We start from the raw sequence: 57,513 nt of genomic DNA on the forward strand, positions 1-57,513 counted from the left end.
ATCCTCGGCTTTCACGGCCGGGGACGGGGTATCAACATATCTGGCGTTGATTTTTGGCACGCTGTTGAGTTCTCAAGGAACGGACGCTTCCTTTGTAATCACCCGAACCTCTCGGGCTTTCCTCCGGGCGCTTCCCTTCGTCTTGCGTTTCAAACTCTATCAGGGTTTTCCCGCCCCTCTGACCACCGTTCCGCAGGCATGCGGAATGCGATCCGAGGATGGGATCTGACAAATTTGAATGCTGCTCGATGAGCGTGCTTGATCGCGCCGTTCACCCTGAAGCAGGAGCACGACTGTACACGGGGCCGCGGAGCTGCTGCAAATCGTCTAGGGTAGTGGTCTAGACCACGGATCGGTCGTTCTCGTGCGGAACCGTCAGTTCATCTGACATACGCTGCTGCACAGTGCGCTGACCTGGACAGACAGTAACGGCCCCTATACATCTCCATCCCTGGGAGGCTTCCCATGACCACCGTGACGTCCCCGATCGCAGGACGCGCCGTCGGACTGGCAGCGGTGCCGGATCCGGTCTTCTCCGGAGCCATGGTCGGCCCGGGCACGGCGATCGACCCGGTGCGCGAACCCTCCGAGGCCATCGCGCCGGTGGACGGCGTCATCGTCTCCCTCCACCCGCACGCTTTCGTCGTCGTCGCCCCGGAGGGGCACGGCGTGCTCACCCATCTCGGGATCGACACCGTGCAGCTCAACGGCGAGGGCTTCGAACTCCTCGTGAACAAGGGAGACACCGTCACGCGCGGGCAGGCCATCGTGCGATGGGACCCGAGTGCGGTGGAATCGGCCGGCAAGTCGCCGGTGTGCCCGATCGTCGCTCTGGAAGCCACGGCCGACGCCCTGGGCGATCTCCGTGAGGACGGCGATGTGAAAGCAGGCGACGTTCTGTTTTCCTGGCAGTGACGCCGACGCCGTCCCGGCCGACGGCACACAGGACAACCACCGCGGCGGCGGGACCCGCCGCACTATGGGAGACGGGTGAGATGGAGACAACGCTGCGAGGCGTCGGCGTGAGCCACGGTGTGGCGATCGGCGAGGTACGGCACATGGGAACGGCGGTGCTCGAACCGCCCGCGAAGCAGATCCCGGCGGAGGATGCGGGGCGCGAACAGGGGCGCGCCCGCAAGGCCGTGGAGGCTGTGGCAGCCGACCTGACGGCGCGGGGCAATCTGGCGGGAGGCGAAGCCCAGGCGGTGCTCGAGGCGCAGGCCATGATGGCCCAGGACCCCGAGCTGATGGTCGACGTGGACCGGCGTATCGCCGTCGGCAGCACGGCCGAGCGCGCCGTGTACGACGCCTTCGCCGCCTACCGCGAGTTGCTGGCCGGAGCGGGTGAGTATCTGGCAGGTCGCGTGGCCGACCTCGACGATGTGCGCAATCGCATCGTCGCCCGTCTGCTGGGTGTCCCGATGCCGGGGGTGCCCGACAGTGACGAGCCGTACGTGCTGGTCGCCCGCGACCTGGCCCCCGCCGACACCGCGTTGCTGGACCCGACGCTGGTCCTCGGCTTCGTGACCGAGGAAGGCGGGCCGACGAGTCACAGCGCGATTCTCGCCCGCGCGCTCGGGGTGCCGGCCGTCGTGGCTCTGCCGGGGGCCGGTGAGCTCGCGGAGGGCACGGTGATCGCCGTCGACGGCAGCACCGGCGACGTCTTCGTGAACCCGAGCGACGCGAAGAAGGCGCAGCTCGAAGCGGCGGCCGCCGAGCGCAGGGCGGCGCTGGCGGCCTCGACCGGGCCTGGCGCCACCGCCGACGGTCACAAGGTGCCGCTGCTGGCGAATGTCGGCGGGCCCGCCGACGTGCCGGCTGCCCTCGACGCCGGGGCAGAGGGCGTCGGGCTCTTCCGTACCGAGTTCCTCTTCCTCGACGACAGCGAGAACGCGCCGTCGGAGGGGAAGCAGGTCGAGGCCTACCGGCAGGTGCTCGAGGCGTTCCCGGAGGGTCGCGTCGTCGTACGGGTGCTGGATGCGGGGGCGGACAAACCTCTGGACTTCCTGACGCCGGCCGACGAACCCAACCCCGCGCTGGGCGTGCGGGGGCTTCGGACGCTCCTGGACCACCCCGACGTGCTGCGGACGCAGCTGACGGCGCTGGCGAAGGCTGCCGAGGGGCTGCCGGTCCACCTCGAGGTGATGGCGCCCATGGTGGCGGACCGCGCGGACGCCAAGGCCTTCGCGGACGCGTGTCGCGAGGCGGGGCTGCGAGCGAAGTTCGGCGCGATGGTCGAGATTCCGTCGGCGGCCCTGCGGGCTCGCTCGATCCTGCAGGAGGTGGAGTTCCTGTCTCTCGGCACGAACGACCTCGCGCAGTACACGTTCGCGGCCGACCGGCAGGTGGGAGCGGTGTCCCGTCTGCAGGATCCGTGGCAGCCCGCGCTGCTGGACCTCGTGGCCCTGTCCGCCGAGGCGGCCAAGGCCGAGGGCAAGAGCTGCGGTGTGTGCGGCGAGGCCGCCGCCGATCCGCTGCTCGCGTGTGTGCTGACCGGTCTGGGGGTCACCTCTCTTTCCATGGGGTCCGCGTCGATTCCCTATGTGCGTGGTGCGCTGGCGAAGTACACGCTGGCGCAGTGCGAGCGTGCCGCGGCCGCGGCACGTGCCTGCGACAGCGCGGCGGAAGCGCGCGAGGCGGCGCAGGCCGCGCTGTCCGGGGAGTAGCCGGAGCCGTAGGCAGCGGGCCGGTGGCCAGGGGCGCTCCGCCTTCGGGTGGAGCGCCCCTGGCGCGGTCGGGTTCCCGTCGATCAGTGGGCGTGGCCTGAGGGCCCTCCCCTGGGACCGAGGTCCGGTGGGAAGCAGTAGTCGACGCCGGACTCCGGTGAGATGAGGTCGCCGGATTCGATGTCGGTGCAGTAGGCGTCGAAGACTTCGCCGGCGGTCAGGGGTTCGAGGCCGTCGCCGCGCAGACGCCATCCGTAGATCTGGTCGGAGACGCCCGGAGCGCTGGTGCGCATGACCAGTCCGCCCGGGCTCCGGGTGGCGAGCCCGAGGGCAAGGACGGTGGTGAACTCCAGGGCCTCGGCGTCGTCGAGCACAGCGGTGTCGTCGGCTCGGTCGTCGGCGTGGAGGACCCCGACCAGGGTTTCGGGCGTGCCGGTGACGCTGCAGACGAGATGCCGGTCGCCAGGTGGCGCCGTGTCGAGGATGCGGGCGAGGAGGTCCGAGGCATGCGTGAAGGCGGCGCGCCCGATGTCCTCGCCGCAGGTGGCGCAGGCGCCGAGGCGGGCGAGGAGCGTGGCAGCGTACTCCCAGGTGGCCTGGCGGACGGCTTCGTCGACGAGGGCGGGCAGGAGGTCGGCGAGAGGCTGGCCCTCGTAGGGGATGGTGGGGCCCGTGGTCGCGAGTTCGGCCGTGAAGCGGGTGCGGTTGGCGGGGTCGTCGGCGTCGAGGCCCTTGGCGGTGCAGTAGGCGGCGTAGTCCTGGGGGTCGAAGAGGGCCAGCGTGGTGTGGCTGCCTTGCAGGGCGCGTGCCCTGAGCAGGCCTTCGACCTGTCGCAGGTAGGTGGCGTGATCGTCGAACGTGAAGGTGCGGTAGCGCCGCATGGCGCGGAAGTCGTGTTCGTCGGTGAGGACGCCGATGGTGCCGGCGATCTCCCGGCGCAGGACGCGCCGCATGGTCTGCTGGTCGGTGGCTGCCATTTTTTCCCCCTGTTGTGCACGTCGATCAATGCTCACTCACAGTAATCGACGGTACTGACAGTGAGAGTTCGGTCGAGCGACAGCTGCCTCGTACGGCACGGAACGTGCTGGTCACAGGGGTGGGGGAAGTGGTCCGGCCTCGGCGGTCCTGCTCGGCGAGGCGCGGACCCGCTGCGGCCCTGCGGGGCTCGGCAGGGCCCTCGGCTGCGGGGGCGTGCTCAGGATCGATTGCGGGCGAGGTCCTCGTAGAAGTGCAGGAGGTCGAGGTCGTCGATGGAGCCGGGATTGACGGCCTTCTCCAGGGGGGTGCCCTGGAGAAGGCGTTTGACCGGCACCTCGATGCGTTTGCCGGTGAGGGTGTGCGGGACTCCCGGTACCTCGATGACCTCGTCCGGGACGTGGCGTGGGGAGAGCTGTTCGCGGATGGCCTGCTTGATGCGGTCCAGGAGAGCCGCGTCGAGGACTGCTCCCGGGGCGAGGTGCACGAAGAGCGGCATCCAGTACCCGCCGTCGGGCTGCTCGATGCCGATGACCAGGGATTCCTTGATCTCGGGGATGCGTTCGACGACCTCGTAGATGTCCGCGGAGCCCATGCGCACGCCCTGGCGGTTGAGCGTGGAGTCGGAGCGGCCGTGGATGACGACGGAGCCGCGTGAGGTGACGGTGATCCAGTCGCCGTGCCGCCAGACGCCGGGAAAGGTGTCGAAGTAGCTGTCGTGGTAGCGGCTGCCGTCCGGGTCGTTCCAGAAGCGGACCGGCATCGAGGGCATGGGGTTGGTGACGACGAGCTCGCCGACCTCGTCGATCACGGGCCTGCCGTCGGGGTCCCAGGCCTGCAGATCGGTGCCGAGACCGGGGGCCTGGAGTTCGCCGGTGTACACCGGGAGAGTGGGGACGGCTCCGGCGAAGCACGAACACACGTCCGTGCCGCCGCTGACGGAGGCGATCCACAGGTCGTCGCGGACCTCGTCGTGCAGCCAGCGGAAGCCGTCGGGCGGGAGGGGGGACCCCGTGGTGGCGACGCACTGGACCGCGGAGAGGTCGAAGTCCCGGGAGGGGTGCACCTCCGCCTTGCGGCAGGCCATCACATACGCCGCCGAGGTGCCGTACAGAGTGGTGCCGGTGCGTTCGGCGACGCGCCACTGCGCGCCGATGTCGGGGTGGCCCGGGCTGCCGTCGTAGAGGACGATCGTCGTCCCGGTCAGGAGGCCGGAGACGAGGAAGTTCCACATCATCCAGCCGGTCGAGGTGTACCAGAAGAAGCGGTCCTCGGGCCCGAGGTCGCAGTGCAGGCCGAGCTGCTTGAGGTGCTCGACGAGGATGCCGCCCTGGGACTGGACGATGGCCTTGGGCAGGCCGGTGGTGCCGGAGGAGTAGAGCACCCAGAGGGGGTGGTCGAAGGGGACCTGTTCGAAGAGGGGTTCTTCGTCCGCGGCGGTCAGGGCCGACCATTCCAGGGCGCCCTCGGGCGGTTCGGCGCCGAGGAGGGGAATGTGGACCACGGCGCGCAGGGTGGGCAGTTCGGCGCGCAGTTCGGCGACGACGGCGCGGCGGTCGTGTTCCTTGCCGCCGTAGCGGTAGCCGTCGACGGCGAACAGGACGACGGGTTCGACCTGCTGGAACCGGTCGAGGACGCTGCGGGCGCCGAAGTCGGGGGCGCAGGAAGTCCACACTCCGCCGACGGCGGCCGTGGCCAGAAGGGCGACGACCGCCTGGGGGATGTTCGGAAGATATCCGCTGATCCTGTCGCCGGGGCTCACGCCGAGCGCGCGCAGTTCGGCGGCCAGTGAGCCGACCTGGCGGCGCAGCTCGGACCAGGTCACGGGACTCGGTTCGTGGATCTCGTCGACGTACAGCAGGGCCGGTTCGTCCGGCCGGGTGGCGGCCGCGCGCAGCGCGTGTTCGGCGTAGTTCAGCGTCCCGCCGGGGAACCATGCGGCGCCGGGCATGGCGCGCTCGCCCAGCACGCGCGTGTACGGCGTCGAGAACCGTACGTCGAACCACTGCGTGAGGGCTTTCCAGAACGTCTCCAGCTCGTCGACGGACCAGCGGTGCAGCGCCGGATAACCGCCTTCGGAGGGCGCTCCGTGGTGCTCGGCCGCCCAGGTCTGGAACTTGGTGATCTGGGCCTGGGCCGTTCGCTGCGGATCTGGCCGCCAGAGCGGCTCGGGGTTCACGATGGGCATGAAGCGGCTCCCGGACTGTGCGCGTCGTGTGCGTCGCCCGCGCACGAGCAGGGGGTGGTGCGCGTGACGCGGCTGACACGGACGATGCCATGTGATCGACTTCTGCACCAGAGCGGGCGCCCCACAGTCCGAGTCGTGAAGATGTGCTCCCGCCACAGGTGAACGGCAGTTGAACGACCCGCGCGCGTGACGCGGTCAGTGACAGGGTGAGCAGCATGAGCGGTCGTGACCTGGTGCGTTCGATGAAGGCGGTCGGTTCCGCGGGAGCTGCCCAGGGGTTGCGCACCGTGAGGGCCTCGTGGCGCAGGAGGCGGGCCGACGCGGTGGGGCTGCCGGCGCGGGGTCCTGAGCGCGCGCGGGTGCCCGGGCCGGTGCAGGAGGCGATGCCGGGTCCTGGTGGTGGGACGCTCCGCTTCAGCCGTTCGGAGCTGAGGATCCGCGTCGCCGTGAACGGTGCCGTGTTCTGGGGCTGGGACGGGGCGGAGCCGGAGCCGTCGTACGCGCTGGCCGGCCCGTGTCCCGAGGCGGACCCGCGTGCGGTGCTGGAGCCGGACAAGGACGGCGGCTGGCGGGTGGTGGCGGAGCGGCTGACGGTCGTGGTCTCTCGGCACGGCGCCGTCGAGGTGTGCACGCCGGGAGGAGTCGTGCTGCGTCGTGATCTGCCGCCCCGCTGGTGGGAGCGGCAGGCGGGCGGTGCGGCGCGGTGGGTGCAGCGCTCGGAGGTGGCGGCGGACGCGCGGTTCTTCGGCCTCGGCGGCAGGGCGTCCGGGCTGCGGTTGCGCGACGGGTCGTACCGGCTGTGGAACACCGGCCCCGGGCGCGCGTCCGGTGCGGGCCACGACCCGTCGGGTGTGACGATGCCGGTGCAGCTCGTGGTGGCCGACGCGGGGACGCATCTGGTGTTCCACGACACCTCCTGGGACGGCACGGTCGTGGTGCGGGAGGGCGAGGAGGGGGCGGGCTCCGGGCACGACCGGCCGGGGTCGTGTGAGGTGCGGATGGACGGCGGGCCGTTGCGGTGCTGGGTGATGGTGGGCACTCCCGCGCGCGTGCTCCTCGCCTGGGCATCGCTCACCGGGGCGGCGGCGGTGCCGCCCGAGTGGGCTCTGGGGCACCATCACGCGCGGCGGGGCCTCGGCGGCGAGCAGGAGGTCCGACGGATCGTCGCGGACTATCAGGAGCACGGACTGCCGCTGGACGCGCTCCACCTGGACGTCGACCACTACGACGAGCATCAGGTCTTCACCGTCGACCAGGAGCGTTTCCCGAAACTGTCGGTGCTGGCCGATGAGCTGCGGCGGGACGGGATACGCCTGGTGTCGGCGGTGGATCCGGCGGTCAAGGCCGCGCCGGGCAGCGCCGTGTACGAGGGCGGGGTCGCCGAGGACGTGTTCGTGCGGGACGCGTCGGGGCGGCTCGTCGAGGGCGTGGGGCGACCCGGGGAGACGGTGTTCCCGGATTTCACGCACGCGCGAGTGCGGCAGTGGTGGGGTGGTCTCTATGCCGAGCGGATCGAGCAGGGCTTCGCCGGATTCTGGCACGACAGGAACGAGCCGACGTTGTTCGCCGCCTTCGGGGAGCCGACGTTGCCCCGGTCGGCACGGCACGTCCTGGAGGGGCACGGCGGTGATCACCGCGAGGCGCACAACGTGTACGGGCTGTGCATGGCCCGGGCGGCGTACGAGGGCCTGCGGGGGCCGGATCCGGAGCAGCGCCCGTTCGTCGTCTCGCGGTCCGGCTGGGCGGGTCTGCAGCGCTACGGAGGAGCCTGGCCGGGGGATGTGGGCGCCGGCTGGCCGGGGCTGCGGGCGTCGTTGTCGCTGGTGATGGGCCTCGGGTTGTGCGGGGTGCCGTATTCGGGGCCGGACTTGGGCGGATTCGACGGCAGTCCGTCGCCCGAGCTGTATCTGCGCCGGCTCCAGCTGGGGGCTTACCTTCCGTTGTTCCGCACGCATGGAGTCGGGCGCGGGGGCGGGCGGGAGCCGTGGGAGTTCGGCGAGGAGGTGCTGGAGCACGCGCGTGGGGCGCTCTTGGAGCGTCGGCGGCTGTTGCCGTACTTCGTGACGCTGGCGCATCTGGCGAGCCGTACCGGCGCTCCCTGTGTGCGTCCGGTGTGGTGGGGATCCCCCGGGAACCGGACCTTGCGGGACTGTGAGGACGCCTTCCTCCTGGGCGACTGTCTGCTGGTGGCGCCCGTGCTGGAGCCCGGCGTCGACCGGCGCACGGTGCGGCTTCCGCGGGGACGCTGGTACGACACGGCGACGGGCCGGGTGTACGAGGGGCCGGGGCAGGTGCTCGTGGAGGCCCCGGCGTCGCGTATTCCGGTGCTCGCGCGCGCGGGCGCCGTGCTGCCGGTGCGGGGCGAGGACGGCGGGCTGGAACTGGAGGTGTGGGCGCCGGCCCGCGGGCGGAGGGGCGGGGGCCTGGTGGTGCGGGAAGCGGGAGACGGCGGGGAAGAGCCGCGGACCGAGCGGTACGTCACCCGCTGGGAGGGGCTGCGGATCGTCGTGGAACGGGAGGGTGAGGACGGCGTGCGGGCGCCGTCCCACCCGGTCCGCGTTCGCGGGCTCGGCGAGCGGTGACGTCAGATGTAGCGGCCCTCGAAGAACGCCCGCACTGCGATGGTGTGGAGCGGGAAGGCGAGTTCCTCCGGCCGGTGCAGCAGGTGCCAGCCCTCGGTCTCGTCGGTCGCGGCGGACGCCGGCAGCCCGTCCGCAGAGCGCTCCGGAAGGAGACCGAACAGCAGCAGGTGACCGTCGGGCGAGCTCATGGCGTCGGCGAGCCGCACGTCGCGGGACGCCGCCTCGATCCCGGTCTCCTCCCTGAGCTCGCGGACGACGGCCTGCCGCCACTCCTCGCGGTCGTCGATGAAGCCGCCGGGCAGGGCTATGCCCCCGCGCGCGGGAGCGATGGTTCGGGTGATGACGACCAGGGCGGTGCCCTTCGAGTCGTACACGGGCTGGAGCGCGACGGCCACCGGCAGGGGGTTGCGATAGACCACGGCGGAGCAGACCCGACAGGTGCGGGGCCAGTCGGTGACGCCCTCCCCGTAGGGCGCTCCGCAGCTCGAACAGTGGGAGCCGCGCGCGGAGTTCGCAGTGGAATGCAGAGTTTCGGACACGCGGCGGAGCGTATCCGATCTTGGGGTGGGCGTCGTACGGGAGCAGCTCGGCGCCGTCCGACGAGGGATCCGGCGGAGCCGGAGAGCCCGAGTGGGAGTCCGGGTGGGCTGGGGCTTGGGGTGGGCCGGCGTCTCGAGCCGGTCGGAACCGGTTCCCATGTGTCCGCGCGACGGCACGTTGCTCTGTGGAGCGTCGCGTCATGTCTTCGCCCTGCCCATTTCACCACCGGCGTGCCACACTCCTGACGAGCCGTCAGATGGTGAGCTCGGGAGGGGCCTTGTCACGTACACGCATGCCTGTGGTCGCCGGATGGTTCACCGGGGAGGGAGAGGACTTCAGGCTGCTCGGGACGCGTTGCTCGGAGTGCCGGGCGGTCTTCTTCCCCCGGGAGGACGCGCACTGCCGCAATCCGGACTGCGAGAGCGACGATCTGGAGGAGGTCCCGCTCTCCCGGCGCGGACGCGTGTGGTCGTACACGGACAGCCGGTACCGCCCTCCGTCACCCTATGTGACGGATCCGGAACTTCCGTGGGAGCCGTACGCGTTGATCGCTGTGGAGCTGGAGTCCGAGCAGATCGTGGTGCTGGGACAGGCGGTTCCCGGGATCACCGTCGCCGATCTGACGGTGGGCATGGAGGTGGAGGTCGTCCCCGGCGTGCTCAACGAGGACGCGGAGACGACCTGGACGATCTGGCGATGGCGGCCCACGGGGGTGACGGGATGACGGCAGAGGTGGCGGTGCTCGGCGCGGGAATGCATCCGTGGGGCAAGTGGGGGCGCGGCTTCGTCGAGTACGGGGTGAAGGCGGCGCGGGCGGCTCTCGCGGACGCGGGCGTGGCGTGGCGGGACGTCGATTCGATCGTCGGCGCGGACACGGTGCGCGGCGGGTATCCGGGCTACGTGGCGGGGGCGACGTTCGCGAAGGCGCTGGGGTGGCAGGGAGCCCGGGTGACGAGCGTGTACGCGGCGTGCGCGTCCGGAGCGCAGGCGATCGATACGGCCCGGGCCCAGATCCTCGCGGGCCGGGCGGACGTGGTGCTGGTGGTGGGGGCCGACGCCGCACCCAAGGGCTTCTTCCGCCCGGCGGGAGGAGACCGGCCGGACGACCCGGACTGGCTGCGGTTCCGTGCGCTGGGCGCGACCAATCCGGCGTACTTCGGGCTGTACGCGCGCAGACGCATGGCGGTGCACGGGGACACCCCGGAGGACTTCGCCCAGGTCAAGGTGAAGAACGCGGCCATGGGCGCTCTCAACCCGTACGCGCGCTACCGCACGCGGGTCACTGCGGAGGAGGTCGCCGCCTCCCCCGTCGTCGCCGATCCGCTGCGGCTGCTGGACATCTGCGCGACCTCCGACGGCGGAGCGGCCCTGGTGCTGTCCAGCATGCGGTTCGCCCGTCGGCACGGGGTGACGGATCCGGTGCGGATCAGGGCGGTGTCCACCGTCACCCCCCGATACCCCCACACGGTGCTCGACCTTCCGGACATCGCGACCGACTCCGCCGGAGGGGCCGAGCCGGGCGCTGAACCGTTCCGCGCGTCCATCGCCCGGACCGCCTACGAGGAGGCGGGCCTCGGCCCCGAGGACCTGTCCCTCGCCGAGGTCTACGACCTGTCGACGGCTCTGGAGCTGCAGTGGTACGAGGACCTGGGTCTGTGCGGCGACGGCGAGGCCGTCAAACTGCTGCGGGAGGGCGCGACCGCGCCGGGCGGCCGCATACCGGTGAACCCGAGCGGCGGACTGGCCTCCTTCGGGGAGGCGGTGCCCGCCCAGGCCATCGCCCAGGTCTGCGAGGTCACCTGGCAGTTGCGCGGGCAGGCGGGCGACCGCCAGATCGCGGACGCGCGCGTGGCCGTCACGGCCAACCAGGGGCTGTTCGGCCATGGCTCGGCGGTGGTCGCCGTGCGGTGAGGAGGGGGCCGGAACGCCTGGAACGGCGGCGCCCTCGCCCCGCGCCGCCGCTAGGTGGTGACGGTCTCACGGCGTTCGGCGCCGTAGTCCATCGCATGCTGGACGACGCCGACGAGGACGTCTCTGACCGACCTCCGGTCACGGGCGTCACACAGGATGACCGGTACGTCGTCGTCGAGGTCTAGCGCGCCGCGCACGTCCTCCTCGGGATAACGCGCCGATCCCTCGAAGCAGTTCACGGCGATCAGGAACGGTATGGAGCGCCGCTCGAAGTAGTCGACGGCGGCGAAGCAGTCCTCCAGGCGGCGGGTGTCGGCGAGTACGACGGCGCCGAGCGCGCCCTCGGAGAGCTCGTCCCACATGAACCAGAACCGCTCCTGGCCCGGCGTCCCGAACAGGTACAGGACCAGGTCCTCGCGCAGGGTGATGCGCCCGAAGTCCATGGCGACGGTGGTGGTGTGCTTGCCTTCGACGCCGGTGGTGTCGTCGACGGGACGACCGGCTTCGGTGAGGTACTCCTCGGTACGCAGCGGCTTGATCTCGCTGACGGCGCCGACGAGGGTCGTCTTGCCCACGCCGAAGCCGCCGGCCACCAGGATCTTGAGCGTGACGGGCTCGACCGGGGGCTTGCCGCGCTCAGAACGCCCGAAGATCATCGATCTCTTCTCCTGCTCGATGGCTTGATGAGGGGGTGGGGCAGTGGGTCGGCCGGTGAGCCGGCCGGCCGGTCGACAGGGACGGACGACGGCCGGGGGCGACGGCCTCGTCGTCCTGTCGTGTTCCCTGCCCCGTGGGATGCCGTACGCAGTGCCGGAGCCCTCGGCCCGCCCGCCGGGGCCCCGTACAGGGCTCCCGCGACGGGTCCGACGGCAGGCACGGCCGGGGTTCCGCGACGGCGGCGCGTGCGCCGGGAGCCGGCCGCCGTCTCGTCCGCGCTGTTCACAGCGCCCGGAGACCGTTGATCACGTCGCGGAGAATGCTTTCGTCCGGCAGCTCGGCCGGGGGTACCGGCCGGTTCACATGGACGAACTGCGCGTCCACGAGGTCGCCGACCAGGACCCGTACCACCCCGATGGGGAGGTTGAGTTCAGCGGCGAGTTCGGCGACCGACTGCGGCGCGTCACGGCACAGCACCGCGATGTCCACGTGCTCGGGCGACAGCGAGGGGTCCTCTTCCGCGTCATCCGCGTGGGGCTCGGCGACGACGACCGCGATCAGGTCGAGACGATGCTGGCCCGCACTGGTGGTGCGGCCGCGTGTCATGGCGTACGGACGGACGACCGGCCCGGCCTCGTCGTCGAACCAGTGACTGCTTCCCTGACCGTCTGTGCTCATGCCGTCCCACTACCCGCCCGAGGGCAGATCGGTGCGCGGGGCGGCGCCCAGATGCACGCCGACCCGCTTGACGAGCAGCGTCATCTCGTACGCCACGAGGCCCACGTCCGAGTCGGCGTCCGAGAGGACGGCGAGACAGCTGCCGTCGCCGGCGGCGGTGACGAACAGGAACGCGTCGTCGAGCTCGACGACCGTCTGGCGGACGCTGCCGGCCTCGAAGTGGCGGCCGACGCCCTTGGCGAGGCTGTGGAATCCGGACGCGACGGCGGCGAGGTGCTCGCTGTCCTCGCGGGTCAGGTCCTTCGACACTCCCGTCGGCAGACCGTCGCCGGAGAGGACGACGGCCTTACGGATGCTGGCGACACGGTCGACCAGTTCGTCGAGGAGCCAGTTCAGCTCGCCGTTGATGCTGGTGTGGCCGGTCGTCTTCGGTGCGGTCATCGACCGTCCCCCTTTGTCGTTCGTTGTGGTGCTGTGCCGCTGTGGGCGTCGTCGCCCGCGGCGTTCTCCACGCGGCCGCGCTGCCAGCCACGCTGGAGCGAGGCCATGCGGCTGCGTACCTCGTCGGCGTCCCGGTCCGCCGGGTCGGCGCGGTTCTCCGCCCGCGGCGCCGGGCCTTGCCGCAGCTGCGGAGCCAGGTTCGCCTGGCGCACGCGCCGCGGCAGCGCCCCCGTGCCGGAGCCGGTGTTCCGGTCCGCGTCCCCTCGCCGACCGGCGCCGCCGTCCGGGGCGTCGGACGGGGCCGCGGCCTGGCGCGCGCGTCGTGGCAGTGCGGCGGGCGAGGAAGGCTCCTGCGCACCGCGGCCTGCGTGCTCCTGGGCGGGGAGGCCTTCGGTGGCTCCGCCGTGGGGAATCTGGGCCGCCGTGCCACGTCGGCGGGACGGCAGAGGCGCCGGCCGGCCGTCAGCGACGCGGCGCGGGCCGGGCCCGGCCGGGAACTCCGGATCCGCCTCCGCGCGCGGGGTGCGCTGCTCGGGGACGGGGCGCCCGTGCGAGCTGACCAGCTTGGGCGTGCGGCGCCCCGGCAGCAGCGGCACGGGCGCGGCGGGGCCGTCTGCGACGGACCTCTCGGGGTCGCCCGGCCCGGCGGACGGTCTGCGGTGCTGGTCGACGACGCCGGCGCTCGGCTCGTCGGCCTCGGTGAGGGAGCGACGGGGACGGAACAGAACACCCTGGTCGTCGTCCTCGGCCAGCGGGACCTTGAATTCGCCGAGGGCGTCCAGACCGACGGGGGCTTCGAGTTCGACCGGCCCGTCGAGCAGCGAGGCGGGGACTCCCGGGAGCTGCGCAGAGGCCGGGGACAGCGCGGACCTGCGGTTCTCTGCGAGCTCGGCCTCCTTCGGGGGCCGGGGACGGTCGAGTCGGAAACCGATGCCGTTGGTGTCGGGGACGTCGTCGGTCAGCAGCGCGTCGGGAATGAAGACGACGGCGGTCGTCCCGCCGTACGGCGAGGGCTGCAGCGAGACGCGGACATTCTGCCGCTGCGCGAGCCGGCTGACCACGAACAGACCGAGGCGGTCGGTGTCGGAGAGCTCGAACTCCGGTGTCTCGGCGAGCCGGAGATTGGCCTCCAGGAGGGCTTCGGGCGCCATGCCGAGGCCGCGGTCGTGAATTTCGAGGGTGAAGCCGTTGGCCACCCGGTCGCCGTACACCTGGACGGCGGTGTGCGGCGGGGAGAACACCGTGGCGTTCTCGAGCAGTTCGGCCACCAGGTGTGTGAGGTCGGCGACGGCCGGGCCGGTGGCGGCCAGTCGGGGCAGACGGCGGACCTCGATGCGTTCGTAGTCCTCGACCTCGGCGACGGCGGCGCGCACGATGTCCATGAGCTGCACGGGCTTGCGCCACTGCCGGGAAGGAGCGGCCCCCGAGAGGATCACCAGTCCTTCGGCGTGGCGCCGCATGCGGGTGGTGAGGTGGTCGAGGCGGAAGAGGTCGGCGAGTTCCTCCGTGTCCTCGGTGCGGCGTTCCATGGTGTCGAGCAGGGTGAGCTGCTTGTGCAGCAGCACCTGGCTGCGTCGGGCCAGGTTGACGAAGACCTCGGAGACGCCGGAGCGCAGTTCGGCCTGCTTGACGGCGGCCTCGACGGCGGCGCGCTGAAGGGTGTTGAGGGCCTGGCCCACCTCGCCCATCTCGTTCTTGTCGTACTCCAGCCGCGGCACTTCGGTCTCGACGTCGACCTGTTCGCCCGCGGAGAGACGGCGCATCACGCTGGGCAGCCGCACTCCGGACGCCTCGTGGGCCTCCACCCGGAGCTGGCGCAGGTCGCGGATGAGGCCACGTCCGATGCGCACCGACAGCACGAGGGAGACGAGCAGGGCGACCAGCCCGAAGACGCCCGCGACGACCGCCTTGACGATGACCTCGATCGCCACCGGGCGGACCCGGTCCTGATAACGGTCGTTGGCCTGGTCGTCCAGAGCGCCGAGTTCGTCCAGGACGCTGCCGGCCGCCGTGTCCCAGTTCTTGGCGCTGACCCCGCGGGGCGGATCGCCGGGCTTGGCGCCGACGACGGCCAGTTCGACCGTGCGCAGCGGGGCGGTGGTGGCGTTCTTCCAGAAGCTCTCGTAGCGTTCCCGCTCCGCGGCGGGCAACTGGACGAGGCTGATGTCGTAGACCACCTCCCGCTGGGCCTGCAGGTCGGAGACCTCGCGGATCTCCTGGCGGCCGAGCCGGCCCACGACCAGGGCGGAGCCCAGCAGGGCGTCCTCCCGGGAGAGCAGTTCACGGGCGTGGGCGACGCTGACGAGAGCCCGGTACTGCTTGTCCATCTCGACGCTGTCGACCACGTCCAGCTTGACCAGCAGTGAGTAACAGGGGTCGATCAGCTGGGTGTAGAGGTCGAGGGCCTGGGCCCGGGTGACGGTGCGCTCCTCGACGCTCCGGCGCAGGGCGTCGATGCCGTCGAAGGCGTCGAGCACCGCGGTGAGGCCCTCGCTGTCGTCCTGGTCCAGGACGTCGCGCACCTCGGGGTCGCGGGCGTTCCCACGGATCTCGGTCATGGCCGCGTCGGTGGCGGTCCGGGTGCGGCGCAGAGCGGACAGTGCGCCGGCGGCACGGGGATCGGCGAGGTAGACGAGGGTCTGGCGGCGTTCCTGCTGGACGACGCGGACCGTGTCCTCGATGGGGTAGCCCACCTTTTCGACCACGGACGACACAGCGAACAGACGGCTCGCCTCACGCCCCGTGAGCACCGTGGCGAAACCCCAGATCGCCGTCAGGGAAACCAGCGGCACGAGAAGCAGCGCCACGATCTTCCGGCGGATCGACTTCCCGCGAAAGCGCATGGCCTCCCCCTGCTCGGACCCCACCGGCAGGGGGGTACACATGTGCGTCAACAAACGGCGCGAGCCTACTACCGACACGCCGATATCTCGAAGAGCCGTCCGGAAGGCGAACTTCCGCACCCGGGGCGAGACATGGCGTGTTGTCATGCCATTGTGGGAGATTCCACCCTGGAATCCCGTCCTGGGAGTTCGGCCGGATCCGATCGGCCGCGCACACGAGTTGGCCAGAATTTTTCGCAAGGCGGGAATCTTCGGGGCAGGTCACGCGTCCTACTGATCGGGAATCGGAGGCGGAATCGGCCACACGTGCCGTATGCCGCACCCGGGCGGCGTAAATCAGCGCAAGCCGGGCAGCCACTGGGGAGCGGGGTCTTCGACCCGGAGGCGAGCGGTCTGCTGGCGGTGGGGAGTGACACGGTGATGGGCACGGCGGAGCGGCGCGAGGCGCCCGAGGACGGCGCGGCGACGGGCGGTGCGGCACTGCGGGAACCCGGGGCACGGGGTCGTGGGGCCTCCGCGAACGGGGGCGTGACAACGGCTGGACGTGCCAACGGGGACGTGACGACGGCTGGACGTGCCGGGGCCGCGGCGGGGCGCGCGTCGGCGGAGCGCGGCGCCCGGCCGGCGCGGGTGGCCTACCGGCCGTTGTGGGTCGAGGAAACCGCGCGTCGACGCCGGATGCCCGATCCGGTGCGCACGGCCGCCGTACGCGCGGTGTTGATCATCGCTGTGACGCTGATTCAGGCCATGATCGCGTTCCTGTGCACGATGGCCGGGGCCTGGCCCGCCTTCCCCATGGTGATCAGCAGTGTGGTGAGCACGGTGCTGGCCACCTGGGCCGCGCTGGACGTCTGGGTCACCCGGCAGGTGTGGAACCAGCGCAACGGCGTGGTGTCGACGCCGAGCAGCACGGCGCGCGCCCTGCGGCGCGAGCGGCGCCGGGCACGTCGGCAGGCACGAATCGCCGCGCGCGGGCAGGAGAGGATACGCAGGCGGAGCGGCGCCGGGCGGCTCTCCCACTCCTGAAGCGCGGACCGCTCCCGGAGGTGGCGCGGAGACGCGGCTGTGGGACCGCGTCTCCGTTCACCTGCCTCGGCCCGCCCGAGCCGTCGTGTCAGGCCTGTCGGTCAACCGGCGTCCGGCGCGGGCCGTTTGTACATCCGCGTCGCCGTGATCTCGCTGTGCACCTGCGTCGCGTCGCCCTCGGCGGGCGGGGCCTGCTGCGGCAGACCGGGGCGGAGGTGCTCCTCGACGCTGATGTACTTCAGGCCCGCCCTGAGGTCGGCATCGTTGCGCAGCCGGATGACCAGCGGGAACTCCGCCAGTGCCGTCGTGTCGAACAGGCCTGTGGTGTAGAGCAGTTGCACGCCCAGCGCGTCCGAGACGGCGCGCTGGAGCTCCAGCAGATAGGTCGCGTTGGCGCGTCCGATGGGGTTGTCGAGGAACAGGGTGCCGGCGTGGCGGTGCTTGTCCCGGCCCCGGTCGTTGCTCCTGAGTGCGGCCATCGTGCAGTACAGGGCGATGGCCGCGGTGAGCAGTTGGCCGCCGGAGAACACGTCGCCCATCTGGCCGACGGGGACGCGCTCGGCGCGCAGCACGGCGTCCGGCTTGAGGATCTCGACGGCGACGCCCTTGGGCTGAAGCGCCGCGCCGACTCCGCGCAACAGCAGCGACATTCCGTCGCGCCGCAGGTCGGAGTTCTTCTTGAGGGCCGCCCGGGTCGCCTCGTCGATGACCTCGCCGAGCCGTTCGGTGAGCGTGGCCTGGTCGGGCTCCTCGAAGCGGATGCGCAGGAACTCCTGGCCGGACCATTCGCCGAGCCCTTCGGGCAGGCGGGAGAGGCGCTGGGCCGAGCGCAGGGTGGCGAGCGCGGACTCCACGAGCCCTCGCAACCGGTCCACGATCGAGTCCCGGTTGCGTTCCAGCTGCTCCAACTCGTCCGTCAGGACGCGCAGTCGGGGTGCGAAGGCGTCCGCCCATCTCTTGGCGTGCTCCGGCAGCGCGGAGGCGGGCAGCTCACGGATCTGCTGGCGGGCGGGGGTGCGCACCTGCTCGTAGCGGGTGGAGTTGGCGTGCCGCACGAGGATGTCGCAGGCCTCGCGGACCGCGGACTCGGCGGCGGACAGGTCGGCGGCGCAGCCGCGCAGGGAACGGCGGGCCTCGGCGGCCGAGTGACGGGCCTCCTCCAGAGTGCCGGGGTAGGGCTCGGACTCCTCCTGGTCCTCCTCCGGAGTGTGTTCGCGCAGCAGGTCGCGCAGCATGGCGGCGATCTCGTCGAACCCGCCGGCCGCGTCCTCGGCGGCCCGGTGGGCGGCCAGGAGTTCGGCGTGCGCCTCGCGGGACCGGTCCAGGGCCTCGGTGCGGGAGGCGAGTTCGGAGGTCGCGGTGCGCAGCAGCGCCTGTGCGTGCTCGGCGTCGCGCGGCTGGAGCTCCTCGGGGAGTTCGGTGTGCGCCACGCCGTCGTCGGGCGCGTGCCGCTCCGCCTCGCCGCGCAGGCGACCGAGCTGCTCGCTCGCGGTGGACACGCGCGTCTCCAGAAGCTGCACCAGTTCCTCCGCGCGGGCGGCGGCCGCCTGCCGGGACGGCCCGTCGGAACCGCCGGGCGACTGCAGAAGCTGCTCCGCGCGGGTGCGGACCTTGTTGCTCAGCCGGTCCAGTTCGGCGCGGGCCGCGCTCTCGTCGCTCTCCGCGCGGGCCTGCTCGGCCCGCAGGTCCGCGCCGACGCCCACCTTCTCGTACAGCTGGGACGCGGCCCGGTAGGCCTCCCGGAGGGCCGGCAGGGAGGTCCTGGAGGCGTCCGCGTCGTCAGCGGGCACGTCGTCGGGGGCGCCGGCGATCTCGGCGCGCTCGGCACGCAGCGCCCGCGCGGTGCGGCGGGCATCGTCGGCGGCCCGCTGGGCGCCGCGCCGGTCCTCGTCGGCGGCGCGGGCGCGCTCCAGGCAGGTCTGGGCGCGGGCCTCCGACTCGGCGGCCTCGTCGGCGAGTTCACGTACCTTGACCTGCCAGCCGGCGCGCTCGCGCAGCCGGAAAGCGAGCCCGGCGAGCGCGTCGGCGGCACGCCGGGCCCTCTGCGCGGCCTCCTGGCGCTCGTCGCGCACCTGGGCCGCCTCGGCGGCGGTCTCGTCCGCCTCCGCGCGCACGGACCGCGCCTCGGCCAGCTCGGCCTCGGACTCGTCGGCGAACGCACGCGCCTCCCCGGCGGCCTGCGCCAGCTCGGTGAGCCGCCCGGCCGGACAGCCGGTACGCCAGGACGTGAGCCGTGCCGCCAGTTCCCGGTCCTTGCCGAGCCGCGCCGCGAGCCGGCGGATGTCCTCGTCCCGCGCGCTCGCCCGCGCGCGCAGCGTCTGCCGCTCCTCGTCGGCGGCGTGCTCGTCGTGCATGGCCGGGTTGGGCGGGACGAGGAAGACGTCCCCGCTGTCGGAGCCGGTCGGCGGGGTCGGCGCGAGGAGGGCCGCGGCCGTGCCGACGGCGACGGCCGAGCGCGGCAGCAGCGCGGCCTCGCCGAGCGCCTCACGCGCGCGTGCGTGCGAGCCGGGGTCGGTGATGATCACGCCGTCGACCAGTTCGGGCCGGGCGGCGAGCACCCGCGCGTGGTCGGCCGGGGCGACGGACTGCGCGAGGTAGCGCCAGCCGGGCAGCGCGGGGATGCCGTGCTCGCCGAGGCACTCGACGGTGGCCAGCACGTCCGGGCCGGGCGGCAGGAGTCCCCCGTCGCCGAGCGCGCCGAGGATACGGGCGTCGTCGGCGGCGGCGGTGCGCAGCTCGAAGAGCTGCCGTTCGGCGGAGGAGACGGCGTCGTCGAGCAGTTCGCGCAGTTCGTCGGCGCAGCGGTCCAGATCCTCGGGGCTCAGCAGGGAGCCGCCGTCCGACTCGCCGGCCCGCCGGGGCTGCGGGATCTGCCGGGGCGCACGGCCGTCGGTGAGCCCCAGCAGTTCGGCGAGCCGTTCCTCGCCGGCCAGGGCGTCGGCGAGCCGTCGCTCGGCGTCGTAGGAGCGTTGGGCGGCGGTGGCCGCGTCGGATGCCCGGGCCGCGGTGAGTTCGGCGCGTGACTCGGCCGACGCGGCCTCGCGGGCGTGCTCGCCCGCTCTGCGCGAGGCTTCTCGGGCGGTGTCCCAGGCGGCGACGGCCGTCTTCTCGGCGTCGCTGGCGGCGAGCGCGGCGCGGGCGGGGTCGGCGTCGGGCGCGCTGTCGTCGAGCCAGCCCGCGCGTACGGCTTCGGCGGTCTCCCGCTCGACCTCGGCGAGACGCTCGCGCAGGTGCCCGACCTCGCTGCGGGCGCGCTGGGCGTCGGTGGCGGCGGACGTCGCGTCCCGGTGCGCCGATTCGCCGACCTCCTGGAGGGCGGCCGAACGCCCCTCCTCCTCGTTGGCGAGGCTCTCGGCGCTCTCGGCGGCCGCGTGCAGGGCGCGTACGAGGTCGACGGCGGCCCTGGCGCGGGCGGCGAGGGCCGGGGCGGCGTCGCGTTCGGCCTCCTGGATCGCGGCGGACACGCGCGCGACGCGGTCGGCGGCGGTGCGGTGGCGCAGCGCGGCTTCGGCTGCCTGCCAGGCGGCGTGCAGGGTACGGGCGTCGGCGAGTTCCCGTTTCTGCGCGGTGGCCGTCTTCTCGGCGGCCGAGAGCGCCAACGAGGCGTGCCGATAGGCGAGTTCGGCGGCGATCAGGGCACTGCGCTCGCGCGCGCCCTCGGAGTGGGTGACGGCGTGGGCGGCGGCCGTGACCCGCTGGGCGAGATCACCGGACCGCAGCTTCTCCCGCAGCCCGCGCGCGGAGAGCCGGCGGGCCAGCGCGCGGTTGCGCCGCTCGGCCCCGGCGTGGACGTCACGCGCGCGTGCCCGCGCCTCGGCGGCGTCGACGATCCGGCCGAGCAGGTCCGCGGACCCGGCGGTGAAGTCCCGTTCGGCGATGAGTTCGGCGCGGCGGCCGAGCTTGTTGCCGAAGCCGCTGACCAGGTCGGCGAGGCCGTCGGTGTCGCGGGTGTCGGTCACCGCGCGCATCAGCAGGTCGGTGAAGTCGGAGTCCTTCTTGACCGCGAAGAGGCCGGCGGCCTCGCCTTCGTCGGCGTTCATCTCGCGCTGGTAGCGGAAGAGTTCGGGGTCGAGACCGAGATCGCCGAGGTGCTCGATCCACCGGTCGTGGATCTCCTCCCAGTGCACCTCGAGGTGCGGATACGCCTTGCCCGCCTCGGTGATGGCGTCGCGGAAGCCCTTCATGGTGCGCCGCCGCCCCCGCGCGCCGGAGGCGCCCTCGACGGGCGGGCGCACGGCGGTGGACTCGGCGACGGGCAGGTTGTCCAGGCTCAGCCCGGGCCCCGGGCGGAAGGAGTACCAGGCTTCGGCGAACTTGCGCGGGTCGTTGGAGATCTGCCGGCCGCGCCATTCACTCGCCTTGCCGACCACCACGCACTCGCCGGTGAGCACGTGCTGCCACTCCAGCGCCACGTGGCCGCAGTCGTCGGCGAGCAGGAACTTGCGCAGCACGCCGGAGCTGGCGCCGCCGAGGGTGTTGCGGTGGCCCGGCAGCATCACCGAGAAGATCAGCTTCAGCAGGACGGACTTGCCGCCGCCGTTCTCCAGGAAGAGCACGCCGGCGGGGGCGGGGCGGCGCGGCGGACCGACGGGCTCCTCCGCGAAGAACTCCGCCTGGGTGGGCGCGGGGTCGGGCACGACGTCGCCGACGCCCCGCAGGTCAAGCACGGTGTCGGCGTAGCGCGCACCGGCAGGCCCGATGGAGTAGAGGCGGACCCGGGACAGCTCGTACATGGCGGACTCTCGTAAGTCTTCGGCAGATCGGCAGATCAGGGGGTGCGGAGCGCTGGGAGCGCGGGGAGGCGTCAGGAGTGGAACGGAAGGCCCGCGTCGGCCACCAGCTCCAGATCGTCGCTCTCCTCGGCGGGCAGCAGGGTGGGCGTTCCGTCGGTGACCGGGACGACGCCCAGCTCCAGCAGTTCGGCCATGGCGGCGCTGCCGGCCATGTCGCGCACCTGCAGCTGGTAGCGGGCCGTCGTGCGGCAGGTGCCGCCGTTGTCGTCGCCGGTGCGCTGCAGGAACCCGGAGTCGGTGAGGAACGCGACGGCCTTGCCGACGATGCCGGTCGTCGAACCGGCGAGTCTGCGGGCGTCCTTGGTGGCGCCGGTGGAGCTGCGTCTGGCCCAGATCCGCCAGGCGGCCTCCAGGCCGGGCGCGTCGCTCGCGGGGTCGGTGTTCTCGCCCTGCTCCTGCGCCCGCTGTTCGAGGCGGTGGCAGGCCTGGCGCACGAAGGCGTCGACTCCGTTGACGCTGACCCGGCCGATGTATCCGTCGTCGGCCAGGTCCTCGGGGCGGGGGAAGGCCATCGCGGCGACGCAGAGGTGGGCGAGGCCGTGCAGGAAGCGGTCGCTGCCGTCGGCGGACGCTCGGCGGGCGTAGTCCCCCATCCGTACGGCGAACACCGAGTCCTCGGCGGCGGTCACGGCCATTCCCGCGCGGGGTGACACCTCCAGCACGATCAGCCCCAGCCCGGCCGCGACGGCGTCGGCGAGCCGTGCGAACGCGGGGTCCTCGCGGTGGCGCCGCAGCAGGTCGGCGTACTCCTGGTCGCGCGCGGGCTGCAGTTTGGGCTGCAGCCCGAAGGCGACGAGCCGCGCCGCGTCGGCGGCGTCGGCAGGGGTGAGGGCGGCGGAGGCCGGTACGACCGCGGCCTCCGGTTCACTCCGGTCGACGTGGTCGGTCACGGCCTCGGCTCCTTGCTGTTCCGGCACGCGTACGTGCGCTCGTGCTCGTTCGTTCGGTGCACGGCCCGGCTCATGCCGCCTCCGTGCGGTCCGCCGCCATTCCCGCGGAGTCCAGCAGGGCGGTGCCGACGATGAGATCGGCGCCGCCGAACTCCGGGTCGTCCAGTTCCGTCCCGTCGTCCACGGCGAACAGCAGCTTGTCCTCGCCCTGCCGATAGGCGGTGCCGACGGCCGGGCTGGCCGCGTGCACGGCCAACAGGGCCACCAGATACGGCAGGTCGGGATCGGTGCGGCGAGCCTGGGCGAGCAGCCCGGACAGGCGTCGCGGCGCGTCCGCCGGCAGATCGAGCAGTTCCTTCGCCGCTGCCAGCTGCTCCTCGCTGAACCGGCTGTCGTCCGGCGTGGCGATGAGGTCGGGCTCCGGCATCTCCGCTCCCAGGTGCTCCCGCTCCAGGGGCGGGGTCAGCAGGAGGTCGACGAGGTCGCCCATCCGCACGGACACCGGGGTGCGCAGGCCGGTGCCGTGCGCGAAGAACGCGTCGGTGACCCGGACAGCCTGCTCCACCGGCAAGGGCAGCAGCGGGGCGACGAGGTGCCCGTACAGATCCGTCCCCGACGACGTCATGGGGCTGGCGAAGGCCTGCCGGTCCTGCTCGGCGCGGAACAGCGGGCCTGCCTCCAGCAGCCGGGACTGGAGCTGTGTGTGCCGGCGGATGCAGTCCTTGACGATGTCGACGAGCTCGGCGGCCCGGCGCTTGTTCTCCGCGTCCTCGATCTCGTCGCGTGCCTTGCGGATGTTGGTGAGGATCGCGTTCTCGTGGCGGTAGCGGTCGGCGACGTGGTCCAGGGCCTCGGCGATCATGTCGGGCACCGCGTTCAGCCAGTCCACCGCCCGGACGTTGCGCCGGGTCGCCTCCAGGGCGCGGCGGAGGGTCTCGGAGTACTGCACGGTGCGGTAGCGGGCCTGTTCGGCGGCCAGCTGGGCGTCGGCGAGACGACCGCGGCGGATGAGCACCTCCAGCTTGACCTCGGCAGCGATCTGCGCGCTGGTGACGTCCGTGTCGAGGGCGCCGACGAGCACGTTGACCGCTTCGTCGGTGGTGCGCAGGTAGACCCCTCCGCCGTAGCCGGGGACCTCCTCGATCAGCTTGAAGTCGTAGTCGCGGCGCACGTACGTGCCGTCCGACGCGAACATGCCGTAGGCGGCGCGGAAACCGCGGTCCACGCTGCCCACGTTGATCAGGTTCTCCAGGACCCAGCGGGCGACCCGTTCATGCTCGGCGACGGGCCGCTGCGGGGCCTGTGCGGCGATGCGCGGCAGCAGACGGGCCACTATCTGATCGTGGTCGGCGCCGGTGTCGAAGTCCATGTTGAGCGTGACCAGGTCGATGGCGGCCAGGGCGATCTCCGCCATGCCGTAGACCGAGTACTCACCGGCCAGATTGGCCTTGCGCGCGTCGAGGTCGTGGATCGGCGCCGTGCAGGCGAGCGCGCGCAGCCTGCGCGCCAGCCCCTCGTCGGCGGCCGGTCCCTGAGCGGGGCGCGGCCCCGCGCTGAGCTGGGGCGGAACACGGTCCGTCGAAGCAGGCGAAGTCACGGTGCACAGACTAGGTCCTCGGTCTGACATCGACCCAAACGACGCGGATCGCCTCCGACGGTCGAGCGGCGGCCGCCGGCCGTGGTGCGCCCCCGGACCGGCGGGGGCTCGTCGCGCCGTTCCCCGTTCCCCTAAAGGGCGCGGTCCTCCCGCACCCTTCGCCGGTACACCTCGACCACCCTTGCCGAAGAGTCGTCCAGGTAGACCGTGAGCAGTCGCTCGGCCCCCGACTTGTCCCCGGCCTCCAGGGCCTGGAGGATCTGGTGGTTGCGCTGGAGGTACGGCTCGTGCAGCCGGCGCGGCTCGTCGACGAGGTGGAAGGCCAGGCGCAGCTCGGCGAAGACGCTGCGCATGAACTCGTCGGTGCGCGCGCTTTCGGCCAGGGCCACCAGTTCCCGGTGGAAGTGGATGTTGGCGGTCCCCAGTTCTTTCCAGTCGTTCTCGACGGCCGCCAGCTGCCCTTCGGCCACGCTCGCGCGGAGGCCCTCCAGCGCGTACGGCGGCTTCCCGAGCCCTCGCACGACGGCGCACTCCACGAGGGTGCGCGTGCGGTAGATGTCCTCGACGTCCTGCACGGTCAGGACCCGGACGAACACGCCCCGGTTCAGCTCGTGGACGAGCAGGCGTTCATGGGTGAGCAGCCGGAACGCCTCGCGCAAGGTGTTGCGCGAGACGCCGAGCGCTCCGCCGATGCTGTCCTCCGAGAGCCGCGTCCCGGGCGGGAAGTAGCCCTCGGCGATGCGGCTCCTGAGGATGTCCGAAACGCGTTCGGCTGTGCTCGTGCGGCCCAGGAGGGCGCGGTCGTCGGCCAGTCCCGCCAGCTGCTCTGCCATGCCCGGAATTCAAGCGCAGACCCGAGAACGAGACAACGGGACTATTGAAGAATCGTTCAACGATCCTCTACCTTCGATTCCACGGCGCCGCTCCGTCCCTGGCCGCGGCGACCCGCGCTTCCCGCACGGCACGGCTCAGTCCCAGCACGCTCCGTCCTCCCTCACCGAGGTGTCCATGAGCGTTCCCCCTCCACCACAGACGCCGACCGCCGAAGACCTGCGAGCGGCGAGCGGGCCCACCCCCGACGACGGGGCACTCGCCTGGCTGCGCGCCCTCGGACCGCGCGGCCGCCGCGCCTTCGCCGGCGCTTTCGGCGGCTATGCCCTCGACTCCTACGACTACTTCACGCTGCCGCTCAGCATGGTCGCGCTGGCGGCGTACTTCGGCCTGGACAGCGGGCAGACCGGTCTGTTCACCACCGTCACCCTGGTCGCCTCGGCCATCGGCGGCGCCGTGGCGGGCGTCCTGGCCGACCGGATCGGCCGGGTCCGAGCCCTGATGATCACGGTGATCACCTATGCGGTGTTCACCGTCGCCTGCGGTTTCGCGCCCTCCTACGAGACGCTGCTGGTGCTCCGGTCCCTCCAGGGGCTCGGCTTCGGCGGCGAGTGGGCGGTCGGCGCGATCCTGGTCGCCGAGTACGCGAGCGCACGGCACCGGGGCCGCACCCTCGGCGCGATCCAGAGCTCGTGGGCCGTCGGCTGGGGGCTCGCCGCCGTCGCGTACACCCTGGTGTTCTCGCTCTTCGGCGACGACATGGCCTGGCGGATCATGTTCTGGACGGGCGCGCTGCCCGCCCTGCTCGTCGTGTGGATGCGGCGCCGCGTGCAGGACGCGCCGCAGGCCGCGGCGGCACGGGAACAGAGCGCCGGGAAGGGCTCGTTCCCGGCGATCTTCAAGGGCCCGCTGCTGCGGACGACGCTCTTCGCGGGCCTGCTCTCCACCGGCGTGCAGGGCGGCTACTACACCCTCGCCACCTGGGTGCCGACGTATCTGAAGTCGGAGCGCGGCCTGTCGGTGGTCGGCACCGGCGGCTATCTGACCTTCCTGATCTCCGGCGCCTTCCTCGGCTACCTCACCGGCGGCTACCTCACCGACCGGCTGGGCCGGCGCCGCAACATCTGGCTGTTCGCCCTGCTCTCGGCGATATGCATCCTGGCCTACGCCAACATCCCGAGCGGCGCGGACACCCTGCTGCTCGTCCTCGGCTTCCCGCTCGGGTTCTGCATGTCGGCCATCTTCAGCGGTTTCGGGTCCTTCCTGAGCGAGTTGTACCCGACGGCCCTGCGCGGCACGGGACAGGGCTTCACGTACAACACCGGCCGCGCCGTGGGCGCGGTCTTCCCCACCACGGTCGGCTTCCTGGCCGACAGCTGGGGCGTCGGCGGCGCACTGACCTTCGGCGCGATCGGCTACGCGATCGCCGCCCTGGCGCTGCTGGGCCTTCCCGAGACGCGCGGCAAGGAGCTGGAGTGAACCGTCCCCTTCTCACGCAGGACCGTCGTCCGCCCCAGGGCGAAGACCGTCCCGTCGCACTCGTCGAGCGGCACGCGCACGCGTGGAGCCCCGAAACAGCGCGGGCCCGCTTCCGGGCGGGTCTGGCGGGCCCCACGGCCGGGGTCGCCGCGGGCCACACGCAGGTCAACCTGATCTCGGTGCCCGCGGACTGGGCGTACGACATGCTGCTGTTCTGCCAGCGCAATCCGAAGCCCTGTCCCGTCCTCGACGTCACGGACGCCGGCTCCTGGACGACCGTCCTGGCCGAGGGCGCCGATCTGCGCACCGATCTGCCGCGCTACCGCGTGTGGGTGGACGGGGAACTGGTGGACGAGCCGACGGACGTGCGGGCGTACTGGCGCGAAGACCTGGTGTCGTTCCTGATCGGATGCAGTTTCACCTTCGAGTGGGCGCTGTCCGGAGCGGGCGTCCCCCTGCGGCACCTCGAACAGGGGCGCAACGTCCCGATGTACGTGACCGACCGTCAGTGCCGTCCGGCGGGACGGCTGCACGGGCCGATGGTGGTGTCGATGCGTCCGGTGCCGCCGCGGCACCTGGCGGCCGCCATCCGGGAGAGCAGTCTTCTCCCGGCGGTGCACGGCAGCCCCGTCCATTGCGGAGATCCGTCGGGGCTCGGCATCGGCGACCTCGGGCGGCCCGACTTCGGCGATCCGGTGGACGCCGAGCCCGACGACATCCCGGTGTTCTGGGCCTGCGGGGTGACCCCACAGGCCGTGGTGACGGCTTCGCGACCGCCCTTCGCCCTCACTCACGCCCCGGGGCAGATGTTCCTCACCGACGCCCGCGACGAGCAGTACCGCGTGGCCTGAGAAGGAGGTACGAAGGAACCATGACCGCAACGCCCCCCATGCCCGCGACGCCCGGCCCGCCGGCCACGCCCCCGACGACCGCGATCGATCTGAACGCCGACCTCGGCGAGGGATTCGGCCGGTGGCGGCTGACGGACGACGAGCAACTGCTGTCCGTCGTCACCAGCGCCAACGTCGCCTGCGGCTTTCACGCCGGGGACGCGGCCACCATGCGGCGGGTGTGCGAACTCGCGGCCGAGCGCGGCGTGACGATCGGCGCGCAGGTGTCCTACCAGGACCTGGCGGGCTTCGGCCGGCGCGCCATGGACGTGCCGCCCGCCGAACTGGCCGCCGAGGTGGCGTACCAGATCGGCGCGCTGGAGGTGTTCGCCCGTGCGGCGGGCGCGCGCGTGGCGTACGTGAAGCCGCACGGCGCGCTCTACAACCGGGTCGTGCACGACGAGGAGCAGGCCGAGGCGGTGATCGAGGGCGTGCTCCTCGCGGACACCGCGCTGACCGTGCTCGGGCTGCCGGGCTCACGGCTGCTGGACCTGGCCCGGGGGGCGGGCCTCGCGGCGGTCCCCGAGGCATTCGCCGACCGCTCGTACACCGATGAGGGCACGCTCGTACCGCGTGGGCGGGCCGGAGCCGAGGTCACCGACCCGGAGATCGTCGTGGAACGCTCGGTGCGCTTGGCCCGCGTCGGCCAGGTCACCTCCCACGCGGGGGCGTCCATCGAGGTACGCGCGCGTTCGTTGTGCCTGCACGGCGACACACCCGGCGCGGTGGAGCTGGCCATCAGGGTGCGACGCGGCCTCGAGGAGTCGGGGGTACGAGTGGAGGCCTTCGCATGACCGTGCGCGTCCTGCCCGTCGGCGACGACGCCCTGCTCGTGGAGCTGGCCTCGGGCGAGGAGGCCGAGGCGCTGCACGCGGAGCTGCTGCGTCGCCGCGCGGCGGGCCTGCTGGGCGCTTGCGAGATCGTCCCGGCGGCCTGCACCGTGCTGCTGGACGGTCTGACCGATCCCGGCCGGCTGGCGTCCGAGCTGGCCGCCTCCGAGATACCGCCCGCTCCCCCGCGCGAGCAGGCCGCCGTGGAGATCGCGATCCGTTACGACGGTCCGGACCTGGCCGACGTCGCCGCCCACTGGGGCGTACCGGAGGGCGAGGTGGCCCGCATCCACGCGGCCACCGAGTTCCGGGTCGCGTTCTGCGGCTTCGCGCCCGGCTTCGGCTACCTCACCGGCCTGCCCTCGTGCTACGACGTCCCGCGCCGGGCCGCGCCGCGCACCACAGTGCCGGCCGGTTCCGTGGCGCTGGCGGGGCCCTACACGGGCGTGTACCCGCGCAGCTCGCCCGGCGGCTGGCAGCTGATCGGCAGTACGGAGGCGGTGCTGTGGGACCACGCGCGCGTGCCGGCCGCCCTGCTGTCGCCGGGCACGCGCGTGCGCTTCGTGCCGGTGGAGCCGTCGGAGCCCGCGGGACCGGCGGGGACGGCGGGCGCCTCATGAGCGACCGCGCGCTCGTCGTCGTCCGCGCCGGAGCGCTCACCACGGTGCAGGACCGGGGCCGCCCCGGACACGCGCATCTCGGGGTGCCGCGTTCCGGTGCGCTCGACGGGCCGGCGGCCGCCCTCGTCAACCGGCTGGTGGGCAACTCCTCCGACGCGGCCGTCCTGGAGACCACACTCGACGGCTGCGCCCTGAAGCCGCGTTCGGACGTGACCGTCGCGGTGGGCGGCGCTCCGTGCCGGGTCACCGTGGACGATCGGCCGGTGGCCTGGGGAGCGCCGGTGCGGGTGCCCGCCGGGGCGGTGCTGGACGTCGGACCGGCCCTGAGCGGAGTGCGCGGATATGTCGCCGCGGCCGGCGGCATCGCCGTGGAACCGGTCCTCGGCAGCCGCTCCACCGATCTCCTGTCCGGCCTCGGCCCAGCGGTGCTCACGAACGGCACGGTCCTGCATCTGGGGCGTGAACTGGCCCCGTACGCACGCGTGGACGTGGGTCCGCGGCCGGCGCCCCCGGCCGAGCTGGTCCTGCGGGTGACGCCCGGCCCGCGCGCGGACTGGTTCACCCCCGAGGCGGTGCGCGCCTTCACGTCACGGACGTTCCATGTCTCCTCGGCCAGCAACCGCATCGGACTGCGCACCGAGGGGCCCGCTCTGGCGCGTGCCGTGGACGGCGAGCTCCAGAGCGAGGGCATGGTCCTGGGCGCCGTGCAGGTACCGCCGGCCGGACGGCCGGTGGTCTTCCTCGCCGACCACCCGACCACCGGCGGGTACCCGGTGATCGCAGTCGTCCGCGCGGCCGACCTGTCGGCAGCCGCCCAGGCGCGACCGGGGACACCGGTCCGTTTCGTGGCCGTACGCAGGCGGTGATACCGGGTCGTCCGCGCCGACGCGGCCGGTGGGCCGTCCGCCTGGTCGCGTGTGCGAGGCGTCAGACGGCCCCGGGAACAGCGTCCGGTCGGCGCTCCGGCGTGGACAGTGAGGCCAGGGCCGCCGATACCGATGCGGTCGTGCGCAGGTCGAGCCGGGCGCTCGTGCCCCGCGCGCGGTGACGCATCTCGTCGGCCGCGAGGACGAGGAGTTGAGGAAGGAGGTCGGTGCATCTGCGGGCCACCCAGCCGGTGCCCGCGGTCGCCAGCCACCACAGGCTCGCCGACGTCGTGGGCGCCGGCGACTCAGGCTCGGGCGACGGCCCGTCACCGGTGGCGAGTCCGGCTTCGGTCAGCAACGCATGGAAGCGGACAGCCAGTTGGCGGTGTCCCCGTTCGCCGGGGTGGAGCCGGTCCGCGCTCCACATCGCCCGGTCCGTCAGCCACTCGCCCTCAGAAGCGTGCAGATGGACGGCGGCGTACCGCTCGGAGAGCGCGTGGACGACGGAGTTGACCGCGCGCTGCCGTCGGGCCAGCGGCCGGGCGAGGGCGCCCGGCAGCCCGAGGATGCCGCCCGGGCCAGGCAGGCACGCGGTGAGCAGGACCGCACCCTGCTCGGTGAAGGCGCCGTAGACCGTGTCCAGGCGGGCGGCCACGGCCTGGATGTCGAAGGTCCGGCGCAGGGTGTCGTTGACGCCGACGACGACGGAGACGACGTCGGGCCGCAGCGCCAGGCCGGCCGGGAGCTGGCGCTCCAGCACGTCCCGTGTCTGCGCCCCGCTGACCGCCAGGTTGGTGAACTCGACACCGGTCAGGACGCCGGTCAGGACGCCGGTCGCGGAATTCCCGGTCCCCGCTGTCTCCTTGGCCCCTCCATCCTGCTGCGACTCGTCTGCCTCGCTCCTCTCGTGGATCCCGGGCACCTCATGAGTCCCGTACATCTCGCCTGTCCCGGTCATCACATGGGTCTCGCGTGCCTTCCCGATCCCATCGATCCCATCGATCCCATCGATCCGGTCGATCCGGTCGATCCGGTCGATCCCGTCGATCCCACCGGTCAGGCCATCGGCCAGCAGTGCCGCCCACCCGCGCCACGCCCGGCCCACGGGGTCCCCCACGCCCTCGGTGAGCGAGTCCCCGAGGGCCACGAAGCGCACGCGTCTCATCCGAGGGCTCCGAGGGCGCCGGGCGGGAACGGGCGCACGGCAGCGGAGGCCGAGGGCGTGCCCGTCGGCAGGGTCGGCGGCGTGGTCGACACCGGCGCCTGCGCCTGTGCCTGCGTCGAGGACGAGGCCGCCTGGTCGTGGCCCCCGACCCGGGTGGGCGCCGCCGCGTCGTGCGCCGCGAGGAACGCGTCGACCGCCGTCGTCCAGCCGAAGCACTCCGCACGCGCGCGGGCCGCCTCACGGCGTTCCGCCGCAGGACGCCCCAGGAGGTCCTCCACCGCATCCGCGAACGCCTCCCCCCGGTCCGCCGCCACGGCTCCCGCGGCCCCGATCACCTCGGGGAGGGCCGACGACGCGCTCGCCACCACCGGGGTGCCGCAGGCCATCGCCTCCAGGGCGGCGAGCCCGAACGTCTCCGCCGGCCCAGGCGCCAGGCACACGTCGGCGGCGGCCTGGAGCGCGCCGAGCGCGCCCCGGTCGGAGACGTGCCCCAGAAAGGTCACCGGCAGCCCGCGTTCCCGCACCCGCTGCTCCAGCCGGTGCCGCAGCGGACCGTCCCCGGCGACGACGAGCACCGCCCGCACACCGCGTCGCAGCAGCGCCTCCAGCGCGTCCAGCGCCGTCCCGGGCCTCTTCTCCACGGAGAGGCGGGTGCACATCACCAGCATGATCTCGTCCCCGCGCGCGTGGACGGCCCGCAGCCCGGCGTCCCGCAGGGCGGGATGCCGCTCGACGAGGTCGACGCCCAACGGGGCGCGCACCACGTTACGGGCCCCGATCCGCACGAACTCCCGCTCGGCGAACTCGGTGGTGCACACGACGCGCGCGTAGGTGTGCGCCGTGCGCAGGTTGAGCGCGTCGGCGGCGCGCCGGGCCGCCCCCTCAGGCACGCCCCAGGTGCGCAGGACGCCGTCGGCCGTCTCGTGCGAGACCATCACGGCGGGCACGCGGGCACGCCGCGCCCACTTGCCGGTCCAGCGCAGCGTCGTGCGGTCGCAGACCTCGAGACGGTCGGGGGCGAGACCTTCCAGCAGCCGGGCGACGCGCCGCCTGTCGGTCAGGACGCGGTAGCCGCCGGTGCCGGGCAGCAGCGGTCCGGGCAGGGTGATCACCCTGCCCTGCGCGGTCTCCCGGTCGGTGGTCCGCTCGCCGGGGACGATCAGGACCGGCTGGTGGCCGGCCTCGCGATACCCCTTGCCGAGTTCGCGCAGCGCGGTGCGCAGGCCGCCCGAGGCCGGGGCCACGAAGTTGGCGAGGCGGACGATCCGCAGCGACGGGCCGTTCATGCCGCCACCGCCGGACGGCGCGCCGCGAGCACGTCCTGGTAGTGGGCGATGAGCCGGTCTCCGACGGCGGCCCAGGTGCGTCCCTCGACCGCGTCCCGCCCGGCGGCGCCGCAGGCGGCCCGCTGCGCGCGGTCGCCGGTCAGCGAGGCGACCGCGTCCCGTACGGCCGCGGCGTCGCGCGGCGGGACGAGCAGGCCGGTGCGGCCGTGGGCGACCAGGTCGAGCGGGCCGCCCGCGGCGGGCGCGACCACGGGCACGCCGCTGGCCATGGCCTCCTGCACGGTCTGGCAGAACGTCTCGAACGGGCCCGTGTGCACGAACACGTCCAGCGAGGCGAAGATCCGGGCGAGGTCGTCGCCGGTGCGCCTGCCCAGGAAGACCGCGCCCGGCAGGGCCTCCTCCAGCCCGGGCCGGCTCGGCCCGTCACCCACCACCACGACCCGGACGCCCGGCAGCCCGCAGGTGTCCGCCAGGAGCTCGACGTGCTTCTCCGGGGCGAGCCGCCCGACGTAGCCGACGATCAGCTCGCCGTTCGGGGCGAGCGTGCGGCGCAGGGCCTCGTCGCGGCGGTCCGGGCGGAACCGCACGGTGTCCACCCCCCGCGGCCACAGCTTCACCCGGGGCACGCCGTGCGTGTCCAGGTCGTGCAGAGCCGCGCTGGAGGGGGCGAGGGTGAGGTCGGCGGCGGCGTGGACGGACCGTATCCGGCGCCAGGCGGCGGCCTCGCCGGCGCCCATGTAGGTACGGGCGTATCCGCCCAGGTCGGTCTGGTAGACGGCGACGGCGGGGATGCCGAGCCGAGCGGCGGCCGACATGCCCCGGACGCCGAGGACGAACGGGCTGGCCAGATGGACCAGGTCGGCACGGTGCTCGGCGATGGCCGCGGCGACGCGTCGGCTGGGGAGGGCGACGCGGACCTGGGGGTAGCCGGGGAGCGGCAGGGAAGGGACACGCACGACGGGACAGGGCGCTTCGGCGTCCGGTCCGGGCCCCGCGGCGGCGGCAGGGGCGACGACGACGGGGGCGTGACCGCGATCGACGAGGTGCCGGGCGGTCTGGAAGGCGCAATGGGCCACGCCGTTCACGTCGGGGGGAAAGGATTCGGTCACGATGACGACACGCATACCCGTGTTGTCGCCGTCCTGGACGTGGCCGCGTCAAAGTGGATCTGTCCGCACGACTAACGTCCCGTGAGCGTTGCGCTGCGCGGCCGGCGCGCCCGCCCCGCGCGCACCGCGCAGGTCGGACACCGTCCATGACGGTCGGGCCCGCCCGCCACCCGCCGTTCATCCGCAGGGCGGGCCGCCGCCGGGTTCTCCTCGGACGGCGGCCTGCCCCCGACGTCACATCGCGGAGGCCGCGTCGGGGCCGATCCGGCTCCGCACGGCCGTCTGGACCTCGGCCTCCTCGGCCGGGTCGGCGGCGAGCCGGCGCAGGCGCTCCACGACCCGGGCGTCACCCGTCTCGGCGTGCCGGGCGGCGATCTCGCGGGTGCCCTCCTCACAGTCCCAGAGGCACTCGACGGCGAAGCCGGTGGCGTAGGAGGGGTCGGTGGCGGCGAGTGCGCGGGCGCAGCGCCCGCGCAGATGGGACGAGGCCGTCTCACGGTAGATATGGCGCAGCACGGGTGCCGCGCAGACGATGCCGAGCCGCCCCGCGCCGTCGACGAGGGTCCACAGGGTGGGCGCGTCGCAGCCTTCGCCACGCACGGCCTCGCGCAGGGCGCCGAGGACCAGCTCCTTGTCCCTCGCGCCGCCCCGGCAGGCGAGCATGCGGCCGGCGGCGGCGCCTAGGGCGTCGGGCCGGTGGACCCAGCCGCGGGCCCGGTCGACGGCGGCGACGCTGCGCATGCGTTCGAAGGCGTCGACGGCGGCCTCGGCGACGATCGCCGAACCGGCGGCGACGGCCTGTTCGACGAGGACGAGGGCGTCCGGGTCGTTGCAGTCGGCGAGATAGCGCAGGGCGGTGCACCGAGCGCCTTCGCCGCCGTCCTTGGCCGCCTGCACGATCTCGGGGCGGTCCTCCGGCCCGGCCACGGCGGAGAGGCAGCGGGCGGCGGGGACGTGGAGCGCGGCTCCGCGCTCGACGCCCTGCTGCGCCCACTCGAACACGGCCTGCACGCTCCAGCCGGGCCGTGGGCCGCTGGGACTCATCTGGCGTTGCCAGCGGTCGAAGCAGCCGGCCTCGTGAGCGGCACGCACGCGGGTCGAGACGGACTCGCGGGGGTCCTCTGCCCACAGCCGCCAGGGCCGTGGCTCGAAGGCGTCCCGCACCGCGGTGGCCAGTTCGGCCTCGCCCTCGGCGTCCGTGGCGAACCGGGCGAGCACCGGTGCGGCGAGGGCGCGCAGGCCGGCATCGTCGTCCCGCAGGGCCAGCTCGTCCAGGGCCCAGGCCCAGTTGGCTCCCGTGGCGGCGTATCTGCGCAGCAGTTCGAGGGCGTCCCGCCTGCCGTAGGAGGCGAGGTGGCCGAGGACCGCCAGGGCGAGACCCGTTCGGGACTCCTCGGTGTCGAAGACGTCCTCGACGTCGAAGAGGTGGGCCTCGATCTCGTCCAGCTCGCCGTTGAGGTCGAGGTAGAGACGGGCGTAGTAGAGGGAGCGGTTCTCCACCTGCCAGTCGTGGCGGGGGTCCCGCTGCACACAGTGGTTCAGCGCCGCGAGCGCCTCGGCGCGCGGTGCCGTGAGCGCGTGCAGCGTGCCGTCGCCGCGACCCCTCTGGAGCAGGCCGAGCAGCGTCCCGCTGGGCGCTATGACCGGATCGAACATGGGAAACAGCCTCACATCAAGCGTCGACGCAACCGGGGACGTGCATTACCTGGCCGCGTGCCAACACGTCGGGGCGCCCGCCGTTTCCTGCTTGCTGTAGACCATCTTCCTCTGCCTCTCGTCGGTGGCCCATACGGACCGCGTCACGGCCCGCGCGGTGCGGCAACACCTGCCCGGCCATCGCGTCCGTGAATCACGACGTCATGATGACCCGGCTGTTCTGCCTGCCGCGACCGAAATTTCCGGCGGCCTTGTACCGCCTCCCCCGTGGTCGTCGATTTACCTGGTCAGGAACTTCTGTCGACCTGCTCAGGACCGTCGGCTCAGTGCGCGCCGAACAGGTCCAGCAGCTCCGTTCTGGCGAACATGCGGGCCGTGTCGACGGCCGACGGCGTGCCCTGGGAGGGGTCGGCGCCGGCCTCCATCAGGACCGTGATGACGTCCGTCTCACCTTTGAACACGGCTCCGGCGAGCGGGGTCTGTCCGCGGTCGTTGATGCGGTCGGCCTCGGCGCCGCGGGCCAGCAGGGCCCGGACCGCCTCGGCGTGGCCGTGGTACGCGGCGAGCATCAGGAGCGAGTCGCCGCGGTCGTTGGTGAGGTTGGCCGGAACGCCCGCGTCGACGTACGCCACGAGCTCCTCGGTCTGTCCCCGACGAGCCAGATCGAAGATCTTGGTCGCCAGCTCCACGACCTCGGGGTCGGGGGCTTCGGTCATCGGCCGGACCGCCTCTCGCTACAACCGTTCAGGTGAATCGCCAGCGTACTGGCTCGTCGTCCACATGGCCGGTGCCGATCGAGGCAAAGATCACGTATGCCCCTGTTCGCCGTGATTCTCCTGCCAGGGCGACCCGCCAACCCTGCCGCCACCTGGGGGAAATGAGTAGTTTTTCACCCGGTTGCACCTTTTATCGTATGGATACATCCTGTGAGCCTGGAAGTACTCATGGTGACTGTCCCCGCGAACCAGGAGAAACCAAATGATCCTGTCCATGTCAGGCGTGGTCCTGCTCGGCGTCGTCGTCTTCCTCTTCTTCCGCAAGGACGGGCTGAAGGGGTCGCACGCCATCGTCTCGGCCCTGTTCGGGTTCTACATGTCCAGCACGGCCATCGCCCCGAGCATCAAGGCCGGCGGCGAGAGCCTGGCCAGCCTTCTCGGCGGCATCAAGTTCTGACGCCGCACGTCGTTGTCCGTACGCACCTCCAGGAGACAGCAGTGGCCCGGCGCCCCCTCCCCCGCATCCTGAGCACAGGCAGCGCGCAGATCGCCCGGAGCCGGGAGCTGGCCCGGACGGCAGCCGACAGCGCCATCGATGTCCTCCATCCGCTGATCACGCTGACCCGCGGACTGCGCCGGCTGGCATCGGCCGGGCGGCGCAGATGGACCGGGACCCCCAAGGACAGGCGCGGTCCGCTGCTGTTCCTGGTGGCTTCGGCGATCCTGGTCGTGGTGCTCGTGCCGTACGGCCCGCTGCTCGCCGTCGTCACCCTGATGGCGGCGGCGGCCTGGCAGGGCCGGGACCGCACCCCACCGGCTCCCGATGGCCCTGACGAATCGCAGATCGAGCGACTCCAGGTGCTGTACGAGGCCCTCGTCCCGCACTTCTCGGCGGCCGAAGACCCGTCTCCCCTCTACGCCCACGGCGGCGACTGGGAGACGGTCTTCCCGACCCAGCGGTTCGACGAGTCGGGCCGCGTGGCCCACCTGGTGATCCGCTATCCGGCGTACTTCCCGGACGGCGAGGCCGCCTCACGCGCGCGGATCGAGCAGTTGCTCGCCGCGAAGTCCGGCCGCGGCCGCGAGTACCTCTTCGTCTGGGACGAGGAGGGCAACGAGCTCACGGTCGATGTCCTCTCCCCCCTTCCCACCGACATCGCGGCCCAGCGTTTCGTCACCGCTCCCGGCGAGACGGTGCTGGGCTTCACGGACCCCTCCCGGGTGCGGCGCACTCTCCCGCTCGCCTTCGGCGCGGACCGGCGCGACGTCCCTCCGGTCGTCTGGCGCACCGGTATCCGCTCCACCGAGCCGCACCTGCTGGCGGTCGGCCAGCCGGGCAGCGGCACCTCGACCCTCCTGCGTTCCCTCGCTCTCCAGGCCCTGCAACACGGGGACGTGCTGATCGTCGAGGGCGGCGGGACCGGCGAGTACGCCTGCCTGGCCGGCCGGGAAGGCGTCCTCGCCGTCGAGATCGGACTCGACGGCGCGCTGGCCGCGCTGGAATGGGCGACCGGCGAGACCGAGCGCCGGCTCATCGCCGCCAACCGGGCCCGCCAGGCAGGAGAGCCGGCGCCGGAAGACACCAAGCGTCCGCTGTGGATCATCCTGGACCGCCCCACCGCCTTCACCCACCTGGCCCAGGCCGGCGGCCACAAGGATCCGCAGTCCCTCCTCCAGGTCCCCCTGCGACACGGCCGCGCGGCCGCCGTCACGGTGGTCGTGGCCGAGCAGTTCGACGCCCTGGACTCCCTGAACGACGTGGTGCACCAGCACACCCGCGCGCGGGTCGCCCTAGGGGCGGCGTCGGCGGAAGACCTGGCGGCGGTGCTCGGCGCGCCCCCGCACACCACCCCGGTCGACGACGTCCCGCCGGGGCGCGGATACGCCCGGCTGGGCTCGGCGCCGGTCCACCGTCTTCAGGTCCCTGCCACACCGGACCCGTACGACGACGCGACGAGCGACGCGCACGTACAGGCGGTGCTGGACCTGCTGCCGCCACGCTGCGCGCCGGCCGGTGCGGAGACGGTGTCCGACACGGGAAGTCCCGTCGCAACGGAGACCGGGGCCGACGCGGAGAGTCCGGACGGCACGGAGAGTCCGGCCGACGCGGGGACTCCGGCCGACGCGGGGACTCCGGACGGTATGGAGGGACCGGCCGAGGTCGAGCCGCGGCCGACGCCGGTGGGCGCCGCCGTCCCGAGGATCGTCGTCACGAAGGCGGCGACTCCGGCGGCCCCTGATCCTCAGACCGTCACCGCGCAGAACGTCGGTGCGCGGAACGCGACTGCGCAGACCATGACTGCGACCGCGCGGACGACGGTCCCGGAGACGGCTCTGCTGGAGAGGCCGGTCCTGGAGACGGCGGCTCCGGAGGCGGCAGTGGCGAAGACGACCACCGCGGAGTAGCCGGACCCGGACCGGGACCGACCGGGCGCCGACGCAGCACCGCGTCCCTCCGACGGGCCGGGGCGGACGCCTGCGCCGACCGCGTCCGGCCGAGTGGCCAAGCACTTCACCCGTCCCTCCCGCCTCTCCGCCGACCCCCCACCCGGCACCCCACCGAGCACGCGCCCGGGCCGACGGACCTGCGCGAGGGACATGCGAGACGACGATGCGCGACGAACGTGGGACGCCCGTCCGGGACGCCCGTTCCGCCCTCAGCCGATTCCGGCTCCCGCGCCCGTTCCGGCTCCCGCGCTCGGTCCCGTTCCCGCTCCCGCTCCCGCTCCCGCTACGCCACGAACGTGCGTGGTCCCTCGCCGCCCACCGTGCCGCCGCTCTCCACGATCCGCGCGGCGGCGGCCAGACGCACGGCCGCCTCGTCAGCCACGGCGCCTCCCACGGTGAACGGCAGCCGCACATACCCCTCGAAGGCGCCGTCGACCCCGAACCGGGGGCCGGAGGGCACCCGCAGTCCCACCCGCTCCCCCGCCTCGGCCAGCCGGGAACCCGACAGCCCGCCGGCCCGCACCCACAGGGTCAGACCGCCCTCGGGGACGGCGAACTCCCACTCCGGCAGCTCCCGCCGTACCGCCGCGACCAGGTCGTCCCGGTTCCCGCGGGCCTGGCTTCGTCGCAACTCCACGGCCTGCTCCCAGCCGCCGGTGCTGAACAGCCAGTTCACCGCCAGCTGCTCCAGCACCGGCGTGCCCAGGTCGGCATAGGCGCGGGCCGCCACCAGGCTGCGGATGACGTCCGGTGCCGCCCGCACCCACCCGATGCGCATCCCGGCCCAGAAGGCCTTGCTCGCCGAACCGACCGTGATCACGGTCGACCCTCCGGCGTCGAAGCCGCACACGGGCCGGGGCATCCGTACGTCGTCGAGCCACAGTTCGCTCATGGTCTCGTCGGCGACCAGCACCGTCCCGGCCGAGCGGGCCGCCTCCACCAGCCGGCGTCGCTGGTCGTCGTCGGCGAGCGCCCCGGTCGGGTTGTGGAAGTCGGCGACGACGTACGCGATGCGCGGCGCGGCGTCGCGCAGGACCTGACGCCAGCGGTCCATGTCCCAGCCGGCCAGGCCGTCGGCCATGGCCACGGGCACCAGCCGGGCGCCCGCCTCGCGCATGAGCTGAAGGATGTTGGCGTAGGAGGGCGACTCGACGGCGATGCGCTCGCCGCGCCCGCCGAAGAGGTGGCAGATGGCGTCGATGGCCCCCATGGCCCCGGTCGTGACCATGATCTGCTCGGGCATCGTCGGGATCCCGCGCGCGCTGTAGCGCTCGGCGATCATCGCGCGCAGCGCCGGCAGGCCCGCCGGGTAGTCACCGTGCGTGTGGGCGTACGGAGGCAGCTCCTCCAGGGCGCCCTGCACGGCACGGGTGAGCCAGGGTTCGGGCGCGGGCAGAGCCGCGCAGCCCAGGTCGATGATGGAACCCAGGCTCTCGGGGGGCAGCGGTTCCAGTCCCCGGGCCGGGACGGGGTTGCCCGCCGGCACGGCCGTCCAGCTGCCGGCGCCGCGCCGGGACTCCAGGAAACCCTCCGCGCGCAGCGCCTCGTAGGCTGCGGCGACGGTCGTGCGGCTCACGGAGAGGGAAAGGGCCAGCTCCCGTTCGGCGGGCAGCCGGGCAGCGACGGGGACCCGGCCTTCGAGCACCAGCAGCCGGACGCCGTCGGCGAGGGCGCGGTAGGCGGGCGGACGCCGGGCGCCGGGGCCGACCGGGCGGTCCTGCTGGGACTTGAGGAGCCTCGCGAGCTGCGCGGCCCCCACCGCAGAAGTCCACTGCGCCATGATTACCAGTCCACCTTCCCCGAATTGGCCATGGATGACGTGCGCTTCCACGCCACAGAGTGTCACGAGTCAGGCCACTGCCACCACCGGGGGTCCCCTTGTCCGAGCCGTCACCGCAGGAAACCTCCTCGCGGGAACCCAACGGCCGTGTCGTCCGCAGGCTGCTCCAGCTCTACGCCGGCCTCGCGCTGTACGGCGCCAGCTCCGCCCTGCTCGTCCAGGCGGGCCTGGGCCTGGAGCCGTGGAACGTGCTGCACCAGGGTCTCGCCGAGCTGACCGGGCTGTCGATCGGCGTCGTGTCGATCGGCGTGGGCGCGGCGGTGCTGCTGCTCTGGATCCCGCTGCGCCAGCGGCCGGGCCTCGGCACGGTCTCCAACGTGTTCGTCGTCGGGCTCGCCATGGACGGCACCCTCGCGTGCGTCCCGGAGGCGCGCACACTGGCCGCGCAGGCGCCCCTGCTGGTGGCCGGGCTCGTCCTCAACGGCGCGGCCACCGGCCTGTACATCTCGGCCGGCTTCGGGCCGGGTCCGCGGGACGGGCTGATGACCGGTCTGCACCGGCGCACCGGTCGTTCGGTCCGCCTGATGCGGACGACGGTGGAGGTGGCGGTCGTGGCGACCGGGTTCGCCCTCGGCGGCACGATCGGCGTCGGCACGCTGCTGTACGCGGTCACGATCGGACCGCTCGCCCAGTTCTTCCTGCGGGTGTTCGCCGTTCCCGCGGCATCCGGCGGCAGCGCGGTCGTTGCCACCGGGACACCGCAGGGAGCAATACTGCGTCCGTGACCAGCCTCGTACGCCACCCGTACCTCGACCATCCGGGGCCCATCCCGTTCGCGCACCGCGGCGGGGCCGCGGCCGGTCTGGAGAACACCGTGGCGCAGTTCCGGCGCGCGGTGGACGCGGGGTACCGCTATGTCGAGACGGATGTGCACGCCACGCGGGACGGCAGACTCGTGGCCTTCCACGACTCGACGCTGGACCGGGTGACCGACGGCGCGGGCCGCATAGCCGATCTGATGTGGTCGCAGGTGCGGCAGGCGCGCGTGGGGGGCAAGGAGCCGGTGCCGCTCTTCGAGGAACTCCTGGAGACGTTCCCCGGGGTGCGGTGGAACGTCGACCTCAAGGCGGAGCCCGCTCTGCATCCACTGCTCAACCTGATCGCCCGCGCGGACGCCTGGGACCGTGTCTGCGTCGGCTCGTTCTCGGAGGCGCGCGTTGCCCGTGCCCAGCGACTGGCCGGGCCACGCCTGGCGACGTCGTACGGCACCCGGGGCGTGCTCGACCTGCGGCTGAACTCCTGGGGGGTGCCCGCGAGGCCGCGCAGCTCGGCGATCGCCGCGCAGGTTCCCGAGGCCCGGTCGGGCATCCAGGTCGTCGACCGCCGCTTCGTCCGCGCCGCCCACGCGCGCGGGCTGCAGGTCCACGTGTGGACGATCAACGATCCGGATCGGATGCACCGGCTCCTGGACCTGGGAGTCGATGGCATCATGACCGATCACATCGACGCGTTGCGCAAGGTCATGGAGGACCGGGGCGTCTGGGTCTGACCTCGGGCCCACCGCCCGCACGCGGTTCCGGCACCGGGAGGCGAGGGCGCGGGTGGGAATCGAGACCGTGCGGACGGCTGCGTCCGACGAAGCCGTCGGGCGGCGGCGCGAGCAGCGCGGCTGGTACTTCTACGACTGGGCGTGCTCCGTCTACTCGACGAGCGTGCTCACCGTGTTCCTGGGCCCCTATCTGACCTCGGTCGCCAGGGCGGCGGCGGACGCCGACGGGTATGTGCATCCCCTGGGCGTCCCCGTCCGGGCGGGCTCCTTCTTCGCCTACTCGGTGTCCCTGTCGGTGATCGTGGCCGTCGTGGTGATGCCTCTGGTGGGCGCGGCCGCCGACCGCACCGGGCGCAAGAAGCCGCTGCTGGGCGCCGCCGCCTATGTGGGCGCCGCGGCCACGACCGCCATGTTCTTCCTCGGCGGCGACCGGTATCTCCTGGGCGGCGCGCTGCTGATCGTGGCGAACGCGGCCCAGTCGGTGGCGATGATGCTCTACAACTCCTATCTGCCGCAGATCGCCCCGCCCGAGGAACGCGACGCGGTCTCCTCCCGGGGCTGGGCGTTCGGCTATGCGGCGGGCTCGCTGGTCCTCGTCCTGAACCTGGTCCTCTATCTCGCCCACGACTCCTTCGGAGTCTCCGAGTCGACGGCCGTCCGCATCTGCCTGGCCTCGGCCGGGCTGTGGTGGGGCGGCTTCGCGCTGATCCCGCTGCTGCGGCTGCGCGACCGGCCGGCCGCCGTGCGGGAGGAGGCGACGGCTCCGGGGCTGCGGCAGCTCGCCGCGACGGTCCGCGACATGCGCCGCCATCGGCTGACCCTCTCGTTCCTCCTGGCATACCTCGTCTACAACGACGGCATCCAGACGGTGATCTCCCAGGCCTCGGTCTACGGCTCCGAGGAGCTGGGCCTCGGTCAGTCCACGCTGATCGGCGCCGTGCTGCTGGTGCAGCTCCTCGCGGTGGCGGGCGCCCTGGGGATGGGACGGCTGGCTCGGAGGTACGGCGCCAAGCGGACCATTCTCGGCTCGTTGGCGGCCTGGACGCTCACCCTGGGCGCGGGATACTTCCTGCCTGCCGGGGCGCCGGTGGGGTTCTTCCTGCTGGCGGCAGCCATCGGACTGGTCCTCGGCGGCAGCCAGGCCCTGTCCCGCTCCCTGTTCTCCCATCTCGTCCCGCCCGGCAAGGAGGCCGAGTACTTCTCGGCGTACGAGATGAGCGACCGCGGCATGAGCTGGCTCGGTCCGCTGCTGTTCGGGATCACCTACCAGCTCACCGGCAGCTATCGCGACGCGATCGTCTCTCTGGTGGCCTTCTTCGTGATCGGGTTCGTGCTGCTCGCGCGGGTACCCGTGCGGCGGGCGATCGGCGACGCGGGGAACCCGGTGCCCGAGAAGATTTAGCGCTCAAGGCGAAAGGGCGGTAGTGTACGCGTTTGGCCCGCCAGGCGTACCGTTACTGCGCGTCAAAGATGCCGAAACGCTGGGTGACATCTCCTTTCAGATGTGACAAACCGGGCGCCGGTGGGTACTGCACTGGTTGACAAGGCTGCGGCTACGACGGCGAGGCACGACCCCGAACGGACTCGGCTCGGGAATCTTTACCGCCGCCCGGACGTTGACCGGATGACGACGACAGCGACACACCTGTCCTGTGGGCGACAAGCCCGGGAGGCACGATTCATGAGTGAGCGAGCTCTTCGCGGCACGCGCCTCGTGGTGACCAGCTACGAGACGGACCGCGGTATCGACCTGGCCCCGCGCCAGGCCGTGGAGTACGCATGCGAGAAGGGGCACCGGTTTGAAATGCCCTTCTCGGTCGAGGCGGAGATTCCGCCGGAGTGGGAGTGCAAGGTCTGTGGAGCCCCTGCACTTCTGGTCGACGGCGACGGCCCTGAGGAAAAGAAGGCCAAGCCCGCGCGTACGCACTGGGACATGCTGATGGAGCGGCGGACCCGCGAGGAACTGGAAGAGGTCCTCGAGGAGCGCCTGGCCGTTCTGCGGTCCGGGGCGATGAACCTCGCGGTACATCCCCGCGACAGCCGTAAAAGCGCGTAGCTCCTTCAGGGGCTGCGCCGACTTCACAGCGCACGAACAATGACCGCGGGCGCCGTACGTGAAACACGTACGGCGCCCGCGGTCATTGTGCTGCCCGCCCCGCGGTCCTGCCCGCCCTGGTCGCCCGTTTCCGCCTGTGCTCGCCTGACTGTCTCCGCGCGTGCGCACGGGGCACTGCGCGGAGGCCGGCCACCGACGCCCGCGCTCGGGAGCGGGGGCGTCGGGGAGCGGTGGTCGTAGTCCGATGGCGGGGCGGGGTCACCGCGGCCCTGGAGCCGGGGGCACCGGGAGTCGAGAGCGAGGGGGTGGAACCCGGGATCCGGGGCGCCGGACCCGGGGCGGAAGCCGGCTCTCCGAGGTCAGTGCTCGTCCCGGATGACCTCGCCCTGCACCACCTTGCCGTCCGGGCGGTGGATGCGGGCCTGCTGGAAGGCGTCGCCCAGGGAGCCGGGCGTGGCCGCGGCCTCGCGCAGCTTGCGCTCCCCGTAGCCGCTGACCGCCTTCTGGACCGGCGGGAGCAGCAGGAGCAGACCGATCGCGTCGGAGGCCAGGCCCGGGATCATCAGGAGGAGGCCCCCGAGCATCATGAGACCGTTACCGCCGCCCTTGCGGGGGGCCGTGCCGCGCTGAAGCGCCTCGTTCAGGTTCCGGAAGGCCCGGCGCCCGGCCCGCTTGATCACGACGGCGCCGAGGACGAAGCCGGCGACGAGGATCAGGAGGACCGCCGGCCCGCTCGTCGCACCCGCGACCACGGTCAGCAGCCAGATCTCCAGCACCAGCCAGGCGGCGAGGCCCAGCGGCAGGAACGTCCGCAGGCGGGAGCGGCGGGGCTGGGTCCGTCGGGGCTGCGTCCGTGGGGGCCGGGCGTCGGTCGGGTACGCGGGGATCGGAGAGCCGGTCGTCATGCCTCCAGTGTGCCCGGACGGGGCTCAGAGCGGCATAAGAGGCGGCTCAGCCGTCGCGGTGGGACCTGCCGTCGCCCTGCGAGGCGCCGCCGGCCTCCGTCCCGGCCGCGTCGCTGTCGGGCTTGACGGCGTCGCCGCCGGACTCCGTGGCGTCGCCGCCTGACTCGACGGACTTCGGGGTGCCGCCGTGGGCCGGGGCGGGCGTCTGCGGACGCTCCGGCTGGTCGGTTCCCCGCCCGGTGATCTTGCCGACCCGCTCCCCCACGCCCCACGCCGTGACCCGCCACAGCGCCTCGACGAGGATGTCGCGGCTCATCTTGGAGTCGCCGAGTTCACGCTCGACGAACGTGATGGGCACCTCCACCACGTGGAAGCCGGCCTTGACCGCACGGCGGGCGAGGTCGACCTGGAAGCAGTACCCCTGGGAGGCCACCTCGTCGAGGCCGAGGCCCTCCAGGGTCTCGCGGCGGAAGGCACGGTAGCCGCCGGTGATGTCGCGCAGCGGAAGGTCGAGGGCGAGGCGGGAGTAGAGGCTGCCGCCCCGGGAGATGACCTCGCGGGATCTGGGCCAGTTCACGACCCGTCCGCCCGGCACCCAGCGGGAGCCCAGGACCAGGTCGGCGCCCTTGAGCGCGGTGAGGAGGCGCGGCAGTTCCTCGGGCTGGTGGGAGCCGTCGGCGTCCATCTCGATCAGCACGCCGTAGCCGTTGTCCAGGCCCCAGTGGAAGCCCGCGAGGTAGGCCGCGCCGAGTCCCTCCTTGCCCTTGCGGTGGAGCACCTGGACCTGGTCGTCCTCGGCGGCCAGTTCGTCGGCGAGCTTGCCGGTGCCGTCGGGGCTGTTGTCGTCGGCCACGAGGACGTGGGCCTCCGGGACAGCCTTGCGCACCCGGCCGACGATGCTCTTGATGTTCTCCGCCTCGTTGTAGGTCGGGATGATCACCAAGGCCGTGCCGAGCGGACCGAACTGCCGTCCCCGGTCCTGTGCCGCTCGGGTCCCGTCGCCGTCGTTCACTGCTGCCCCTTCAAGTCCGTACGCAGGGGACCACCATAGTGGCCGCGGCCTGCGATGACGTGACAGGACGTTCGAAAGGCGGTGTCGAGTCCACGAAAGCGGGGCGACAACGCGCTTCTGAGCTCGTATGCACCCCCGGGACCGTCCGGCCCCCGGTTTCCGCCCCGGGCGGGCCTTGTGCAAGCCCGCTGCGGATGGGGGCCCGGCGCTCTTCGGGCCGGCCCGGGATCCGCTGGCTGCGGGTCTACCGAAAGCCGTTGTCTACTGAGCGCCCGGGCCCCACCCGGGTCACACCTCCCCGACCGGCCGGAACGTCCCTCGCTGCGGCGCGGGCACTGAGCCTGGCTGCCAGTGGCGGTGCGCCGGTCACGGCACACCGTCCCTGACCCAGCGGCACCGCGGCGAGTGCGCGGACGTTCCCCGGCGGGGCGTCCGGTGGTGGACTCCGCCGAACCTACCGGGCCGCCGCAGTCGGCTGTCAACAGCCGTTCGACCTGCGAGTCTTTCACCAACGCCCTGGTCAGAGGGGAGGAGGGGCCACCGGCACGACGCCAGGCGGACGGGTGATCTTCGCCGCGCCGACCGGGGAGATCACTCGCTCGGGCGCACGAACACGGTCCGGCCGCCCACCACGGTCCGCAGGCACACCGGCAGACCGGCCCCCGGGGTCAGATCGGGCAGGCCCGGGGTGCCGGAGCGGGGGTCGGTGGACCAGCGGGCGACCCGGTCGTCGGGAGCCTGGACGACGAGCTCGTCCGTCCGCCAGACCGCGTAGTCGGCGGGCGCGCCCGGGACCAGGACGCCCGCGTCGTCGCGTCCGACGGCCCGCCAGCCGCCGCGCGTGTGAGCCGTGAACGCGGCGCGTACGGAGACGCGGTGCCCGGGGGTGCGGTGGAAGGCGGCGGCGCGGACCGTGCCCCAGGGGTCGAGGGGGGTGACCGGGCTGTCCGAGCCGAAGGCGAGCGGAACGCCGGTCCGCAGCAGGGCGGCGAAGGGGTTCAGCGTGCGGGCCCGCTCGACGCCCAGGCGCTGCGCGTACATGCCCTCATCGCCACCCCACAGCGCGTCGAAGGCGGGCTGGACGGAGGCGGTGAGTCCCAGTTCGGCGAAGGCGGCGATCGTCTCCGGCGTGAGCATCTCGGCGTGCTCCACCCGGTGGCGGGCGGCGCGGATCCGGGCGAGACCGGTCTTCTCCGCCGCGGCCCGGATCCCTTCGACGACGGCGCTCACGGCGGCGTCGCCGATGGCGTGGAACCCCGCCTGAAGGCCGGCCTCGGTACAGGCCGTCACATGCGCGGCCACCTCGGCGGCGTCCAGAAAGGCGGCGCCGGTGTGGTCCGCGTCGGCGTACGGGCCGTGCAGACAGGCGGTGTGGGAGCCGAGGGCGCCGTCGACGAACAGGTCCCCGGCGGCGCCGAGCGCGCCCAGCTCCCGGGCTTTGTCGACGTCCTGCTCCGCCCAGTAGCCGACGACCCGCGGGCCGCTCTCCTCGGCGGCGAGCCGCAGCAGGTCGGTGAAGTCGTCCTCGGAGGAGATCTCCGGACCGCCGCACTCGTGAACGGAGCCGATGCCGAGGGACACGGCGTGCGCGAGGGCGGCCCGCTGTGCCTCGGCGCGCTGCGCGGGCGTCACGGCTGCGAACGCGGCGGCGCGGACGGCGTGGTGCGCGTCCCGGGTCAGCGGCTCCCCGTCCACGTGACCGGCCGCGGTTCGCACGCCGGGCGTCACATCGAGCAGGGCGGTGGTGGCGACGGCCGAGTGGACGTCGATCCGGCTGAGGTAGAGCGGCCGGCCGCCCGTGGCCTCGTCCAGTTCCTCGCGCCGGGGAGGACGCCCCTCCGGCCAGCGGGAGGCGTCCCAGCCGTGCCCGAGCAGCACCTTGTCCTGCGGACGGGCGGCCGCGAAGTCCCGCACACGGGCGAGAGCGGCGGCCAGGGAGGGGGCGCCCGACAGGTCGAGTCCGGTCAGCGCGAGACCGGTGGACGTGGTGTGCACATGAGCGTCGGTGAACGCGGGCGCGACGAGGGCGCCGTCAAGGTCGACGATCTCGTCGACGCCGTCCGCGAAGGCGTCGGCGGCGCCCTCGGAGCCGACCCATGCGACCTGGCCGCGCTCGACCACCATCGCGGTCGCGAACGGGTCGGCGGGGCTGTGGACCTCTCCGCGGCGGAGCAGGACGGTCTTCGGCTGGGGGGCGCGCTCACTCATGGGGAACAGTCTCGCGCCTCGCGCCGGCCACCCGGCACGGGGCCCTCGGATCCGCGACGGCTGTCCTGGGCCTGGGGCCCCTCAGATCCGCGGCGGCCGGGCCTCGTACGGGGTGGACAGAGCTACCGTCGTGCGCGTCGACACCCCCGCGAGCGCCCTGATCCGCCCCAGGAGTTCCTCCAGTTCGTGCGGGGTGGCCACGCGCACCTTGAGGATGTAGTTCTCGTCGCCGGCGACGCTGTGGCAGGCCTCGATCTCGTGCACACCCGCCAGCCGCTCGGCGATGTCGTCGGGGGCGCTGGGGTCGAACGGCTTCACCGAGATGAAGGCGGTCAGGGGCAGCCCGACGGCCTCCGGATCGACGACGGCCGCGTACCCGCGGATGACGCCGCGCTGTTCCAGCCGGCGCACCCGCTGGTGCACGGCGGACGTGGACAGGCCCGTGGCCTTGCCCAGGTCGGTGTAACTCATCCGCCCGTCCCTGACGAGCAGCTGCACGATTTGCCGGTCCAGCTCCTCCATGACGTAAGAACCTACCGTGCGGCCGATCTCCGCGTATACGTATGCAGCCCAGGTCATAGCCGGTTCGTGATGTGCCGGGCCGGATGGGGCGTGCGGCATCTGCAAACGGCATGTGACGAATGCCACAGCACTTGTCAAGGCTTCGTGACGGCCCCGTGGTTACCGCCCGGACGGGCTGGGAAGTGCTTGCTGTGGTCGAGGCCGCAGTGCCGTCACGACCCAGCCCGAGGGGGAGAATCCCATGCAGAGTCTTAAGCGCCCTGGCCGCACCGCGCCCAAGCGGCTCCAGTCGGTCATCGAGCCCGAGCCGGAGGGCGTCGAACCCTTCGACGCCGACGGTTTCGACGCCGATGACGCCGACCACTTCGACGCGTACGACACCTTCGAGATGTACCGCGTGATCTGCCCGGACTGCGCGCAGCCCATCGCGCTGCTCGCGGACGAGGAGATCCTGCCGGAGCACGCGCTGTGCGCCTCGCCGTGGAACCCGTTCGGCCTCACGGTCTGCGCCGGGACGGGACGCGCAGCGACCGAGGCCCGCTCCGCCGACGAGTCCGCCGAGCCCCAGGAGCAGGAAACCGCACTGCTGCTCACGCTCCCCCAGGGACTGGACTGGCGCACGCAGCCCTTCTCGCACGTCGGCGGCCCGGGCTCACGCCCGATGCGCGTGCCGGTGCTGCGCAGCGCCGCGGCCTGACCAGGATCCTCGCGCCAATCGCCCGGCCGCTCCGACTCCGTCGGCTGCCGCCGTCGCCGGGGGCGCGAGGAACTCCGCCCGTCGGGGCGGTGACCGGTCGCCGAACCGGGCTGGACGACGGATCCCGCACTCCTCGAACGCGTACGCCTCGTTCGGCGCGGCACCACCCGTAGCCCGGTGACCGGTAGTCCGTCACCCCGTAGCCCGGCAGCGAAATCCCTCCGAGCGAAAGGGATCTGACAGGACGTCAATCAGGAGCATCAGCCTTTCGTGGCGCGCGCGTCAGGTCGAGGTCGTGTCGGCCGGGACGGACGACCGTGGCCGGCGGTGCGGGCGACCGGGCGGTGGCGTCCCGCCGGGCGGTGCAGCCGATCAAGGTGCCGGAATCCGTGTGCCGGGGGCGGCAGTTCGGCCGGATCGCGGGTCGACTCGCCCCGGCAGGGCGCCTCGTGCACTGCCATGTCGCCCGGAAACCGTGGAGAGACCTCGTACCGGAACGGGTACCCCTTGCTCTCTCGCCCCGCGAGGCGGGACACGACCGACCGAGCCGGGACACCTTCCGAACTCTCGCTCTGCGGGGGCGGTGGGGTGACCTGTCGGGCGGCCCGCCGTTGCCTGGTATGACTCCCACCTGTTCGGCCGCGCCCGGGCGTCACCGCCATCTTCTCGTTCCGCCGCGCCCTGGACCCGCCCGCGGGGGACCGGTTCCGCAGGCCGCGTCGAGCGCTCAGGACCCGCCCATCTACCGTGACCTGCTGCGCACCTGGGCCGACCGGGGCCGGACCCGGCCGGGCCGCAACGGTCCCGAGTGTGGGCGTCTGACGGCAGCCCCGCAGGTGCGGCCGGGGCCGTTCAGCGGCTCGGGGGATCCGCTGGGCGACGGGCGCTGACGGCCCGCCGAGCCCGGCGGCAGGCTCTCGACGAGCCTCGGGGCCCCGGCCGGCGCGGGCGACGCCGGCCGGACGGTGAGGACGGCGGCGCAGCCGTGCCCGCAGCGCCGCGTTCCGCACCGTATGACCGGCCGGCCGGGGAGGAGGGACACGAGCTCCCCCGGCCGCCTCGGCGTCAGCCCTCGCGGCGGGCCGGTACGGGCGCGGGGAAGGCGGGGTCGAGTTCCTCGATGGCGCGCAGACAGCAGCCCAGCGTCTTCACCAGCAGGTCGCCCATGACCTCGCGGGAGAGTTCGGGGCGGGCGATCCACTCCAGCGTGGCCCCCTCCACGCTGCACACCCAGGACAGCAGGGCCATGCGGGGCAGCGGCGGGACGTCGCTGCGGCCGTACGCGCCCTCGGCGAGGGTCGCCACGATCGCGGCCCGCACGCCGTCCCGGATGGCGTGCACCTCGGTGTCGAAACCGACGCCGCCGCTGACGATCGTTCGGTAGGCGGCCTGATTGTGCTCGGCGTAGCGCAGATATCCGTCGATGGTGCGCTGCACCCGGTCCACCTGGGGCAGATCCATGCCGCTCGCCGCGAAGGCGACCAGATCGGCGACGGAGTCCTGGATGATCGCCAGGTAGTAGCCGCGCTTGGACTGGAAGTAGTAGTAGATCAACCCCTTGGCGACGTGCGCCTGCCGGGCGATGTCGTCCATCGAGAGCGCGTCGTAGGACGTGTCGGCGAACAACTTCCGCCCGATGGAGATGAGTTCGGCGCGGCGCGCCAGTGAGCGCTCGGTACCGCGCGCCCGGGGGCGGACGGCTTCGCGCTGTTCACTGATATTCAAGGTCGACCCTGGTCTCGGGCGGTCGGCGGGACTTCCGCAGTATGTCAGGTCAACCGTGCGTCAGATCAAGCCAGTCAGAGCAGCCCGAGCCTGGTGACCAGCATCGCGACGACCACGACGAGGACCCAGCCCACGATGTGCTCCAGGATCTTCGGGCCGTCGGCGTCGGGGCCTCCGGTGCGGACCGGTGCTGCGGTGGCTGTCTGTTCGGTCATGGTGTCTCGCCGAGTTCGGACGTACGGGTGGATCCCCCTACGATCCGTCCACTTTGCCACCCGCCCGGGTCCGGGCGGCAGAGACGTTGCTCACACGGGGACGCCCACGGCGGTGAGGGCCTCGCGCTGGCGGGCGGTCGGCAGCGCCGGGAAGTAGAGATAGCAGACGCCGCCGCTGCCGGAGGCCACTCTGCCGCTCGCGTCGTGGCGTCTGGTCCTGAGCCAGATGTTCTCGAACTCCCGCCGCCGGTACACGCGTCGCACCGCCTCGTCGTCCGCCGAGAACGGGTCGTTGGCGATCACGTCTCCCTGGGCCGTGAAGCCGATCACGGTCATCAGGTGGCCCGAGGTGCCGTACCCCGCCCCTGTCAGCTCCGTCTTCAGGAAGGACTGCGACGTCAGAGCCGGGATCCCGGCGGCGATCAGCCTTTCCAGGTCGGCGAGGGAGCCGAGCCGGGTCACCACGCCCTGCAGACCGGCGAAGGTCGCCGCATAAGCGACGTTGAACGGCCAGTTGCCGCAGCCGCCGTACTGGTAGTCGTACGTGAACCGGGCGGCGTGGCACACCTGCGGATCGCTGTAGGAGGGGTCGACCCAGGCCAGCTGCTCGGGCGTGAGCCGGCCGCCCCAGAACTCGATGATCATCTGCGAGGAGGTGGGACTGCACCAGGCCTCGCCGCCGTTGTCGTACTCGGGGTAGCGGCCCCGGTGGATCTCCTGCGAATAGCGCGGGACGACCAGCTCCCGCGCAACTGACGGCACGGAGGCCGGGACGGTGAAGCGGTCCGGGACGTCGGAGCCCGTGGCGCCCAGTCGCCACACGGTCGGGGTGGCATCGGTCCCGGGACGGCGGTACAGGGTGAGCCGGAGCCTGACCGCGGCGACGCGTAGACCCGTCGAGGCGTCGTCGACGGCCAAGGTGTCGGTCCGGACGGAGCTCCTGCCGTCGGTCTGGCCGTCGACCGAGGTGCGCCTGATGTCCTGGTCGCCGGACGCCCAGCGGCCCATCACGTACCAGGGGGTGCCCCTGCCGTCGGAGTACGTGCCCTTCAGCTCGACCTGGATCCAGGTGCCGGCCGGGGTGTCCGCGTTCCAGGAGGCGATCACCTCCGTGGCCGGGACGGCGAGCGCCCGGACCGGGGACGTCCAGGTCGCGTACTCCCAGGCCGCGGTGGTCCTGGTGTGCGGGTCCGTGTAGTCGACGGATCCGAGCGGGTCGGCGATGACGACGCCCGGGCGGACCCCCGCCTGGACACGGGTGCCCTGCACGGCGCCGGTGCGCCAGTCGGCGTAGGTGATCCAGGCGCGGTGGTCGACGGATCGGACCGCGGCCGATCCGGCGTCGCCGGTCTCCGTCGCGCCCGCGGCCGTCGCGGCTGTCGCCGCCGTCGCGGCCGGGGCCGGTCCACCGGCGACGGCGGCGGCGACCGCGGCGGCGAGGACTCTCCTGCGGGACGGCTGTTCGGCTGTGGTCATGGGCGGAAGGACCCCCGAGGTCTCGGCGCGGCTGTGCGGCCACTATGGACGGCTGCGGGCGCGCCTTCCAGCACCGCCGCCCGGGCCACGCCCACGAACGAGGGCCCGGACCACCGGTGTGGCGTACGGACGTAGAATTGCCCGCCGCACCGACGGGTCCGTCCTTCTGCCGTCCCACCCGGCCGTCCCGCTGCTCCTGCCCACCCCGCCCGTCCCCCTGCTCCCGGCCCTCCCGCTCGTCCCGCGGGCCGCCTCCTCTCCCCCCTCCTCCCTCTCCTCCTCGCACACCTGGACCCGCCATCCGTCAGCTCGCCTCCCGGCTCCGCCGCCTGCCGCCGTCCTGCGGGCCGGTCCGTCTGATCGGCGTCGACGGACACGCCGGCTCGGGGAAGTCCACCTTCGCCGCGGCGCTGGCCGGGGCGCTGGGCGGAGCGCCGGTCCTGCATCTCGACGACATCGCCTCGCACGACGAGCTCTTCGCGTGGACCGGGCGGCTGCTGACCCAGGTGATCGAACCCTTCGGCCGCGGCGAGAGCGCGCGGTACACCCCCTACGACTGGCGCGCCCGTCGCTTCGGCCCGTCTCGGCCGCTGCCCGCCGGACCCGTCGTCCTCATGGAGGGAGTCGGTGCGGGCCGGCGCGCACTGCGGCCCGCGCTCGCGTGCCTGCTGTGGATGGACGTACCGGCACGGGAGGCCTGGGCGCGCGGCCGGTCCCGTGACGGGGAGGAGCAGCGGGAGTTCTGGGACGGCTGGGTTTCGGCCGAAGCCGGCCACTTCGCCGAGGACCCGTCGCGACCGTACGCCGACTTGCTGGTACGGCAGTTGCAGGAGGGATACGCGGTGCTGCGGGGGCCGATGGGAGCGCCTGGTCCGGACCAGGATGTCACCCACCGTGAGGGCCCGGCCGCGATGTGACGAGACGGTGAAGGTCCCTGCACTCGAACTTCGCCAAGTGCTTCAACTCCGCTTGACCGACGGCCCGTACAGGTCTTACGTTCTGAATGTGCGGCATCGAAGCCGCCCCCAGACGCGAAGCCCCCGGTTGTTCCCCCGTGATCGGGGGCTTCGTTCTGCCCTCCTCCGGTTCCGCCCTCCCCTTTCGGGCGCGACGCGCCACCGTTCACTCACCCTGGGTCACGGTCCGGTTGTGCGCCCCGTCTGCTCCCACCTCGTCGAACGGGCACGTGCGGCACCCTACGGCGGGCGACGCCCACGCAGGTACGATGCCATCGGTGCGACCTGGACTGCTGCGCGCACCTTGCAACTCCGGTCCGCGGCACAGCGGTTCGACCAAGGCAGCCGACGGGCGACGGCCCGGCGGCAGACCGACGGGGCACGGTTTGTGGGGGACGTGATGGACTTCGGCACGCAGGGCCCGGAGGCCCCGGCCGATCTGGCCTGGCTGCGAGGCGTGGACGCCTACACCATGGGCGCCTATCCGCAGGCGGAGGAGGAGTTCCGCACCGCGGTGCGGATCGATCCCGGGATGGCCGACGGCTGGCTGGGGCTGCACGCGCTGCGCGTCGACACGACGACCGCGCTGCTGCGGATGTTCCGCCACCGCGAGCGCTTCGGCGAACAGCGGACCCGGCACCGCCGCACCCTCAACTCCTGGTACTGGCTGGGCTGGTGGGTGCAACCGGTGCTGGAGAGCCCACGCGATCTGCTCCTCGCGCACGCCTCGCACTGGCTCGACGGCCGCCATGTGCCCGAACTGGACCGGGCGCTCGCCGGACTCCCGCCCGTCGACGCCGACCACCAGGTCCGGTTCCTGCACGCCTGCCGCGCCTACCTGGTCAAGGACTGGGAGCAGCTGGTCCGGCACACCGACCCGCTGCTGGACGACTCCCTGCTGGGCATCGAGGCCGGTCTGTTCGGGGGGATGGCCCGGGTGCGCCTGGAGATGTACGGGCAGGCCGAGCCGCTGCTCTCGGCGGCGCTGATGCGCTGCCGCAGCGAGCAGCCGCAGCGCAAGGAACTGCGGTACTGGCTCGCCCGGGCCCACGAGGGCACCGGCCGTTCGGCGGCCGCCCTTCCCCTGTACCGGGCGGTCCACCGCGTCGACGCCGCGTTCATGGACACCTCGGCCCGGCTGGCCGCGATCGCCGAGAGCGACGGGTACGACGGGTACGACGACACCGCCGACCTCGCGGCGATCACGCTCACCGGGCTCGGGCAGGACACGATGGACGGGCCGGACGGCCTCGACCCGCTGTTCGGCACGGAGGGGCGCGATCTCAGGCTCACCGAGCCCGCCGATCCGCCCCCCGTGGTCCCGCTGCCGCCGGTGACCGAACCCGCCGCACGGAACACCGGCCTCGTTCCCTCCGGACCGTTGCCGGCCGGGCCCACCGATCCCGCCCTCCTTGAGGAAGCGCTCGCCGAGCTGGAGCGCATGGTGGGGCTGGAGCCGGTGAAACGCCAGGTCAAGGCCTTGTCCGCCCAGCTCAACATGGCTCGGCTGCGGACCGGGCAGGGACTTCCGGTCCAGCCGCCCAAGCGGCACTTCGTCTTCTCCGGCCCTTCGGGCACCGGAAAGACCACGGTGGCGCGCATCCTCGGCCGGGTCTTCTACGCCCTCGGACTGCTGGGGGGCGACCACCTCGTGGAAGCCCAGCGGGCCGACCTGGTCGGCGAGTACCTGGGCCAGACGGCCGTGAAGGCCAACGAGCTGATCGACTCCGCCCTCGGCGGCGTGCTCTTCGTCGACGAGGCCTACTCGCTCTCCAATTCCGGATACGGCAAGGGCGACGCGTACGGCGACGAAGCGCTCCAGGTGCTGCTGAAGCGGGCCGAGGACAACCGGAACCACCTGGTCGTGATCCTGGCCGGCTATCCCGAGGGCATGGACCGGCTGCTGGCCGCGAACCCCGGGCTGTCCTCCCGGTTCACGACCCGCGTCGACTTCCCCTCCTACCGGCCCCTGGAGCTCACCTCCATCGGCGAGGTGCTGGCCGCGGAGAACGGCGACGCGTGGGACGAGGAGGCGCTGGACGAGCTGCGCTCGATCGCCGGGCACGTCGTCGACCAGGGCTGGATCGACGAGCTGGGCAACGGGCGGTTCCTGCGGACGCTGTACGAGAAGAGCTGCGCCTACCGGGATCTGCGCCTGTCCGCCTACCCGGGCGCGCTGACGCGGGACGACCTGTCGACACTGCGGCTTCCGGACCTGATGCAGGCGTACGGCGAGGTGCTGTCGGGGAGGAGGCCGCAGGATCCGTCGGCCAGGTGACGGATCCCGCGGCGCCTCTCAGCTCGCCAGCGCCTGCTCCGGTTCGTCGCGCGCCGTCGGATCCGTCAGCCGCACCTGGGGAACCTCCCGGTGCGCCGGGTCGGTGACCTCGCCCACCAGGAGTTCCAGCACGTCCTCCAGGGCGACCAGGCCGAGGACCCTGCCGGACGCGTCGGCGACCTGGGCCAGATGGGTCGCCGCCCGGCGCATCACCGTGAGGGCGTCGTCCAGCGGCAGTTCGGACCGGAGCTTGGTCATCGGACGCCACACCTGCTGCGGCACTGCCCGCTCGGAGTCCTCCAGATCCAGGACGTCCTTGACATGCAGGTAGCCCATGTAGGCGCCGTTCTCGGCGGCCACGGGGAAACGGGAGTAACCGGTGCGGGCGGTCAGCTCCACGATCCCGCCCGGGGTGACCGAGGGGCTGACCGTGACCAGGGACTCACGCTTCAGCAGCACGTCGGTCACCGGACGGGAACCCAGCTCCAGCGCGTCCTCGAGCCGCTCCCGCTCCTCGGGACCGAGCAGTCCCGCCTGCCCGGAGTCCTCCAGCAGCCGGTTCAGCTGCTCGCTGGTGACGACGGCCTCGACCTCGTCCTTGGGCTCCACGTGGAAGAGCCGCAGAATGCCCTGGGCGCAGGCGCCGAGAGCCACGGTGATCGGCCGGCAGAGCCGGGCGAAGGCGACCAGGCCGGGGCTGAGCCACAGCGCGGCCTTCTCGGGGGCCGCCATCGCCAGGTTCTTCGGCACCATCTCGCCGATGACGAGGTGGAAGAAGACCACGGCCGCGAGGGCTATGACGTAGCCGAGCGGGTGGATCATCCCGTGCGGGAGACGGATCCACCCGAAAAGCGGCTCCAGCAGCCGGGCGACCGTGGGCTCGGCGACCGCGCCCAGGGTGAGGGAGCAGACGGTGATGCCGAACTGGGCCGCGGCCATCATCTGCGGCAGGCGTTCCAGGCCGTAGAGGACCTGGCGGGCCCGCGCGGTGCCCAGGGGCTCGATCTGGCTGCGGCGGACCGAGACGAGGGCGAACTCGGCGCCCACGAAGAAGCCGTTGGCGAGCACGAGCAGCGCGGCGAAGACGAGTTGCAGGGCGTTCATCGGGTGACCTCCACGACCTGGCCGGTGCGCACCAGCCGGACCCGTTCGGCCCGGTAGTGACCGATCCGGCGCACCGAGAGCCGCCAGCCGGGCAGCTCGGCCCGGTCGCCGACGGCCGGGATACGGCCGAGCAGGTCGGCGACGAGGCCGGCGACCGTCTCGTACGGCCCCTCGGGGACCTCGAGCCCTATGCGCTGCAGCGTGTCGACGCGGCAGCTGCCGTCCACGTCCCAGGCCGGTCTGCCCTCCTCGGGCGGGGCCGCGGCCAGCTCAGGGGCGTCCTGGCCGTCGTGCTCGTCGCGGACCTCGCCGACGATCTCCTCGACGATGTCCTCCAGGGTGACCACCCCGGCCGTGCCGCCGTACTCGTCGACGACGACGGCGATGGGCTGCTCGCTGCGCAGCCGGGCCAGCAGGGGCTGCACGGGCAGGGTCTCGGGAACCTGCAGCGCCGGGCGGGCGATGCGGACGACGGGGGTGCGCAGCCGGTCGCGGACCGGGACCGCCAGGGCGTCCTTGAGATGGACCATGCCGACGACTTCGTCGATCTTCTCGCGGTAGACCGGGAAGCGGGACAGGCCGGTGGCGCGGGTCAGGTTGACCACGTCCTCGGCGGTGGCCGACGACTGCAGGGCGCTGACCTTCACGCGCGGGGTCATGACGTGCTGCGCGGTCAGCTCCGCCAGCGACAGCGTCCGCACGAAGAGGTCGGCCGTGTCCTGTTCCAGCGCGCCGGCCCGGGCCGAGTGGCGGGCCAGGGACACGAGCTCGCCGGGGGTCCGCGCGGAGGCCAGCTCCGCGGTGGGCTCGACGCCCAGGGCACGCACCAGCCGGTTGGCCACGGTGTTGAGAGCCGCGATCACCGGCCGGAAGAGGCGGGAGAAGCCGGCCTGCGGGCCCGCGACGAACCGCGCGACCTGCAAGGGCCTGGACACCGCCCAGTTCTTGGGCACCAGCTCGCCGATCACCATCTGCACGGCGGAGGCCAGCAGCATGCCGACGACCACGGCGACACCGGAGACGGCGCTCCCGGGGATGCCGATCACGGTGAACGGGCCGTGCAGCAGCTCCGCCAGCGCCGGTTCGGCGAGCATGCCGACCACGAGGGAGGTGATGGTGATGCCCAGCTGGGTGCCGGAGAGCTGGAAGGACAGTTCCTTGAGCGAATCGACGACCGTGCGGGCCCGTCGGTCGCCCTCGGCGGCGGCCTTCTCGGCGTCCGGGCGCTCGACCGTGACGAGGCCGAACTCGGCGGCGACGAAGAAGCCGTTGGCGAGGATGAGCAGGAACGCGGCTGCCAGGAGCAGCAAGGGATGGGTCATGATGCCGCCGCCTTGGAACCAGGTC

At 72.8% G+C, this 57,513-nt stretch carries 47 protein-coding genes; 21 read left to right on the plus strand and 26 right to left on the minus strand.

The window, feature by feature from the left end; genetic code table 11:
• The 3 genes from IE239_RS42605 to ptsP form a co-directional block, all read left to right on the plus strand.
• Positions 1-229: hypothetical protein (locus IE239_RS42605; protein ID WP_229878546.1), on the plus strand; the 229-nt coding region annotated here is incomplete at its 5' end.
• A gap of 236 nt (positions 230-465) precedes the next feature.
• The gene (locus IE239_RS34300) at positions 466-915 is read left to right on the plus strand and encodes a PTS sugar transporter subunit IIA (protein ID WP_190153377.1); all 450 of its coding nucleotides are present in this window, start codon (positions 466-468) and stop codon (positions 913-915) included.
• An 80-nt stretch (positions 916-995) separates the two neighbouring features.
• A complete protein-coding gene (ptsP, locus tag IE239_RS34305) occupies positions 996-2,666 on the plus strand; it encodes a phosphoenolpyruvate--protein phosphotransferase (RefSeq protein WP_190153378.1) in 1,671 nt (556 codons plus the stop codon).
• An 83-nt stretch (positions 2,667-2,749) separates the two neighbouring features.
• Here ptsP and IE239_RS34310 read toward each other — a convergent pair whose 3' ends face one another.
• Positions 2,750-3,643, minus strand: coding sequence for a DUF8829 domain-containing protein (locus IE239_RS34310; protein ID WP_190153379.1), 894 nt, complete (start codon positions 3,641-3,643; stop codon positions 2,750-2,752).
• 218 nt (positions 3,644-3,861) lie between these two features.
• A complete protein-coding gene (locus IE239_RS34315) occupies positions 3,862-5,829 on the minus strand; it encodes an acetoacetate--CoA ligase (protein ID WP_190153380.1) in 1,968 nt (655 codons plus the stop codon).
• Between the two features lie 215 nt (positions 5,830-6,044).
• Between IE239_RS34315 and IE239_RS34320 the strand changes: the two genes are divergently transcribed.
• Positions 6,045-8,411 (plus strand): glycoside hydrolase family 31 protein, encoded by a 2,367-nt coding sequence (locus IE239_RS34320; protein ID WP_190153381.1) that lies wholly within the window; start codon positions 6,045-6,047, stop codon positions 8,409-8,411.
• Between the two features lie 2 nt (positions 8,412-8,413).
• On the opposite strand, the gene IE239_RS34325 is transcribed toward IE239_RS34320, so the two are convergent.
• A complete protein-coding gene (locus IE239_RS34325) occupies positions 8,414-8,950 on the minus strand; it encodes an NUDIX domain-containing protein (RefSeq protein ID WP_190153382.1) in 537 nt (178 codons plus the stop codon).
• A 299-nt stretch (positions 8,951-9,249) separates the two neighbouring features.
• On the opposite strand from IE239_RS34325, the gene IE239_RS34330 reads away from it, so the two are divergent.
• The gene (locus IE239_RS34330) at positions 9,250-9,675 is read left to right on the plus strand and encodes a Zn-ribbon domain-containing OB-fold protein (protein WP_190153439.1); all 426 of its coding nucleotides are present in this window, start codon (positions 9,250-9,252) and stop codon (positions 9,673-9,675) included.
• Complete coding sequence (locus tag IE239_RS34335; RefSeq protein ID WP_190153383.1) at positions 9,672-10,862, plus strand: lipid-transfer protein; 1,191 nt, start codon at positions 9,672-9,674, stop codon at positions 10,860-10,862. Before IE239_RS34330 ends, IE239_RS34335 begins: the two co-directional genes overlap by 4 nt.
• 50 nt (positions 10,863-10,912) lie before the next feature.
• On the opposite strand, the gene IE239_RS34340 is transcribed toward IE239_RS34335, so the two are convergent.
• The 4 genes from IE239_RS34340 to IE239_RS34355 all read right to left on the minus strand — a co-directional run bounded on the left by IE239_RS34340 (position 10,913) and on the right by IE239_RS34355 (position 15,481).
• Entirely contained in the window at positions 10,913-11,518 is a 606-nt protein-coding gene (locus IE239_RS34340; RefSeq protein ID WP_190153384.1) for a GTP-binding protein, read from the minus strand.
• Positions 11,519-11,801: 283 nt separating this feature from the next.
• Positions 11,802-12,197, minus strand: a complete 396-nt coding sequence (locus IE239_RS34345) for a DUF742 domain-containing protein (protein ID WP_190153385.1) — start codon at positions 12,195-12,197, stop codon at positions 11,802-11,804.
• Positions 12,198-12,206: 9 nt separating this feature from the next.
• The gene (locus tag IE239_RS34350) at positions 12,207-12,638 is read right to left on the minus strand and encodes a roadblock/LC7 domain-containing protein (protein ID WP_190153386.1); all 432 of its coding nucleotides are present in this window, start codon (positions 12,636-12,638) and stop codon (positions 12,207-12,209) included.
• A complete protein-coding gene (locus tag IE239_RS34355; RefSeq protein ID WP_190153440.1) occupies positions 12,635-15,481 on the minus strand; it encodes a nitrate- and nitrite sensing domain-containing protein in 2,847 nt (948 codons plus the stop codon). The genes IE239_RS34350 and IE239_RS34355 overlap by 4 nt, the downstream gene beginning before the upstream one ends.
• 420 nt (positions 15,482-15,901) lie before the next feature.
• Here IE239_RS34355 and IE239_RS34360 point away from each other — a divergent pair, with 420 nt between their 5' ends.
• Positions 15,902-16,507: a hypothetical protein gene (locus tag IE239_RS34360; protein WP_190153387.1), complete on the plus strand. Its 606-nt coding sequence runs from the start codon at positions 15,902-15,904 to the stop codon at positions 16,505-16,507.
• Between the two features lie 101 nt (positions 16,508-16,608).
• On the opposite strand, the gene IE239_RS34365 is transcribed toward IE239_RS34360, so the two are convergent.
• The 4 genes from IE239_RS34365 to IE239_RS34380 form a co-directional block, all read right to left on the minus strand.
• Complete coding sequence (locus IE239_RS34365; RefSeq protein WP_190153388.1) at positions 16,609-21,240, minus strand: coiled-coil domain-containing protein; 4,632 nt, start codon at positions 21,238-21,240, stop codon at positions 16,609-16,611.
• 71 nt (positions 21,241-21,311) lie between these two features.
• Entirely contained in the window at positions 21,312-22,190 is an 879-nt protein-coding gene (locus IE239_RS34370; protein WP_190153389.1) for a hypothetical protein, read from the minus strand.
• A gap of 70 nt (positions 22,191-22,260) precedes the next feature.
• Complete coding sequence (locus tag IE239_RS34375; RefSeq protein WP_190153390.1) at positions 22,261-23,787, minus strand: hypothetical protein; 1,527 nt, start codon at positions 23,785-23,787, stop codon at positions 22,261-22,263.
• Between the two features lie 131 nt (positions 23,788-23,918).
• Positions 23,919-24,620, minus strand: a complete 702-nt coding sequence (locus tag IE239_RS34380) for a GntR family transcriptional regulator (RefSeq protein ID WP_190153391.1) — start codon at positions 24,618-24,620, stop codon at positions 23,919-23,921.
• A gap of 175 nt (positions 24,621-24,795) precedes the next feature.
• Between IE239_RS34380 and IE239_RS34385 the strand changes: the two genes are divergently transcribed.
• Genes IE239_RS34385 through IE239_RS34405 form a run of 5 tightly spaced genes read left to right on the plus strand, consistent with a single transcriptional unit; the run spans position 24,796 to position 29,303 of the window.
• Positions 24,796-26,097, plus strand: a complete 1,302-nt coding sequence (locus tag IE239_RS34385) for an MFS transporter (protein ID WP_190153392.1) — start codon at positions 24,796-24,798, stop codon at positions 26,095-26,097.
• On the plus strand, positions 26,094-26,948 hold the full coding sequence (locus tag IE239_RS34390; protein ID WP_190153393.1) for a putative hydro-lyase: 855 nt from the start codon (positions 26,094-26,096) through the stop codon (positions 26,946-26,948). Before IE239_RS34385 ends, IE239_RS34390 begins: the two co-directional genes overlap by 4 nt.
• A 20-nt stretch (positions 26,949-26,968) precedes the next feature.
• Positions 26,969-27,781, plus strand: coding sequence for a LamB/YcsF family protein (locus IE239_RS34395; protein ID WP_229878547.1), 813 nt, complete (start codon positions 26,969-26,971; stop codon positions 27,779-27,781).
• A gap of 2 nt (positions 27,782-27,783) precedes the next feature.
• Complete coding sequence (locus tag IE239_RS34400; RefSeq protein ID WP_190153442.1) at positions 27,784-28,437, plus strand: 5-oxoprolinase subunit B family protein; 654 nt, start codon at positions 27,784-27,786, stop codon at positions 28,435-28,437.
• Positions 28,434-29,303: a 5-oxoprolinase subunit C family protein gene (locus IE239_RS34405; protein ID WP_190153394.1), complete on the plus strand. Its 870-nt coding sequence runs from the start codon at positions 28,434-28,436 to the stop codon at positions 29,301-29,303. The genes IE239_RS34400 and IE239_RS34405 overlap by 4 nt, the downstream gene beginning before the upstream one ends.
• Positions 29,304-29,364: 61 nt before the next feature.
• On the opposite strand, the gene IE239_RS34410 is transcribed toward IE239_RS34405, so the two are convergent.
• The 5 genes from IE239_RS34410 to IE239_RS34430 form a co-directional block, all read right to left on the minus strand.
• The gene (locus tag IE239_RS34410) at positions 29,365-30,468 is read right to left on the minus strand and encodes an SGNH/GDSL hydrolase family protein (protein WP_190153395.1); all 1,104 of its coding nucleotides are present in this window, start codon (positions 30,466-30,468) and stop codon (positions 29,365-29,367) included.
• The gene (locus IE239_RS34415) at positions 30,465-31,754 is read right to left on the minus strand and encodes a glycosyltransferase (protein WP_229878549.1); all 1,290 of its coding nucleotides are present in this window, start codon (positions 31,752-31,754) and stop codon (positions 30,465-30,467) included. The genes IE239_RS34410 and IE239_RS34415 overlap by 4 nt, the downstream gene beginning before the upstream one ends.
• Complete coding sequence (locus IE239_RS34420) at positions 31,751-32,878, minus strand: glycosyltransferase family 4 protein (RefSeq protein ID WP_190153396.1); 1,128 nt, start codon at positions 32,876-32,878, stop codon at positions 31,751-31,753. The genes IE239_RS34415 and IE239_RS34420 overlap by 4 nt, the downstream gene beginning before the upstream one ends.
• Before the next feature lie 219 nt (positions 32,879-33,097).
• A complete protein-coding gene (locus tag IE239_RS34425; protein WP_190153397.1) occupies positions 33,098-34,519 on the minus strand; it encodes a HEAT repeat domain-containing protein in 1,422 nt (473 codons plus the stop codon).
• A gap of 323 nt (positions 34,520-34,842) precedes the next feature.
• Complete coding sequence (locus tag IE239_RS34430) at positions 34,843-35,235, minus strand: ankyrin repeat domain-containing protein (RefSeq protein ID WP_190153398.1); 393 nt, start codon at positions 35,233-35,235, stop codon at positions 34,843-34,845.
• 262 nt (positions 35,236-35,497) lie between these two features.
• Here IE239_RS34430 and IE239_RS34435 point away from each other — a divergent pair, with 262 nt between their 5' ends.
• Positions 35,498-35,692, plus strand: a complete 195-nt coding sequence (locus IE239_RS34435; protein WP_190153399.1) for a hypothetical protein — start codon at positions 35,498-35,500, stop codon at positions 35,690-35,692.
• Between the two features lie 41 nt (positions 35,693-35,733).
• Positions 35,734-37,641 carry a P-loop NTPase family protein gene (locus IE239_RS34440; RefSeq protein ID WP_229878551.1) on the plus strand — a complete coding sequence of 636 codons (1,908 nt, stop codon included), beginning with the start codon at positions 35,734-35,736 and terminating at the stop codon, positions 37,639-37,641.
• A gap of 325 nt (positions 37,642-37,966) precedes the next feature.
• Here IE239_RS34440 and IE239_RS34445 read toward each other — a convergent pair whose 3' ends face one another.
• Entirely contained in the window at positions 37,967-39,463 is a 1,497-nt protein-coding gene (locus tag IE239_RS34445; protein ID WP_190153400.1) for an SCO1417 family PLP biosynthesis transcription factor, read from the minus strand.
• A gap of 98 nt (positions 39,464-39,561) precedes the next feature.
• On the opposite strand from IE239_RS34445, the gene yczE reads away from it, so the two are divergent.
• The 4 genes from yczE to IE239_RS34465 all read left to right on the plus strand — a co-directional run bounded on the left by yczE (position 39,562) and on the right by IE239_RS34465 (position 43,068).
• Complete coding sequence (gene yczE, locus IE239_RS34450; protein ID WP_229878552.1) at positions 39,562-40,248, plus strand: membrane protein YczE; 687 nt, start codon at positions 39,562-39,564, stop codon at positions 40,246-40,248.
• A complete protein-coding gene (locus tag IE239_RS34455) occupies positions 40,245-41,012 on the plus strand; it encodes a glycerophosphodiester phosphodiesterase family protein (protein WP_190153401.1) in 768 nt (255 codons plus the stop codon). Before yczE ends, IE239_RS34455 begins: the two co-directional genes overlap by 4 nt.
• A 52-nt stretch (positions 41,013-41,064) precedes the next feature.
• Positions 41,065-42,414: an MFS transporter gene (locus IE239_RS34460; RefSeq protein WP_190153402.1), complete on the plus strand. Its 1,350-nt coding sequence runs from the start codon at positions 41,065-41,067 to the stop codon at positions 42,412-42,414.
• A 279-nt stretch (positions 42,415-42,693) separates the two neighbouring features.
• The gene (locus IE239_RS34465) at positions 42,694-43,068 is read left to right on the plus strand and encodes an RNA polymerase-binding protein RbpA (RefSeq protein WP_020128921.1); all 375 of its coding nucleotides are present in this window, start codon (positions 42,694-42,696) and stop codon (positions 43,066-43,068) included.
• 359 nt (positions 43,069-43,427) lie between these two features.
• Here the strand turns inward: IE239_RS34465 and fxsA are convergent, their stop codons facing one another.
• The 4 genes from fxsA to IE239_RS34485 all read right to left on the minus strand — a co-directional run bounded on the left by fxsA (position 43,428) and on the right by IE239_RS34485 (position 47,715).
• Positions 43,428-43,973, minus strand: a complete 546-nt coding sequence (gene fxsA, locus IE239_RS34470) for an FxsA family membrane protein (RefSeq protein ID WP_190153403.1) — start codon at positions 43,971-43,973, stop codon at positions 43,428-43,430.
• Between the two features lie 46 nt (positions 43,974-44,019).
• Positions 44,020-44,985, minus strand: a complete 966-nt coding sequence (locus IE239_RS34475; protein ID WP_190153404.1) for a polyprenol monophosphomannose synthase — start codon at positions 44,983-44,985, stop codon at positions 44,020-44,022.
• Between the two features lie 591 nt (positions 44,986-45,576).
• Positions 45,577-47,193, minus strand: a complete 1,617-nt coding sequence (locus IE239_RS34480) for an amidohydrolase (RefSeq protein WP_190153405.1) — start codon at positions 47,191-47,193, stop codon at positions 45,577-45,579.
• An 81-nt stretch (positions 47,194-47,274) separates the two neighbouring features.
• Positions 47,275-47,715 (minus strand): Lrp/AsnC family transcriptional regulator, encoded by a 441-nt coding sequence (locus tag IE239_RS34485; protein WP_190153444.1) that lies wholly within the window; start codon positions 47,713-47,715, stop codon positions 47,275-47,277.
• Positions 47,716-47,956: 241 nt separating this feature from the next.
• On the opposite strand from IE239_RS34485, the gene IE239_RS34490 reads away from it, so the two are divergent.
• Complete coding sequence (locus IE239_RS34490; protein ID WP_190153406.1) at positions 47,957-48,412, plus strand: hypothetical protein; 456 nt, start codon at positions 47,957-47,959, stop codon at positions 48,410-48,412.
• A gap of 1,065 nt (positions 48,413-49,477) precedes the next feature.
• Here the strand turns inward: IE239_RS34490 and IE239_RS34495 are convergent.
• The 3 genes from IE239_RS34495 to IE239_RS34505 form a co-directional block, all read right to left on the minus strand.
• On the minus strand, positions 49,478-50,137 hold the full coding sequence (locus IE239_RS34495; protein ID WP_190153407.1) for a TetR/AcrR family transcriptional regulator: 660 nt from the start codon (positions 50,135-50,137) through the stop codon (positions 49,478-49,480).
• 74 nt (positions 50,138-50,211) lie between these two features.
• The gene (locus IE239_RS34500; RefSeq protein ID WP_190153408.1) at positions 50,212-50,352 is read right to left on the minus strand and encodes an SCO1431 family membrane protein; all 141 of its coding nucleotides are present in this window, start codon (positions 50,350-50,352) and stop codon (positions 50,212-50,214) included.
• 90 nt (positions 50,353-50,442) lie between these two features.
• On the minus strand, positions 50,443-51,828 hold the full coding sequence (locus IE239_RS34505) for a C39 family peptidase (RefSeq protein WP_190153409.1): 1,386 nt from the start codon (positions 51,826-51,828) through the stop codon (positions 50,443-50,445).
• 299 nt (positions 51,829-52,127) lie between these two features.
• Here IE239_RS34505 and IE239_RS34510 point away from each other — a divergent pair, with 299 nt between their 5' ends.
• Both IE239_RS34510 and IE239_RS34515 read left to right on the plus strand, forming a co-directional pair.
• Positions 52,128-52,745, plus strand: coding sequence for a uridine kinase family protein (locus tag IE239_RS34510; RefSeq protein ID WP_190153445.1), 618 nt, complete (start codon positions 52,128-52,130; stop codon positions 52,743-52,745).
• A gap of 439 nt (positions 52,746-53,184) precedes the next feature.
• The gene (locus IE239_RS34515) at positions 53,185-55,062 is read left to right on the plus strand and encodes an AAA family ATPase (protein ID WP_190153410.1); all 1,878 of its coding nucleotides are present in this window, start codon (positions 53,185-53,187) and stop codon (positions 55,060-55,062) included.
• Between the two features lie 18 nt (positions 55,063-55,080).
• On the opposite strand, the gene IE239_RS34520 is transcribed toward IE239_RS34515, so the two are convergent.
• Both IE239_RS34520 and IE239_RS34525 read right to left on the minus strand, forming a co-directional pair.
• Complete coding sequence (locus IE239_RS34520) at positions 55,081-56,166, minus strand: hemolysin family protein (protein ID WP_190153411.1); 1,086 nt, start codon at positions 56,164-56,166, stop codon at positions 55,081-55,083.
• Positions 56,163-57,488, minus strand: a complete 1,326-nt coding sequence (locus IE239_RS34525; RefSeq protein ID WP_190153412.1) for a hemolysin family protein — start codon at positions 57,486-57,488, stop codon at positions 56,163-56,165. Before IE239_RS34525 ends, IE239_RS34520 begins: the two co-directional genes overlap by 4 nt.
• Positions 57,489-57,513: the final 25 nt, after the last annotated feature.

This window comes from Streptomyces humidus, assembly GCF_014649655.1.
In the GTDB taxonomy this organism is placed as follows: domain Bacteria; phylum Actinomycetota; class Actinomycetes; order Streptomycetales; family Streptomycetaceae; genus Streptomyces; species Streptomyces humidus.

Bases quoted from the DNA above. Each gene is read 5' to 3' on its own strand.
- IE239_RS34315 (WP_190153380.1), bottom strand. From the start codon at position 5,829: ATGCCCATCGTGAACCCCGAGCCGCTCTGGCGGCCAGATCCGCAGCGA.
- IE239_RS34340 (WP_190153384.1), bottom strand. From the start codon at position 11,518: ATGATCTTCGGGCGTTCTGAGCGCGGCAAGCCCCCGGTCGAGCCCGTC.
- IE239_RS34465 (WP_020128921.1), top strand. From the start codon at position 42,694: ATGAGTGAGCGAGCTCTTCGCGGCACGCGCCTCGTGGTGACCAGCTAC.
- IE239_RS34490 (WP_190153406.1), top strand. From the start codon at position 47,957: ATGCAGAGTCTTAAGCGCCCTGGCCGCACCGCGCCCAAGCGGCTCCAG.
- IE239_RS34500 (WP_190153408.1), bottom strand. From the start codon at position 50,352: ATGACCGAACAGACAGCCACCGCAGCACCGGTCCGCACCGGAGGCCCC.
- IE239_RS34410 (WP_190153395.1), bottom strand. From the start codon at position 30,468: ATGAGACGCGTGCGCTTCGTGGCCCTCGGGGACTCGCTCACCGAGGGC.
- IE239_RS34345 (WP_190153385.1), bottom strand. From the start codon at position 12,197: ATGAGCACAGACGGTCAGGGAAGCAGTCACTGGTTCGACGACGAGGCC.
- IE239_RS34350 (WP_190153386.1), bottom strand. From the start codon at position 12,638: ATGACCGCACCGAAGACGACCGGCCACACCAGCATCAACGGCGAGCTG.
- IE239_RS34515 (WP_190153410.1), top strand. From the start codon at position 53,185: ATGGACTTCGGCACGCAGGGCCCGGAGGCCCCGGCCGATCTGGCCTGG.
- ptsP (WP_190153378.1), top strand. From the start codon at position 996: ATGGAGACAACGCTGCGAGGCGTCGGCGTGAGCCACGGTGTGGCGATC.
- fxsA (WP_190153403.1), bottom strand. From the start codon at position 43,973: ATGACGACCGGCTCTCCGATCCCCGCGTACCCGACCGACGCCCGGCCC.
- IE239_RS34425 (WP_190153397.1), bottom strand. From the start codon at position 34,519: ATGTTCGATCCGGTCATAGCGCCCAGCGGGACGCTGCTCGGCCTGCTC.
- IE239_RS34300 (WP_190153377.1), top strand. From the start codon at position 466: ATGACCACCGTGACGTCCCCGATCGCAGGACGCGCCGTCGGACTGGCA.
- IE239_RS34380 (WP_190153391.1), bottom strand. From the start codon at position 24,620: ATGGCAGAGCAGCTGGCGGGACTGGCCGACGACCGCGCCCTCCTGGGC.
- IE239_RS34485 (WP_190153444.1), bottom strand. From the start codon at position 47,715: ATGGAGGAGCTGGACCGGCAAATCGTGCAGCTGCTCGTCAGGGACGGG.
- IE239_RS34520 (WP_190153411.1), bottom strand. From the start codon at position 56,166: ATGAACGCCCTGCAACTCGTCTTCGCCGCGCTGCTCGTGCTCGCCAAC.
- IE239_RS34405 (WP_190153394.1), top strand. From the start codon at position 28,434: ATGAGCGACCGCGCGCTCGTCGTCGTCCGCGCCGGAGCGCTCACCACG.
- IE239_RS34385 (WP_190153392.1), top strand. From the start codon at position 24,796: ATGAGCGTTCCCCCTCCACCACAGACGCCGACCGCCGAAGACCTGCGA.
- IE239_RS34525 (WP_190153412.1), bottom strand. From the start codon at position 57,488: ATGACCCATCCCTTGCTGCTCCTGGCAGCCGCGTTCCTGCTCATCCTC.
- IE239_RS34420 (WP_190153396.1), bottom strand. From the start codon at position 32,878: ATGCGTGTCGTCATCGTGACCGAATCCTTTCCCCCCGACGTGAACGGC.
- IE239_RS34480 (WP_190153405.1), bottom strand. From the start codon at position 47,193: ATGAGTGAGCGCGCCCCCCAGCCGAAGACCGTCCTGCTCCGCCGCGGA.
- IE239_RS34445 (WP_190153400.1), bottom strand. From the start codon at position 39,463: ATGGCGCAGTGGACTTCTGCGGTGGGGGCCGCGCAGCTCGCGAGGCTC.
- IE239_RS34360 (WP_190153387.1), top strand. From the start codon at position 15,902: ATGGGCACGGCGGAGCGGCGCGAGGCGCCCGAGGACGGCGCGGCGACG.
- IE239_RS34365 (WP_190153388.1), bottom strand. From the start codon at position 21,240: ATGTACGAGCTGTCCCGGGTCCGCCTCTACTCCATCGGGCCTGCCGGT.
- IE239_RS34435 (WP_190153399.1), top strand. From the start codon at position 35,498: ATGATCCTGTCCATGTCAGGCGTGGTCCTGCTCGGCGTCGTCGTCTTC.
- IE239_RS34430 (WP_190153398.1), bottom strand. From the start codon at position 35,235: ATGACCGAAGCCCCCGACCCCGAGGTCGTGGAGCTGGCGACCAAGATC.
- IE239_RS34310 (WP_190153379.1), bottom strand. From the start codon at position 3,643: ATGGCAGCCACCGACCAGCAGACCATGCGGCGCGTCCTGCGCCGGGAG.
- IE239_RS34395 (WP_229878547.1), top strand. From the start codon at position 26,969: ATGACCGCAACGCCCCCCATGCCCGCGACGCCCGGCCCGCCGGCCACG.
- IE239_RS34320 (WP_190153381.1), top strand. From the start codon at position 6,045: ATGAGCGGTCGTGACCTGGTGCGTTCGATGAAGGCGGTCGGTTCCGCG.
- IE239_RS34335 (WP_190153383.1), top strand. From the start codon at position 9,672: ATGACGGCAGAGGTGGCGGTGCTCGGCGCGGGAATGCATCCGTGGGGC.
- IE239_RS34505 (WP_190153409.1), bottom strand. From the start codon at position 51,828: ATGACCACAGCCGAACAGCCGTCCCGCAGGAGAGTCCTCGCCGCCGCG.
- IE239_RS34355 (WP_190153440.1), bottom strand. From the start codon at position 15,481: ATGCGCTTTCGCGGGAAGTCGATCCGCCGGAAGATCGTGGCGCTGCTT.
- IE239_RS34415 (WP_229878549.1), bottom strand. From the start codon at position 31,754: ATGAACGGCCCGTCGCTGCGGATCGTCCGCCTCGCCAACTTCGTGGCC.